The 57,671-nt window shown below is 69.6% G+C and carries 49 protein-coding genes, 3 pseudogenes and 1 CRISPR repeat array (2 of these 53 only partly in view); of the genes and pseudogenes, 21 read left to right on the forward strand and 31 right to left on the reverse strand.

Annotation, left to right across the window (positions count from 1 at the left end):
• The 5 genes from ACZ60X_RS33235 to ACZ60X_RS33255 form a co-directional block, all read right to left on the reverse strand.
• Positions 1-148, reverse strand: partial view of a hypothetical protein gene (locus ACZ60X_RS33235; RefSeq protein ID WP_469606506.1) — the 5' portion only. The gene continues 125 nt to the left of window position 1, outside the view; only the first 148 of its 273 coding nucleotides appear in the window; it begins with the start codon at positions 146-148; the stop codon falls past the left edge of the window.
• Positions 148-384, reverse strand: coding sequence for a hypothetical protein (locus ACZ60X_RS33240; RefSeq protein ID WP_469606509.1), 237 nt, complete (start codon positions 382-384; stop codon positions 148-150). Before ACZ60X_RS33240 ends, ACZ60X_RS33235 begins: the two co-directional genes overlap by 1 nt.
• 377 nt (positions 385-761) lie before the next feature.
• Positions 762-935, reverse strand: coding sequence for a hypothetical protein (locus ACZ60X_RS33245; RefSeq protein WP_469606511.1), 174 nt, complete (start codon positions 933-935; stop codon positions 762-764).
• Between the two features lie 84 nt (positions 936-1,019).
• Positions 1,020-1,781: a hypothetical protein gene (locus ACZ60X_RS33250; RefSeq protein WP_469606806.1), complete on the reverse strand. Its 762-nt coding sequence runs from the start codon at positions 1,779-1,781 to the stop codon at positions 1,020-1,022.
• A 103-nt stretch (positions 1,782-1,884) separates the two neighbouring features.
• Positions 1,885-2,049, reverse strand: coding sequence for a hypothetical protein (locus tag ACZ60X_RS33255; RefSeq protein WP_469606514.1), 165 nt, complete (start codon positions 2,047-2,049; stop codon positions 1,885-1,887).
• Between the two features lie 673 nt (positions 2,050-2,722).
• Between ACZ60X_RS33255 and ACZ60X_RS33260 the strand changes: the two are divergent.
• From ACZ60X_RS33260 to ACZ60X_RS33285, 6 genes and pseudogenes are all read left to right on the forward strand, one after another.
• Positions 2,723-2,965 (forward strand): annotated as a pseudogene (locus ACZ60X_RS33260) (NF041680 family putative transposase); the annotation flags it as partial.
• A 566-nt stretch (positions 2,966-3,531) separates the two neighbouring features.
• Positions 3,532-4,137 (forward strand): ABC transporter ATP-binding protein, encoded by a 606-nt coding sequence (locus tag ACZ60X_RS33265; protein WP_469606808.1) that lies wholly within the window; start codon positions 3,532-3,534, stop codon positions 4,135-4,137.
• The gene (locus ACZ60X_RS33270) at positions 4,134-4,976 is read left to right on the forward strand and encodes an ABC transporter permease (RefSeq protein WP_469606517.1); all 843 of its coding nucleotides are present in this window, start codon (positions 4,134-4,136) and stop codon (positions 4,974-4,976) included. Before ACZ60X_RS33265 ends, ACZ60X_RS33270 begins: the two co-directional genes overlap by 4 nt.
• A gap of 113 nt (positions 4,977-5,089) precedes the next feature.
• Complete coding sequence (locus ACZ60X_RS33275) at positions 5,090-5,998, forward strand: phytoene/squalene synthase family protein (protein ID WP_469606520.1); 909 nt, start codon at positions 5,090-5,092, stop codon at positions 5,996-5,998.
• A gap of 18 nt (positions 5,999-6,016) precedes the next feature.
• Positions 6,017-6,991: a polyprenyl synthetase family protein gene (locus ACZ60X_RS33280; protein WP_469606523.1), complete on the forward strand. Its 975-nt coding sequence runs from the start codon at positions 6,017-6,019 to the stop codon at positions 6,989-6,991.
• Between the two features lie 364 nt (positions 6,992-7,355).
• Positions 7,356-8,273 carry an IS5 family transposase gene (locus ACZ60X_RS33285; RefSeq protein WP_469606526.1) on the forward strand — a complete coding sequence of 306 codons (918 nt, stop codon included), beginning with the start codon at positions 7,356-7,358 and terminating at the stop codon, positions 8,271-8,273.
• Here the strand turns inward: ACZ60X_RS33285 and ACZ60X_RS33290 are convergent.
• Both ACZ60X_RS33290 and ACZ60X_RS33295 read right to left on the reverse strand, forming a co-directional pair.
• Positions 8,230-8,766 carry a hypothetical protein gene (locus ACZ60X_RS33290; RefSeq protein WP_469606529.1) on the reverse strand — a complete coding sequence of 179 codons (537 nt, stop codon included), beginning with the start codon at positions 8,764-8,766 and terminating at the stop codon, positions 8,230-8,232. The two genes, ACZ60X_RS33285 and ACZ60X_RS33290, sit on opposite strands and share 44 nt — an antisense overlap.
• 603 nt (positions 8,767-9,369) lie before the next feature.
• Complete coding sequence (locus ACZ60X_RS33295) at positions 9,370-10,785, reverse strand: trypsin-like serine protease (RefSeq protein WP_469606531.1); 1,416 nt, start codon at positions 10,783-10,785, stop codon at positions 9,370-9,372.
• 258 nt (positions 10,786-11,043) lie between these two features.
• Between ACZ60X_RS33295 and ACZ60X_RS33300 the strand changes: the two genes are divergently transcribed.
• Entirely contained in the window at positions 11,044-11,181 is a 138-nt protein-coding gene (locus ACZ60X_RS33300) for a hypothetical protein (RefSeq protein ID WP_469606817.1), read from the forward strand.
• A gap of 103 nt (positions 11,182-11,284) precedes the next feature.
• On the opposite strand, the pseudogene ACZ60X_RS33305 reads toward ACZ60X_RS33300, so the two are convergent.
• A pseudogene (locus tag ACZ60X_RS33305) lies at positions 11,285-11,443 on the reverse strand (IS110 family transposase); the annotation flags it as partial.
• 351 nt (positions 11,444-11,794) lie between these two features.
• Here ACZ60X_RS33305 and ACZ60X_RS33310 point away from each other — a divergent pair.
• On the forward strand, positions 11,795-12,031 hold the full coding sequence (locus tag ACZ60X_RS33310) for a hypothetical protein (RefSeq protein WP_469606533.1): 237 nt from the start codon (positions 11,795-11,797) through the stop codon (positions 12,029-12,031).
• A 2-nt stretch (positions 12,032-12,033) separates the two neighbouring features.
• Here the strand turns inward: ACZ60X_RS33310 and ACZ60X_RS33315 are convergent, their stop codons facing one another.
• Complete coding sequence (locus ACZ60X_RS33315; RefSeq protein WP_469606535.1) at positions 12,034-12,591, reverse strand: hypothetical protein; 558 nt, start codon at positions 12,589-12,591, stop codon at positions 12,034-12,036.
• A 100-nt stretch (positions 12,592-12,691) separates the two neighbouring features.
• Between ACZ60X_RS33315 and ACZ60X_RS33320 the strand changes: the two genes are divergently transcribed.
• A complete protein-coding gene (locus tag ACZ60X_RS33320) occupies positions 12,692-13,225 on the forward strand; it encodes a hypothetical protein (protein ID WP_469606537.1) in 534 nt (177 codons plus the stop codon).
• A gap of 46 nt (positions 13,226-13,271) precedes the next feature.
• Here ACZ60X_RS33320 and ACZ60X_RS33325 read toward each other — a convergent pair whose 3' ends face one another.
• The 7 genes and pseudogenes from ACZ60X_RS33325 to ACZ60X_RS33355 all read right to left on the reverse strand — a co-directional run bounded on the left by ACZ60X_RS33325 (position 13,272) and on the right by ACZ60X_RS33355 (position 17,771).
• Positions 13,272-13,580, reverse strand: coding sequence for a hypothetical protein (locus tag ACZ60X_RS33325; protein ID WP_469606540.1), 309 nt, complete (start codon positions 13,578-13,580; stop codon positions 13,272-13,274).
• Between the two features lie 205 nt (positions 13,581-13,785).
• Entirely contained in the window at positions 13,786-13,983 is a 198-nt protein-coding gene (locus tag ACZ60X_RS33330) for a hypothetical protein (RefSeq protein WP_469606544.1), read from the reverse strand.
• 103 nt (positions 13,984-14,086) lie between these two features.
• Complete coding sequence (locus tag ACZ60X_RS33335) at positions 14,087-14,800, reverse strand: hypothetical protein (RefSeq protein ID WP_469606547.1); 714 nt, start codon at positions 14,798-14,800, stop codon at positions 14,087-14,089.
• Positions 14,797-15,321, reverse strand: a complete 525-nt coding sequence (locus ACZ60X_RS33340) for an RNA polymerase sigma factor (protein WP_469606550.1) — start codon at positions 15,319-15,321, stop codon at positions 14,797-14,799. The genes ACZ60X_RS33335 and ACZ60X_RS33340 overlap by 4 nt, the downstream gene beginning before the upstream one ends.
• Before the next feature lie 574 nt (positions 15,322-15,895).
• On the reverse strand, positions 15,896-16,243 hold the full coding sequence (locus ACZ60X_RS33345; protein ID WP_469606553.1) for a hypothetical protein: 348 nt from the start codon (positions 16,241-16,243) through the stop codon (positions 15,896-15,898).
• A 612-nt stretch (positions 16,244-16,855) separates the two neighbouring features.
• Positions 16,856-16,945 (reverse strand): annotated as a pseudogene (locus tag ACZ60X_RS33350) (telomere-protecting terminal protein Tpg); the annotation flags it as partial.
• Positions 16,946-17,093: 148 nt separating this feature from the next.
• The gene (locus tag ACZ60X_RS33355) at positions 17,094-17,771 is read right to left on the reverse strand and encodes a hypothetical protein (protein WP_469606555.1); all 678 of its coding nucleotides are present in this window, start codon (positions 17,769-17,771) and stop codon (positions 17,094-17,096) included.
• A gap of 1,403 nt (positions 17,772-19,174) precedes the next feature.
• On the opposite strand from ACZ60X_RS33355, the gene ACZ60X_RS33360 reads away from it, so the two are divergent.
• Positions 19,175-24,013: a ricin-type beta-trefoil lectin domain protein gene (locus tag ACZ60X_RS33360; protein WP_469606558.1), complete on the forward strand. Its 4,839-nt coding sequence runs from the start codon at positions 19,175-19,177 to the stop codon at positions 24,011-24,013.
• 14 nt (positions 24,014-24,027) lie between these two features.
• Entirely contained in the window at positions 24,028-24,642 is a 615-nt protein-coding gene (locus tag ACZ60X_RS33365) for a hypothetical protein (protein WP_469606561.1), read from the forward strand.
• 222 nt (positions 24,643-24,864) lie between these two features.
• Here ACZ60X_RS33365 and ACZ60X_RS33370 read toward each other — a convergent pair whose 3' ends face one another.
• The 15 genes from ACZ60X_RS33370 to ACZ60X_RS33440 all read right to left on the reverse strand — a co-directional run bounded on the left by ACZ60X_RS33370 (position 24,865) and on the right by ACZ60X_RS33440 (position 47,879).
• The gene (locus ACZ60X_RS33370; RefSeq protein WP_469606564.1) at positions 24,865-25,518 is read right to left on the reverse strand and encodes a tetratricopeptide repeat protein; all 654 of its coding nucleotides are present in this window, start codon (positions 25,516-25,518) and stop codon (positions 24,865-24,867) included.
• A 241-nt stretch (positions 25,519-25,759) separates the two neighbouring features.
• Positions 25,760-26,485 carry a hypothetical protein gene (locus ACZ60X_RS33375; protein WP_469606567.1) on the reverse strand — a complete coding sequence of 242 codons (726 nt, stop codon included), beginning with the start codon at positions 26,483-26,485 and terminating at the stop codon, positions 25,760-25,762.
• Positions 26,486-26,644: 159 nt separating this feature from the next.
• Positions 26,645-28,555: direct repeats of the CRISPR family, unit length 28 nt; unit sequence GAGCTACCCCCGCGGGCGCGGGGACGAC.
• A gap of 21 nt (positions 28,556-28,576) precedes the next feature.
• Positions 28,577-28,921 carry a type I-E CRISPR-associated endoribonuclease Cas2e gene (gene cas2e, locus ACZ60X_RS33380; protein WP_469606570.1) on the reverse strand — a complete coding sequence of 115 codons (345 nt, stop codon included), beginning with the start codon at positions 28,919-28,921 and terminating at the stop codon, positions 28,577-28,579.
• Positions 28,918-29,901, reverse strand: coding sequence for a type I-E CRISPR-associated endonuclease Cas1e (gene cas1e, locus ACZ60X_RS33385; RefSeq protein WP_469606573.1), 984 nt, complete (start codon positions 29,899-29,901; stop codon positions 28,918-28,920). The genes cas2e and cas1e overlap by 4 nt, the downstream gene beginning before the upstream one ends.
• Positions 29,894-30,679, reverse strand: a complete 786-nt coding sequence (gene cas6e, locus ACZ60X_RS33390; RefSeq protein WP_469606575.1) for a type I-E CRISPR-associated protein Cas6/Cse3/CasE — start codon at positions 30,677-30,679, stop codon at positions 29,894-29,896. The genes cas1e and cas6e overlap by 8 nt, the downstream gene beginning before the upstream one ends.
• A gap of 4 nt (positions 30,680-30,683) precedes the next feature.
• Entirely contained in the window at positions 30,684-31,484 is an 801-nt protein-coding gene (gene cas5e / locus ACZ60X_RS33395) for a type I-E CRISPR-associated protein Cas5/CasD (RefSeq protein ID WP_469606578.1), read from the reverse strand.
• Complete coding sequence (cas7e, locus tag ACZ60X_RS33400; RefSeq protein ID WP_469606580.1) at positions 31,481-32,659, reverse strand: type I-E CRISPR-associated protein Cas7/Cse4/CasC; 1,179 nt, start codon at positions 32,657-32,659, stop codon at positions 31,481-31,483. Before cas7e ends, cas5e begins: the two co-directional genes overlap by 4 nt.
• A 135-nt stretch (positions 32,660-32,794) precedes the next feature.
• Entirely contained in the window at positions 32,795-33,976 is a 1,182-nt protein-coding gene (gene casB, locus ACZ60X_RS33405) for a type I-E CRISPR-associated protein Cse2/CasB (protein ID WP_469606583.1), read from the reverse strand.
• Positions 33,973-35,664, reverse strand: coding sequence for a type I-E CRISPR-associated protein Cse1/CasA (casA, locus tag ACZ60X_RS33410; protein ID WP_469606585.1), 1,692 nt, complete (start codon positions 35,662-35,664; stop codon positions 33,973-33,975). Before casA ends, casB begins: the two co-directional genes overlap by 4 nt.
• Positions 35,665-36,010: 346 nt before the next feature.
• A complete protein-coding gene (gene cas3, locus ACZ60X_RS33415) occupies positions 36,011-38,947 on the reverse strand; it encodes a CRISPR-associated helicase Cas3' (protein ID WP_469606588.1) in 2,937 nt (978 codons plus the stop codon).
• A 2,292-nt stretch (positions 38,948-41,239) separates the two neighbouring features.
• The gene (locus ACZ60X_RS33420; RefSeq protein ID WP_469606590.1) at positions 41,240-43,879 is read right to left on the reverse strand and encodes a hypothetical protein; all 2,640 of its coding nucleotides are present in this window, start codon (positions 43,877-43,879) and stop codon (positions 41,240-41,242) included.
• Positions 43,880-44,650: 771 nt separating this feature from the next.
• Positions 44,651-45,562, reverse strand: a complete 912-nt coding sequence (locus tag ACZ60X_RS33425; protein ID WP_469606593.1) for an FAD-dependent oxidoreductase — start codon at positions 45,560-45,562, stop codon at positions 44,651-44,653.
• Positions 45,559-46,140 (reverse strand): cysteine hydrolase family protein, encoded by a 582-nt coding sequence (locus ACZ60X_RS33430; RefSeq protein WP_469606596.1) that lies wholly within the window; start codon positions 46,138-46,140, stop codon positions 45,559-45,561. Before ACZ60X_RS33430 ends, ACZ60X_RS33425 begins: the two co-directional genes overlap by 4 nt.
• Positions 46,141-46,144: 4 nt before the next feature.
• Complete coding sequence (locus ACZ60X_RS33435; RefSeq protein ID WP_469606599.1) at positions 46,145-47,305, reverse strand: helix-turn-helix domain-containing protein; 1,161 nt, start codon at positions 47,303-47,305, stop codon at positions 46,145-46,147.
• Between the two features lie 226 nt (positions 47,306-47,531).
• Positions 47,532-47,879 (reverse strand): GntR family transcriptional regulator, encoded by a 348-nt coding sequence (locus ACZ60X_RS33440; protein ID WP_469606603.1) that lies wholly within the window; start codon positions 47,877-47,879, stop codon positions 47,532-47,534.
• A gap of 465 nt (positions 47,880-48,344) precedes the next feature.
• On the opposite strand from ACZ60X_RS33440, the gene ACZ60X_RS33445 reads away from it, so the two are divergent.
• The 10 genes from ACZ60X_RS33445 to ACZ60X_RS33490 all read left to right on the forward strand — a co-directional run.
• On the forward strand, positions 48,345-48,950 hold the full coding sequence (locus tag ACZ60X_RS33445; RefSeq protein WP_469606605.1) for a hypothetical protein: 606 nt from the start codon (positions 48,345-48,347) through the stop codon (positions 48,948-48,950).
• Positions 48,951-49,121: 171 nt separating this feature from the next.
• Positions 49,122-49,286, forward strand: a complete 165-nt coding sequence (locus tag ACZ60X_RS33450; RefSeq protein ID WP_469606608.1) for a hypothetical protein — start codon at positions 49,122-49,124, stop codon at positions 49,284-49,286.
• A 272-nt stretch (positions 49,287-49,558) separates the two neighbouring features.
• Positions 49,559-49,870, forward strand: a complete 312-nt coding sequence (locus ACZ60X_RS33455; protein WP_469606610.1) for a WhiB family transcriptional regulator — start codon at positions 49,559-49,561, stop codon at positions 49,868-49,870.
• A gap of 109 nt (positions 49,871-49,979) precedes the next feature.
• Positions 49,980-50,339, forward strand: a complete 360-nt coding sequence (locus ACZ60X_RS33460; protein ID WP_469606612.1) for a hypothetical protein — start codon at positions 49,980-49,982, stop codon at positions 50,337-50,339.
• Positions 50,340-50,581: 242 nt separating this feature from the next.
• On the forward strand, positions 50,582-52,303 hold the full coding sequence (locus tag ACZ60X_RS33465) for a DUF2637 domain-containing protein (RefSeq protein WP_469606614.1): 1,722 nt from the start codon (positions 50,582-50,584) through the stop codon (positions 52,301-52,303).
• A gap of 144 nt (positions 52,304-52,447) precedes the next feature.
• A complete protein-coding gene (locus tag ACZ60X_RS33470) occupies positions 52,448-52,996 on the forward strand; it encodes a hypothetical protein (protein WP_469606617.1) in 549 nt (182 codons plus the stop codon).
• On the forward strand, positions 52,993-53,196 hold the full coding sequence (locus ACZ60X_RS33475; protein ID WP_469606619.1) for a hypothetical protein: 204 nt from the start codon (positions 52,993-52,995) through the stop codon (positions 53,194-53,196). The genes ACZ60X_RS33470 and ACZ60X_RS33475 overlap by 4 nt, the downstream gene beginning before the upstream one ends.
• A gap of 123 nt (positions 53,197-53,319) precedes the next feature.
• Entirely contained in the window at positions 53,320-55,779 is a 2,460-nt protein-coding gene (locus ACZ60X_RS33480; protein WP_469606622.1) for a hypothetical protein, read from the forward strand.
• A gap of 11 nt (positions 55,780-55,790) precedes the next feature.
• The gene (locus ACZ60X_RS33485; protein WP_469606624.1) at positions 55,791-56,234 is read left to right on the forward strand and encodes a conjugal transfer protein TraB; all 444 of its coding nucleotides are present in this window, start codon (positions 55,791-55,793) and stop codon (positions 56,232-56,234) included.
• 84 nt (positions 56,235-56,318) lie between these two features.
• Positions 56,319-57,671, forward strand: partial view of a helix-turn-helix domain-containing protein gene (locus tag ACZ60X_RS33490; RefSeq protein ID WP_469606626.1) — the 5' portion only. Its footprint extends 936 nt past the window's final position; only the first 1,353 of its 2,289 coding nucleotides appear in the window; it begins with the start codon at positions 56,319-56,321; the stop codon falls past the right edge of the window.

The following is a 57,671-nucleotide window of genomic DNA, read 5'->3' on the forward strand; positions in this document are numbered from 1 at the left end:
GCTCGCCGACGTCTGGGTCGACGGAGACGACGACCAGGGCGCGGTCCAGGGCGTGGATCTCCGCCTCGCTGGTGATGTTCTCCAGCTGCTTGGCGGCGGAGTCGGAGAACGCGATCCGGGCGCGGCGCGGGCCGTGCTGCGGGGCCATCAGGCGACGGCCGGGCGCTGGGAGGCGAGGCGGGCGAGGTGGGCCTCGCGTAGCTCCTCCCACGGGGTGCACTGCTCGGGATCGGGCAGGCCGTTGGCGGCGATGTCCTCCAGAACGGCGGCGAACCGGTCGGCGTCGGCGCGGGTCTTGGCCGCGTACGCGCGGACCGCGTCGGCGGCCGCGGGCTCCAGCTGCTGCCGGGCGGTGTCGGCGGCGGGGGCCGGCTGTTCGCTCATCGAGGGCTCCGTAAGGCGCGGAACGGTCGGGTCTCACCAAGGTATCGCCGGGCGGAACGGCCAGGGACCACTCCGGCAGAATCCGGCAGCGGCTGCGGAACGTAGTCGGGCTGGGAGAGGTGTCACGCTGATCGGCGAGAGGCCCAAAATTGGGGGTCAGCCCCGTGGTTCCGGGCCGGATCGGCAGCGTGACACCCCAGCGTGACAGCTGGATCAGGGGTCCGTGACACTCCAGCGCGACAGCATGACAGTCACCCTCGGTGATCAGGGGTGCCCCGGGCCGGAGGCCGGTCAGTCCTCTTCCGGGCCATCCTGTACCAGGTCTCGGTACGCCTGGCGCATTGCGTCCAACGCGGCGTAGCGCGCCACGATCGCGTTCATCTCCAACGCGCCAGCTGCTGCGCGCTATCGGACAGTTCCTCACCGCTGTATAGGACGGTTCCGTGGGCGAAGGCCCGGAGCCTGTCCGAGAGCCCCAGCAGGGCACCGGACAGGTCCGACGTGCGCAGGTCGATCTGTTCGTACTTCAGGTGCAGGGTGTTGTCGGCCACGTTCTCAGGATGTCGTCGGTGTGCCGGGCGCGGCGGGCGATTCCCAGAACGCGTCCGGGAGCGGGTGGCCGTCCGAACTCTGCGCTATGAGCGGGCGCGGGCGAGGAACACGGCGAGGTCACCAGCGGCCTCGGGCTCAGTGGTGGCGAGCCGCGCCGCGAACGCCAGCTGGTCGATGTCGGCGCCGGGGACCAGGCGGGTGAGTTCGGCGAGCAGCGCGGCGTGCGCGAGGACCGGCGGGGGGAGAAGGCCGACGGCGGCCTCGCGGGCGGCCGGGTCGCGGTAGTGCCCGAGGTGCGCGGCGAGCGCGTGGGCGAGCCAGGCGTCGACGTCGGCCTGCACGTAGCCGCCCGCACGGCGGGTGAGTTCGTCGCGGACGGCTTCGTCCCCGTCGCGGGGCTCGGTCGGCTCCAGCGTGCCCATCTCGCGCAGCGCCTGGAGCTCATCGACGCGGGCCGCGATCCGCGCGGCCTCGCGGTGCTCGGTTTCCCGGGCGGCGGCGGCCGCGGCTTCGGCGGCGAGCTCGGCCTGGACGACGTCGTCGGCGTCCGGGTCGTACACGGTGCCAGGCGCCGCGTCGGCGAGCAGCTGCGCGATGCGCACCCACTCCGCGAGTTCCGCAGGGCCGCGGACGTCGTCCGCCAGGTCCTCATACCTGGAGTCCTGCCGTGCGTCGAACCGGGCATCCTCGAGGGCCGCTGCGAAGGCGCTGGCGTCCATCCCCTTCGCCCGGCGCCGTACGCCGCGGCGGCCGATGCGGGCGGGGTCGACCGGCTCCCGGGGCGCGGCGACGCGCGGGGCGAGCGGACGGCGCGCAGTGCGCCGGGGCGGCCAGGGCGTGGTCATCATCGGCCTCGTATCCGTGGTGCAGATTCGGAGCGGGCCGCCGACACAGCGCTGTACGACGGCCCGCGAATATGGTTTATAGCAGGCTGTTAATTCGGCCGGATCAGAACTGGAAATCTATGCACTGGACGTGTGTCAAATCCGCGCGCAGGCCATCGGCCCGGGTGCCCCATTCCGTGAAATACGACTCGGTGATGGCCTCCGCGACGATCGGATGCAGATCCTCCTCCGTCGCTCCGGCCTCCTGGAGCTCCAGGATCTGCTTCACGTAGGTGGGCGAGATCGGGGTGGTGATGGTGCGGATGCGGCCGTCGTCCGAGCTGCCCGAGCACGTGAACCCGAAGTATCGCCGTCACCCCACCATCATCCCGTCTGGACGTGGAAGCCTGTTCGCGTGCACGGGCCCTGACCTGCGGTTGCCACTCGGACTCGGTCGCCTCCACCAGAGCGGCCTGGAGCCGCTTCTGTGGCTTCTTCAGCTTCCCGGCGCGGTAGCGCTCGATCGTTCGAGTCGAGGTGCCTACACGCTCCGCCAGGCTCCGCGCTGACTCCTTCATCCGCGTGAGGAGGAATTTCACCTGTGCATTTGCGGACTTCGGCGCGGGCCGTGTGAAGACCTTCAACGACCCGGACCGCCACGGCGACGCCGTCGCACACTGGGCCCTCGCCGACTCCTGGCACCCACCCAGCCAACCCCTGTCGACCTACATGCCCGGCCGGGTCCGTTGCACCCTCCCGGGCATCGCCGCGAACCGGTTTGCCCGGCACGAGAAGAGCGCACTCTGGTTCAGCCGAAGCCGCCGTAACCAGGGCCTGACGCTGCTCTTCCACGGTCACCTCAAGCCCGTCCTCCTCCGGGACAAGGAACCCCAGTACGTGAAGTGGGAAGGCACCCTCTGGCACAGCCGACGCACCGACCACCAGATGAAGGAACAGGCCGAGAAGAGACGCCGCGCACTCGAAGGTTCATCATCGCCGCCCATACCCAACTCCGGCTCCTCCGCGCGGCCGCCGCGGACCTCCGGCATCCCTGGGAGAAGCCTGCTGAGCCCGGCCGCCCGCCTTACCCCGGCCCAGGCCGACCCGTCGGGTCCAAGAACAGATGGCCCGCCACCAGGCACGACGTCGGCAAAACCGTGAAACGGGCTGACACCTTCGGAGAGCACGTTCGGTTGAAGACTTAAAGATCAAGCTCAGGGCTGGACGTGCCGGTACGGCCCCGCGCGATGCCGGTGTGTGCCGCGTGTCTGCACTGTGCCGGACTCGGGCCGAGCCCCAAGTGGGGTTCGGCCCGTCGGAGCGGCAGATCAGCGTCCGCTGATCCAAAGTGAGGACGATCCGCTGAAGTCAGAGGCTGTTGTCATTCCGACCTTGTTGGGTGGCACGCGAACGTATGTCTCAAGTCGGAACCCGCACAGGTGATCTTCGCGTGCCGCACAGAAACAGGGCCTTGCTGGTAGCTCAGGAGTGCGAACCCGCTCCGAGCATCTGGAGGCCCTTTTGCCCTAGCCTGTCGCGTCCCTGCTGTCGGAGTCCAACTCTCATGTGCCGCTGTGCGATTGCCTCGCGCGCTGGTTCGGCAACGCAGGCGATCACTCTGGAGCCGATCGCCGTTTACACCGCGGCCTTCACTCGTGCGGGCTAATAGACGATCTTGCCCCGGTTTTGACCGTGCGTAATGCCTAGCCTTGCCGTGACGGCGAGTGGCCACCAGTGAGTGCGTGCCACCGCCTTAGAGCTCGGGGGTGCGGTGGAGGTTCGGGATGTGCGTCACGCATACGGTCGCCGTGAGGTCTTGCGGGGCCTCGACCTTGGTCTACGGCCTGGAGTGCTGGCCGGGATTGTCGGCGAGAACGGTGCGGGCAAGTCGACGCTGCTGAAGATCTTGTCCGGTGAGCTGCGCCCGCTGGGTGGCACGGTCCGTCATGAGGGCCGTTTCGGCTACTGCCCGCAGGACGTGGTGGTCAACGAGGCGCTGACCGTGCGACAGCATCTGGAGTTCTTCCGCGTCGCGCACGGGCTGTCGGATCTGCGGCACGCCGGGCAGGTGATGGAAGTGTTGCGGTTGTCGGAGTACGTCGATGAGCGTGCCGGCCTTCTCAGCGGCGGAACCCGTCAGAAGCTGAACCTGACCCTGGCGCTGATGCATGACCCACAGGTGCTGCTGCTGGACGAGCCTTACCAGGGTTTCGACTGGGAGACTTACCAGCGTTTCTGGGACTTGGCAGCCCGATTACGCGATACGGGCCGCTCAGTCCTTGTCGTCTCCCACCTGGCCTATGACGCTGAGCGCCTGGACGAGTTGTGGCGCCTTCAGGGCGGCGTGCTGCGCCCCGCTGAGGGGGCGCCGGCGTGAGGCGGCACCTGAACCTGTTCGTCACAGCAGTCCGCTTCGACCTGGTCGAACACGCCCGGAACAGGCTCGCCATGGTCCTGGTCGCCGTGTTCATCCCCTGCTGGATCAGCCTGGCGTACGCCGTCATCCCCAGCAGGCACCTGACCTTCCGCCTGCGGGCGACCGGCCAGCTCCTGGCACCGGCCGGCAACCAGATCACGCAGATCACCGGCGCCATCAACGCCGTCACCCTCATCACCGGGTTCATGATGTTCGCCGTCACGTTCAACGGCGGGCGCTTCGACCGCCGCCTGGCCTTGGCCGGTTACCCCCGCATCCATCTCGTCCTGGCCAAGACCACCTCGCTGACCCTGGCCTCCGGCGCCATCGCCGCCTATGCCACCGCGGTGATCTGCACGGCCTGGAGCCCTCGCCAGCCCCTGCTGCTCGCCGCCGCCTTGTTCTGCGGAGCGATGACCTACGGGGCGCTCGGCGTCGTCTTCGGTTCGCTGCTGCGCCGGGAGGTGGAGGGCATGTTCGCCCTGGTCATGACCAGCCTCGTCGATGTCGGCTTGCAAAGCCCCCTGGTCGGCGGCGGTGCCGGAAGCCAGGTCGTGCGGTTCCTGCCTACCTACGGCACCATGCAGGCTGCCTCAGCTGCGGGTTTCACCCGCGAGTGGCTGCCTGGTGATCTGGCCGTTCAGTTCTTGTGGTTCGCCGGCGCCGCGTTCCTGGGCCTGCTCGCCTTCCACCGCCGCACCAAGGACGCCTTGACCGCAAGACGATCCTTTTATATGCCGTGGCCGCCCAGGCACCGGCAACATGCGCGCCCGGCCCGGGCCACGTCGACGCCCCGTTGAGCAACATCCTGGCGCGACGGCTCGCAAACCCCTTACGAGAGACGGTTGCGTCCTCATCGCAGAGCGAAGCCCCGGCCCTGGAACCGAGCCGGTTGACTAGAAAGAGTTCACAGATGCTGGTAAGGCGATGGCTGGACGCGGCGGCTATCACCGATCCCGTCCTTCGGCACTGCTACACCGTGTGCTCGCGCGTGCTGGCCAATAACGACGGAGGGATCATCCGCTGGCAGATGTCGTGGCTGGCGTCGCGCGCCCTTCCCGCAGCGGCTCGGCCTCACATGTTGGCCTCAGACGCACACGCGTCTCGTGCCGACGCCTACGCGGATAGCGGCCCGGTCGAGGACCGTCAGCGCCGACTCGCCGCCTTCGCGGAGGCCACCAGTGCGGCCTTCGCCGTCGGTAGCTCGCACGACCCTGTCCTGCATGCCCTCGTGCACACCTACCAGACCTTCGGCATGCCGCTGTCACGAATTCAGGACATGTTCACCGCGATGCAGCGCGATGTCGACTTCCGTGACTTCGCCACCTTTGAGGAATTGAGCCAGTGGGCTGAGCAATTGAACACCTTTGGCTGGGCCAGCCTGTTACGGACGACGACAGCCACCGAATTGGTGGGAGTGGAGCCACTGGTACGCCAGCTCTCCGTGCTTTGCCAGGTAGCCGACGTGCTGTGTGACCTGTCAGAAGACCTTGATGACGGTCGTCTCTACCTGCCGCTGGAAGATCTCGACCGGTTTGAAGTAGCTCCTGCGGACCTCAAGGCCAAACAGTGGACACCCGCTATGTCCGACCTCATCGCGTTCGAGGCCGCGCGCGTCACTGACCGGCTGCCCGCCTTGGCCGCTGAACTGGAACACAGCCCCGTCAGCCCTTTCACCCACGCAGTGGGCGAGCATCTCCGGCTGCTCGTGGCCGCTGCGGTGGACGCAGGCCAGGACGTGCTACATCGGCCGGTCAAACCGCCTACGCGCCCCTTCCTCAACCTGTGGCGCCCCGTCATGCGCGCCGTCATCCCCTGCTGACCATCGAGAGGACTCGTCATGTCGGTAGCCGTGACCTCAGCCATGGGCAAACAGATGCCGCTCCTGGAGGCTGAGTTGCTGCGCTGGGTGGGCAGCGGCGACAGCATGCTGGAGCTGGCCTGCCTGGACGCTCTGTTCCCCCCGGGCAAGCTCCTTCGCCCCATCCTGTGTATGGAGTCGGCCAAAGCCGTCGGCGGCACCGCTGAGCAGGTGCTGGCGTTCGCTGCCGGCATCGAATGCCTGCACGTCGCGAGCCTCATCCACGACGACATCGTCGATCAGGACCCGGTACGCCGCGGGCGGGCTTCCACCGCCGAGCAGTACGGTATCGCCGAGGCTCTGGTAGCAGGCGACGGACTGTCGATGGCCGGAATCGCGGCCCTGCTCAGTGGCGGCCCCGCCGAGCGCGTACTGCACGCCGCACGCGTCACCGTCGAGGCGCTGCGCCACATGTGCCAGGGCATCATGCGCGAAACCGAGATCCGCGGCGACCTGACCTGCGGGGTACCCGCCGTCCTGAACGTCATGCAAGCCAAGACCGCCGCGCTGACCGGCGCCGCCTGCCAGGCCGGCGCCATCCTGGCCGGAGCAACCCCGGAGCAGGACCGGGCCCTACGCCAGTACGGAGAGCACCTCGGCACGGCCTTCCAGATCCGTGACGACCTGCTCCCCTACACCGCCGAGGACCAGATCACCGGCAAGACAGCCATCAGCGACGTCGCCAACCTGCAGCCCACCCTGCCCGTCCTGCTCGCCTACGAAGTGGCCGACAACGCCGACCGCGACCGCCTGACCACCGTATTCCACGGCGACACCGACCCCGTCACCGCACACCGAGACACCCTCGCCGTGCTGACACGCACCGGCGCCCTCACCAAGGCGGCCCAGATGGCATCCTCCCGCGCCGAACAAGCACACGTTGCACTCACCGGCCTCCCAGACTCCCTGCGCCTCGCCGAACTGGCCACCTCAGCAGCCAACCGTCAGCACTGAGCAGGGCCGGGGGACTGGCGCGCTGGCTGATGCTCCGTTTCCAGTCCCCGCCCCTGGTCTGCACCGGGCTTGCCGCTCAGCCCTTCAAGTACAGGAGGCCCGCGCTCTGAACACCTCCCGCATCCTCAAGCGCTCCGCTCTGGCCGTGGCCGGGGCCGCCGGTGTCCTGGCGGTGGCAGTGACTGTCATCCCTCAGGAGGAGACCCCGGCCGCTCGGAGTGTGAGAAGCTGTTGTCTTTTCGATCTTGAGAGATGCGCGTCGAACGGGAGTCCCGATCGGGTGGTCGCGGGGGGCTGGGCGCATACGAACAGGGCCTCCTGAACAGCTCGTTGGTGTCGAATCACCGAGCAGCAGGAGGCCCTGGTGCAGCAGTCTTGCGTGCCGATGGCCGGGCAGTCCAGCGCGGTCACCTGGGAGTGTGACTGCCTGGCTCACCGGTTCGGAAACGCCGCCGACAACCCGATGCGTGAGCGGCGGTATCCGACGGGGATGACGGACGCGGAGTGGGCCCGGGTCCTGCTGCTGCTGCCGGTGCCGGGCTGGATGCGCGGCCGGGTCGGCCGGCCGGAGGGGTACTGCCACCGGGCCATGCTCGATGCGATCCGGTATCTCGTGGACAACGGGATCAAGTGGCGGGCGATGCCCGCCGACTTCCCGCCGTGGGACCGCATCTACGCATTCTTCCGCCGCTGGCGCGACAACTGGCTGGTCAAGGAGTTCCACGACCGGTTGCGCGCGAGGGTCCGCGAGGAGCTGGGACGGGACGCGGAGCCGACGGCCGCAGTGATCGACTCGCAGTCCGTCAAGGCGGACGCCGTCATCGGCGCGGACAGCCGCGGCTTCGACGGCGGCAAACTGATCAACGGCCGCAAGCGGCATGTCGTGGTCGACACGCTCGGCCTGCTGCTGGGCGTGATGGTCACCGCCGCGGACACTGGCGACCGCACCGCCGCCCAGGTGCTGCTCAGGCAGGTCGCCGACGTGCACTACCGGCTGGAACTGGTCTGGGCCGACGGCGGCTACACCGGCAGCCTCGTCGCCTACTGCCTGGCCAGGCTCGCGCTGGTCCTGGCGATCGTGAAACGCAGCGACGACATGCGCGGCTTCGTGGTGCTGCCCAAGCGGTGGATCGTCGAGCGCCTCTTCGCCCACCTGATGCGAAGCCGCCGCCTGGTGCGCGACTTCGAGCGGCGCACCACCAGCGCCGAGGCGATGGTCTACTGGTCGATGATCGGGCTCATGACCCGTCGCCTGGCCCGGCCACACCCTGGGCGAGGGTGAACCGGCCCGGCTGCCGCTCGGCCAGCCAGCCCCGTGCGACCAGGCGTTTCGCCTTCGACCGCAGTGCCTCCACTCGTGCCGGCACCACGTCCATGCCGAACGCTTGGGCCATTTCCTGGCAGGTCAGCGGCCCTTGACGGAGCCGGTCCCGGTCCGCGAGCGCCCTGAGGATGCGCTGGTAGTCCACCGACAGCACCGACCCGTCAAGGCCCTCACGCCACACCGGCACCTGCGACTTCGGCTTCGCCGCAATCCGGGATCCCGGCGGCGCGTCTGTATCCCGCGGATCCTCAGCGACCTCCGTGCCAGCGGTGTTGCCGCCGTCCGGAGCCAGCACCGTGTCGACCCGCCTGCGGGCAATCGCCCACTCCTGCCATTCCTGCTCGGCCGCGGCCAGTTCGGCCTGGATGCGGTCGGCCTCTTCCCGCAGCCCGTCGACTCGACGGCGAGCGGCGAACTCGTGTTGTTCCAGCAGTCCGACGACCGACGGCATTCGTGACCTCCCGGGGAGCAACGACCCGACAGGCCACGACTCCCACGGAATCACCACTGCCATCCCCGACCAGCGGAAACACACCGATCACGCCCGAAAAGACAACAGCTTCTCAATGTCCGCAGTTGCCGACGATGTGGCTCCAGTGGGCAGGCGTCGGCTTGTTGACTGGCCACCCCGCGTACACCTTCACGCACTTTCCAGTGACCTTGTCATATACGGTGCGTGTCCCGAGCGGCCGGTGCAGGGTGGTGGACACCGGTCCCATCGCAGAGTTGGCCGCGCAGACCTTCCTCTTACTGTCGCGCGTGGTGAGTAGGGAGAGGGTGACGGTCTTGGTGGTCTCCGCAGCGGTCAGGCGGGCGTGAGTGCACCCACCAACGGCAACGTGATCGCTAAGGGTGCGCCCGCCCGAGTCCAGGACAACGGGGCCGTTCACCGGGGTAGCTCCAGCGGGAGGTGTCGGTGTACCCGCTTTGGTTGCCTGCCCGCACCCGCCCAGAAGCAGGCCTGCGACCAGGACACAGGATGCGGATCGAAGGCGCGATGTATGCCTCATACTCTTTTGATGCGGCCCGACGGCGATGGGTTCCAACATGGCGCCTACTTGGAGGGGTTGAGATTCAAATTGAGGGCGTTCAGGATGTCAGGGGCTTCGCTCCAATAGATGTAGGAGAACGCGTGCGGGTTCTCGGCCGTCGTCCCGGATCCTGCTGAGATCATGCCGCGGGCCTGTACGCTGGAGCCGTTGTCGGCATAGACCATTCCGCCGCTATCCCCCTCGGCGTTTGCCCAGTCACTGGTTGGTAGACGGGTGCCTTCAACACCGCGGGAAGTGTGTTGGTTGCCGTCGGAGGATTCTATGGTCCAGGTGACATCCTGGTGCGTCACCTCGATGCCGCACACGGTGCCGTAGCCCATGAAGAACGACGCGATGCCGTCCTCGCATACGTAGTCGCCGTTGTACGAGTAGGCGGCGCTGCTGATGGGCTTCCACGTCGTACTGTCGCTGACGTCCGCATTGTTGGAGCTACCTACCAGCTCTTCGGCGTCGTAGTAGTAGGAGAAGAGCGGGTCGACGCTGCCGACGTACTTGTCTTCCCCGGTATCCGAGGCGGTGTAGAACGTCCCGGTCGCGGGTGCCGGGGGGTTGTGTGTATAGATCTTGTCGCCCGGGCGGTAGCAGTGGGTGGCCGTCAGCAGAGCTTGCTTGCCGTCGCTCTTGCGGACAGTAGGCAAACCGGCCGTACAACGATAGAGGTAGTTGGGGCCATCGACGTGGTCCGGGCCCACAAGGCTGTCTCCACCGATGTAGGGGGCGCTGTCGCTCCACTTGCTGTCCCGCCAGGCTGTCGGTTTGACCGCCGCTGTTTTGACGAACCGGATCTTGAGGGGGCCCTGCTGGTCGCCAAGGGACACGTTGGGGGCCACGGCTGCCTGGTTCGTATCTGGGGTTCCGACCTCTAGACCACTGCCGTCCGGTTCGACAGCGACGTAGCTGATCGTGTACGACAGTGTCTTCTTCTGCTGTTGTGCATAGAGTGTGCTGCGTGCCGCGTGGAGTTGAGCGAGGGTATAGCGGGCCTTGCGTATGTCGATGAGGTCCGTGCGTATGTGAGGATCGCGCTTCTTGGCAGCACGGATGAGGCCGGCTGCCCGTGCCTGGTCAGTCACGTAGAGGTGGACGTCGCCTGCTGGGGCATCGATTCTCAGACCCGAATAGACGTCCTGGTAGCCCTGTTTACCTGCCGTGTCCAGCGCGGCAGCAATCCGGCGCAGCGGATCAAGCAGCCTCCTCTGCTGCGCGGGTGGAAGCTGCGCCACCTGAGCGTCGGTCAGCTTGACGGACGGGTGCGCACCGGCGTGCGGCATCGTCGTAGGGCCAGCAGGTGCCCCGAAGGCCGCCGCGGCGGTGAAGGTTAGGGATGCAGCAGCTGCGGTGACGACAGCCGCTCTAGTGATGGAAAGCAAGGCCCCCCTTTTTTGGTCTGATCGAGTACGAGGGATGAACGTGCGCATGAGCCCTCATGCCCTGATGCATATTCGGGGGGCGACCTCCCCGATCGCCCCTCCGGGGCGCACCCGAACCTTTGGGATGGTGGAGATCCCTGTCCGGAAGCGCATCAGCGATCGTATGCGGATGGTTCCTCAGTTGCGCAAAAATATTCCTGAGGCGACAGTCGACTCGGCTGAATATGTAGTATTCGGTGGCCTGTTTGCGTCGTAATCCAGACCTAAGACCCCACGCCGCGGGAACTGCTGTGTGCGATGCAGCAGATGCGAGACGACCTGCGAGCGGACCTTACGGCGTTCGCCGACCGGCTCGCCGAGATGGTCACCAAGGATGCGTACGCCGCCGACCGTCGTGCGGACGAGACGGGAGTCCACCGAGTCGTGGGCGGACCTGCTGCGTGACTGCCGCCGCCACGGCATGCGCGACCCGGGGCTGGTGATCGGCGACGGCGCGATGGGCCTGTGGAAGGCGTCGCCGAAGATGCAAGGTAAGTCTGCCCAACCACACCACCGGCAGGGCAGGCGGCTCGTCGTTGAAGACTCGGCGTGAAAGAAGGCGTTCGCCTCGCTCGTCGACCACCACGCAGTGGTGGTGTTCCTTGCCGATGTCCACTCCGGCCCAGATCTGGGGCACGGTCACCTCCGCCAGCTCGTCGTCACACATCGATCCCGCAGACGACCTCGCCGACGTTGTCCTACACAGCGATCGAGTCGCGTATCCCAATTAGCGGTCGAGTCGTCGCGGGGCTCCAGGCGGCCAAGTTCTTTGAGCCATCCAACGGCGACAAGCTCACAGCCATACCCGGAACCCCTGGGCCCGCCGATCTTACGAAGGACCAGCTCAGACCCATGCTTGGAAGGTAGGACAAGCTCAGCACGCATCCCTGACAGGCGCCGTTCGGAAGGGCCCCGGATCCTCGTGAGGGAGGCCGCCGATGACCTGTCGAAATGTGCATGTTTTAACCGTTCTGGGAGGGCGGTCGCCTCGCACCAGGCCGGGAAGCTGGGTGCGGCCGTGCTGTACGTCACGCGCGAGCCGGAGCTGACGGACTTCTACGCCGGGCTCGGCTTCGCCCTCTCCCCCGACGGCATCGGCATCCCCACCCCGACCGGGCTCATCTGCCACGGCCCGATCACGGGCCTTCGCTTCTCGGTGAAGTCGCTGCGTACCGGCGTCCGGATGGAGTCCATGCCTACCCCCTACGGGCGGCAGCTGGTTATCTGTGGCGTTCTGCCTGTTCCCGCGCGCTGACCTCAGCAGCGGGTGACCGTGAAGCCCGCGTCGTTGACGGCGGCCGTCCACACGCCGCGGTCGAACCACTTGGTGATGTCCGGCTGCATGTCGGTGATGGTGCGCATCCGGGCTTCCCAGTCGTGCCCGACAGGGCCGCGGTCGCCGCATCCGGTGCAGCCGTCCTCGCCGTGGATGTGGCCAGCCCTCCACGCGTTGACGGCGACGTTGATAATGACCGCGTACAGGTCGCCGCCGGTCTGGGCCAGGGCGTCCGGGACGTCGGCGAGGACCAGGGCGAGTTCGGGGTTGCCGACCGGCGGCATCGGGGCCCGGCCCACCCCCTTGTCTCTGCTGCTCCTTTCGTAGGAGGAGAGACTCTGCGCGAGGCGGCCAGCAGTGGCCCTGGCGTCGAAGTACCGCCAGGCGGAGCGCACCTGGATCCCAAGCCGCTCCGCCACCGTGCTCATGTTCTTCTCGATGGTGTCCTCAACGGTCGACGGCGCGAGCGTCACTCCCCGATGAGCCAGCTCCGCGAGCGTCTGGGCAACGGCTTCCTTGAATGCCTTCGTGTTCCGCACCAGCGAATCGTAGGCCCGCTGAAGCGGGCCCTGGGCGGCTTTCACCTGCTTCGATCGGCTCACCGGCCCCAGGAGCCGGCCGTTGGGGAAGGATGGAGGCGTGGCTTACGGAGGGGGCGTTGTGCGGCTGACGATCGACACCGAGACGGACACCTATGAGGAGGCGATTGCCGCTGTCCAGGCTGCCTACGGCCTGCGTCCTGTGACTCCAGCCGACTGGCCGGAGGCTCCGGCCGGGGAGCCCCGGCCCGATCCGCAGGACCTGAGCTGTGACGACCTCGGTGGCGGCTGGAGCGACCAGCTGCTCTTCCGGATGATCGCTTCGCTGATGCCCGGGGCCCGGGGAGTTCTGCGCCGGATCACCGACGTAGGCGGGACCGCCTCGTACGACGACGTCCAGCGCTACTTCGCCGACCATCCCACGGCCCCGATCCCGCCATCACGGATCGGCGGGACACTGACCAGTGTGAAGGCGGTGCAGCGCCGAGTCGGCCCGGACAGCGCGGGTCCCCTGCTCCAACGGGACGAACGAGCACGGCGCTACCGCATCGACGGCACACTCGTGGCCGGGCTCACCAGAGCCTTCGCCATGGCCGATTCCCGCCCCGACCTGCTGCGTGGAGAACCGGCCTGACCGGCCACCTGATCGGGGGACCCGGCCAGCAGGTCCGCTCTGCTGCTCAGTCGGCACGGGCGATCGCATCGAGCCGCCTGTCCAGGCGTGCCAGGTCGGGATGGTCGAGGAGCTCCTTGAGGACGCACTGCCGCATCTCGTGGATGTAGGCGTCGGTCAGCTCTTGGGGCGTCACTGCGAGCCCCTGCGCCACTCGGGCTGTGGTCGCCTCGGACAGGCCGTCGGACAGGGCGACGGCCGCCAGGATCAGGATCGATTTGTGGGTGTCCGGGGCGTCGATGTCGTAGCCGGCCAGGCGGCAGTGGTGTAGCAGCCAGCTGGCGAACCGACTCCTGCGCAGTTCGTCACGGGACATGGCGGTCTCCCTGGTTGAGCCAGCCCGGCCGCGCGATTCGGGCCGGGGAAGTATCGGTCGGCATAGGGGCAGCGCCCCGTCTCTGGGGGCATGCCGGTCATAGGTAGGGCCCCGGGCGAGGCGGTTCGCGAGCGCCTCGTCACACTGATCGGCGACGAGTCGTACGAAAGTTCCGACACGTGGCGACGCGAGAGGGGGCGGCGTCCTACGGGTGCTGCTCCAGCCACCAGAAGGCGAGACCAGCGAGGCCAGTTCCGATGCCGTAGCACAGGCCGCGCAGCAGATGGGTGGCGGCGGTGTGACGACGCCGGCGGATCCACGTCAAGGCCCGTGCCACGGTGCCTTGACGCGGGTCCAGGCTGGGCATGGTGGTCGTGGCGGGGGCCGGGGGCTTACTCTGCATGTGGAAAAGCTCCTTCCGGGGGCTTTGCAGGAGAGCCCGTTGGACGGTCGGTGGCCTAGGAACCTGTGACCTTCCGGTGGGCTCTTCTCGTGTCCGGGCGGTGTCAGTGCTGGTTGCCGCAGTTCTGCAGCCGGTCGGCGAGTTCGCGCTCGGGCAGCACCAGGACGTCGTCGGGCTCGTGGGCGGCGAGCCGTTCGACTTCCTCGGTCAGACGGGGCACCGGTGTGGCGGTGCAGTGGCGACGGACGTATCCGGCGAACTGCTCGACGACGTTGAGGAATTCATCGTCGGGGCCGTCGATGTCCTGCTGGAGCTCCTTGCGCCACTGGCGTGCTTCCTTCACCTCTCCCTGCTCCAGGTGATGCAGGTACAGGCAGTAGGTGGCGGCCCGGTGCCCGGCGCCGGCAGCCAGCTGCCACCAGAAGCAGGCGCTTTCGGGATGTCCGGCCAGGTAGAGCATGCAGGCGAAGACCTGGGCGCCGTCGACGTCCAGGTCCGCCACCGAGACCTCCTTCAGATCGACCGTTTCCTCCTCGCCGATCTCTTCGGCCAGGCGCTGGACATGACCGGCGGCCTGGGGCTGGTTGAGCACCCAGCGGGCGACCACGCACAGCTGGTGCCCCGCACGGGGTCCGGGCGGCACATCGCCGTCGGCCGGGGCGCTGCGGCGGGCGCGCTGGCGGGGAGCGGGCCAGGCGGAGGCCGTGTAGCCGGCCTCGCGGGCGAGCCGGTGCAGGCCGGCGCTGACGTCGAAGGAGCGCCGCTCCTCGTGCAACGCCTTCCCAGCCGCCTTGAGACGTTCTTCCACGCTGCTCACGCGAGATCCCCTTCCTTCTTCAGGTACGACGAGACGGCCCGCTGCAGGCGGTCCTTGCCCTTGCGGCCGTGGTAGTCGACCGTGCTGGGAGTCACACCCATGTACCAGCTGATCTTCTTCGTGTCGTACGACAGGACGTGCCGGAGCACGATGACGTCGAACTGGCGCGGCGGCAGGCTGGACATCGCCTTGAACAGGCCGATGTCGCTGTGCAGGAGGGACAGCTTCTTGCGGAAGTTCTCCAGCGTCTGCGATATGACGACCCGGCGCAGGATCGTCCAGGCCTGCTGCTGGAGGTTGCTTTCCCCCAGCAGGGCGTTCCAGTGGTTCAGGATCTCCAGGAAGGCGCGGTGGACGGCCTCTTCCGCGGAGTCGTTGGTGCCGAGGTAGAACAGGGCGTACTCGTGGAACGGCTCCTGGGTGGCCACGTAAAGGGCCTCGAACTCCAGGGGCAGCGGGAGTACCGCGTCGGCGTCGGCGACGGGGCCGCCGCTGTCCTCCGCGCGTACGTCTTCGGTCATGAGTCCTCTTCGTTGAGGGCTGGGTCGGAGAGCGGGCTCAACACGGTTGATCCCGTTCGCTGGTGAGGACTACTCAAGCGGCCGAAGGGGCCGAACACGCATGCTCCAGGCATCGAAAATCACTCAGCGAACACCGCCAAACGCGTTAAGTGATCTCAGTGATGGGTCTCATGCGCCATGAACTGCCCTTTTGTGCCGCACCCCCAGGGGCGCACGCCCGGCGTAGTGCGCCCTCTTGTGGCGCACCTCACTGCCCACTGTTGGCAGGTTCACGCCTTTGGGCACCACGAACGGGTGACATCCACTCGAAATACCCACCAGGCGGAACGTTTTCTCGCTTCGCCGATGAGCTACCGGCACGTCAACAACGGTCGAAACATGGCACCTTGCACCGAACGTGACGGAAATGAACCGCACGAGGCGCCTGGGTGGCCCGCACGACCCCCTGCAAACACACGAGCGAGCCCCGACCGCACCGGTCCGGGTGTGACTGAGCGCCGTGGTTGGCGGGTTTCGCCAACCACGGCGCTCAGCTACTCCTTATGACGGCATCGCCGCGAGGCTCTGCGTGTCGTCAGGCGACGTCGCGGCACAGGGCGAACGCCTGGATATATCCGCCGCTGGTGTGTGACTTGGCTACCCAGGCGTTCGGCCTGCTCTCGGACGGTGCGTTGACGTCCACAGAGTCGTATGGCGTCCCGCCGTTGCTGTACACCGGAGTGATCGCGTAGCCGCCGGTCACCAGGTTGGTGCCGTCCGGGCACTGGGCGTACGAGACGTCGCCGCCCTTGCGCACGTAGTCGCCGACGGCGCGGGTGGGCGCCGAACTGCTGTCACACAGGGCATAGGCACTGATCCGGCCGACGTGCGGTTTGGCCGCCCACGCGCCGGGGTGGCTCACCGAAGGGGCATTGACCTCCACGGTGTCGGAGTACGCACCCCCATACGTGTATGCGGGCGCAGCGGAGTAGCCGCCGCCGACCAGCTGTGTGCCTTCTGGGCACTGCGCCCAGGACACTCCATCCGGCCCTACCTCGGGCCCGCTGACCGCCCGCACTGTACTGTCCGCCGCAGCCGCCGGCACAGCCATAGCCGGCAGTCCCACCACCGCGATGCCTGCCGCCGCGGCCACACAACCGATCCACCGGCGGATCCCCGGACTCGTGAAACTCATCAGTTCCCGTCCCCTTCATCAGCTGCTGGTCCTCTGAACAGCGCCCTTCCAGGAGGAGCGCCAGGGGAACACTGCGTGCCGAGCCACGACGGGAAACAACAATCGAAGATCATCCATGCGTAGGAATGAACGCCTCCGGATACGCACCCATGAGCTGGACGCTTCTGCTACTTCGCGAACCTCAGAACATTCCTCAGAAGAGACTCCTAGATACCGATTCCCCTGAAAACGCCGCAGGTGGGAAGCCTCGCCGCTACCCTGCCCGCCAACCCCAGCGCTCAGAGCCGCCAAGCAAGGCGCTAACTCGCCAGGCCAAGCGCTCAGTCTCACCGGGCTCGTGGGCTGTTCGGGGCGCGGCTGCTACAGGTCGAACTCGAGGTGCTCGATATCCGTGAAGCGGACCTCCTCCAGCTGTCCGGCACGGCGGCCGTTGTCCTGGAAGTACAGCTGGTCACGAAGTGTCCGAGCCACGCGTGTGGGGAGTGACCGAGGCCGGCGCCAGCGACCAGCAGCTGCCAGAGATCGCAACCGAAGGGCTCAAGGAGGTCCCCCGGGCGACGGGGCTCCTGCCTCCCGGCTCGGGCCGGGATCTGCCAGGTCAGCTGATGCCGAGCCGGTTCAGTGCGGTCGTCCAGTCGGAGGCGAGCGCTTCCTGTGCCGCCTTGAGGGTGACCTTCCCCGAGCAGACCGCAGTGTGCAGCTTCGACTCCACCGGGTCCTTGAGGTTGTTCACCCCGGATCCCGGCTTGTGGGCCGGGTCCGGCGGCTCCACCCACAGATTCCGGGCGTCGTTCGGGTCGCCGCCGACCTCGAGGCTGAGGAGGTGGTCGTACTCCGCGTCCTTGAGGCTGCCCTTGTAGCCGTAGGAGGCGGCGTTCAGCCGCTTCTCCTTCCCGGTGACCGCCTCCGGCGGCCGGATGCCCTTGGTGTAGCCGCCCTTGCGGCAGATCGTCGACGCCAGATTCGCCTGCGTCACCGCCGGCGAGACGGCACCCGGCGTGCACCTCGCATCCGGCAGCGGCTCCCCCTTCTCGTACCGGTACGTGCACCTGCCCGCGGGAGGCTGCTGCTGCACCGTGTACATCTTCTGCGGGCCCGCCCCCACCGCGATCCCCGGCGCCGGCCCTCCCGCCGGGACCGCGCTGCCCGACGGCCCGGCCGCCGCTGCCGCGTCCTTGCCGGACGTGACCGAGCCGGAATGTGAACCCGAGGAACAGCCTGCCAGCACAAGGCAGGCGAGCAGCGCCACTGGTACGGCGCGGTACATGGAACGCATTGACGGCCCCTCACGAACGAGCGATAGCTGGCCACATGCTCCCCAGCCGCGAAGGCCTTCTACCGCCCGGCCCCCAGCGCACGGGTGTACGCCCGGACACCCGCCCCGACCGGCCGGCCGTCGTCCGGCACGATCTCGCTCTCCCGCAGGCCGGAGGGCGCCATGGGACGTCGGCGTAAGCGGCCAGCCCGGCGGCGGGCTACAGACGGTTCTCCATCCAGTAGCTGAGCAGGCTGGCGGCGGCCAGTCCGGCGCCGTAGGCGAGACCGCGGACGAAGTGCCCGGCGGCCAACGGCGCTGCCTGCGAGTCCACAGGCAGCGCCGGGAACGGGATGGCCGGCCGACAGGCGGTGTAGGGGTGGTCACGAGCGGGCCCCTTTCTGCGGGCACAGCGAGGGGAGCCTTCCCGGGCAAGGACGGTGCCCTGGGCGGGCTCCCTTCTGCGGCTGCTTTGCGGTCAGTGGCTGGTGAGCTCACGCAGCCGGTCGGCCAGACGGCGGTCGGGCGGCGGTCGGGCCGGCACAGCAGGCCGTCGTCGTGCAGGTCGTCGGCCAGGCGGTCGACTTCTTCCTTCAGCCCGCCGATGGGTACAGCCCGGTGGGCACCGAGGCGGGCGCTGTAGCCGGCGAAGTTCCCCAGCACCTCGATCAGCTTCGCCCTGTCACTGGCGCTCAGGTCCCTGCCGTCCCGGTCGGCCAGGATGCTTCCGACCTGATCCCGCCAGTACACCGCTTCCCGCAGCTCCCCGCTGATCAGGTGCTGAAGGCGCAGGCAGTAGGCCGCTACGCCCTGGCCGGCGCCCGCAGCGAATCCCCACCCCGTGGGCGTGTTACGCGATTTTGTTTGCGGGGTTGTGCTCGGACGCGGCAGGCGACCGGTTCGTCGGTGAGTAGGGCGCGTGTATGCACTGTGGAGTGAGATCAGGCCATCTCTTGCGCCATTGATGACCCCGTTCTCCCCCTCATGCACACAAGATCCACACCAGGAGATCACGGAACCTCCTTGTGGAGTCGGGTTCTTCCTGCCCTCTTCGGGGAGTGGCTCGTGCGGCGGCTTCAGGCCGGCATCCTCGTACGCCCGGAAGTGAACGTCTGTACGAGCCTGCCGGTGTATGGGTAAGGTAAAGCCGCGCATGACCGGATCATGACCAATCCGCGTCCGAGCGCGCATCATTCAGCGACCGGGGGAACACCGTCGCTCACGGGGAGAGGCTGCTTCACCATGCCGTCGTACCGGCCGTCCGTACGCGCCGACCAGTAAGAGCGCTCTTCTCTCCCGGATCGTCGGCTCCGCCCCGGCGCGCCCCCTTTGAGGAAGAAAGGGACGCTCTTTTGCGCTCCAAGCCTTGGTTCCGCCTGCGCGGATCACGAAGACCAGGGAAGTTCAGCTCCGCCGTAACGTCGGTGGCCGCGCTGGCCGTTGTGGCGGGTGTCGCGGTTCAGCCGGGTGCGTCCCGGCTGCACGCGGAACCGGCGGACGATTCCTACCCCTGGTACCAGGACACCTCCGCCGAGCAGTTGCGGCAGGACCAGTGCCTGATGGCCGACGTACTGCGGCTCGGCGGGGCGTCGATGGCCGCGACCGCGCAGGACGGGCTCAACCAGCCCGCCGACAAGCTGCATGCCCTGGCCGACCGGGACCACTGGGAGAAGACGCCGCTGGCCGTGGCGTACCAGAAGGACCGGGACGCGGCGAGCAAGCAGATGGACGATCTCGCGGCCCAGCGGGAGGGCTGGAAGAAGCCTCTCGACGGCCTGGTGACCCCTGGCGGTTTCACGGACGCGGCGTTCCACTGGCCGCCCGGCACCAGTGGCGATGGGCAGAAGTCGTTCGACGAACAGACGGGTCTGGGCAAGTGGGTCGCCGACCGGTTCTGGGCGAACGACGACGACTTCTACCAGGACGACACCCCGAAGGCCGACGAGGCGGCCCTCAAGGCCGTCGACGCCGTGGGCAACCCGCTCTACGGCAAGGACCCCGACCCGGCCGGGACGACGCAGCAGGAGTGGAACCGGGCGCTGGCCGAGCACAACGCCTTCCAGTGGATGCACGGCGGCCCGGCCACGAACGCGGGCGCCGACGACGCTCGCATCTTCCTGTCCTCCGGCGGTTTCCCGCGCACCGCTCCGCAGCCGGGAACACCGGAGTACCGCATCGCGGTGGAGGACGTGAAGTCCCGGTTCGCCGCCTGCGGTTGGCGTGACCCGCTGGACCCGGACAACGTGCTGGGCGACATCACGTCCACCGCGGCCGGCGAGTGGCAGCAGGAGGTCTCCTCCCAGGCCACGCAGCGCAACCAGATCCTGGACGCGAACAAGACCACCGTCGACGCCCTGGCCAAGGGTGCGAAGGCGCTCAGCGACATGCTCGGGCACTCCTGGGTCGCCGACCACCTCACGCGCTGGCAGGACTACTGGTCCCCCGGCGGCATCGGCTGGATCGGTGACTCCTCGATGGTGATGCGGGTGGAGGCGGCCAAGGGCAAGTGCCTGGACGTCCAGGACAGCGGGACGGCCAACGGAACCCCGGTGCAGATCTACACCTGCAACAACAGCGCCGCCCAGGAGTGGAAGCTCGGGGGCCTGTACGACGGCGGCTACGCCCTGTACAACACCAACGCGCGCAAGTGCCTGGACGTGAAGAGCGGCGACAACGCCAACGGCACGAAGATCCAGCTCTGGACGTGCAACGGCAGCTCCGCGCAGCAGTGGCGGTTCGACCTCCGCGCCGCCGGCGAGCTGCACAACGCCGCCACGGACAAGTGCCTGGACCTGCACACGTTCACCAACGGCAACGACGCCCAGCTGTACACGTGCAACGGCACCGACGCGCAGAGGATCCGCATCGTCCCCCAGGGACATGACGGCACGGACAAACTCGGCTACCCGGACAAGGCCCAGTTCACCAAGGCCACCGCCGGCGTCTCGGCCGCCCAGGCGGGCGCGAAGAAGCAACTGACCGTCTTGCAGACGCAGTTGACGGCCGCGCAGAAGGCCGCAACCGGCTCCGACACCGCCCTCCAGAGCGCCTACGGCATCGCGGACGCGGGCGGCGCCCCGCGCGGGCGTGGTCTGCTGGTGGGGCAACAGAAGGCACAGGTGACCCGGGGTGCGGTGGCCGCGCTCCAGGCGATGGAGAAGGCCGGTGAGACCGCCGAGGCCGCCACCCGTGCCTCCGCCGGCGACAGCGCGACCATCGCGCAGCGGGCCCTCGCCCAGGCCGCACAGGTCAAGGCGGAGTTCCGCAAGGCGGCCGCGAAGGCAGCCGAGGAGCAGGCCAAGGCAGCCGCGGATGCGGCGAAGATCCATCGTGACAACGCCAAGGCGGACAAGGAGACCGCGGAGGCCAAGCTCGCGGTTGCGGTGAAGGCGGAGGGTGATGCGAAGGCGGCCGCCGCCGACGCCCACGCCAAGCGGCTCGACGCCGAGGCCCAGGAGAAGACCGCCAAAGCGGAGAAGGAGACGGCGGCCGCGAAGCAGGCCGAGGCCGCCAACGACAGGAAGAGCGCCGAAGCCGAGGCGGGCAAGGCCAAGGACGCCAAGGACAAGGCCGACGCCGCCGAGAAGACCGCCGCGGACAAGCGGGACGCGGCCGTCACAGCGCGCGACCACGCCAAGGCCATGCGAGACGACGCCTGGGACGCCGAGCAGAAGGCGGACGCCGCCCGCGCCAAGGCCGACGCCAAGGACGCCTACGCCGACAAGGTCGCCTCCACAGACGCGGCCGGTGCCGCCCGCGCCGCGGCGGACGCGGCGGACAAGGCCGCCGACGACGCCGGGACCGCCGCGGGCAAGGCCCGCGCGGACGCGGACGCCGCCACCCAGGCGGCCGCCGACGCCGACGCGGCCGCCACACGCGCCGAGGCCGCCGCCAAGCGCGCCCGCTCCGACGCCGACGCCGCCCAGGCCGACAAGCTGAAGGCGAACTCGGCCGTCAAGACCGCCACCAGCGCCGCCGCCGACGCCATCAAGGCCTCCCAGGACGCCGCGAGCGAGGCCCGGGCCGCGGTCAAGCTGGCCGACGAGGCCGAAGGCCACGCCAAGGACGCCAAGTCCCAGGCGGACGCCGCGAACACCGAGGCCGGCAAGGCACTGGCGGCGTCGGCGAAAGCCGCCGGCTACGCGCATGTCACCGCCCAGGCCGCCGTGGACGCCGGCAAGGCCGCCGCACAGGTCGCCAGCCCCGCCAACGACGCCGTCCAGCTCGGCTCCCCCTATGTCGACACCGACTCCGCCGCCGGCCTGGTCGTCCTGACCGGGCAGGCCTCCAAGTCCATCGCGGACCAGCAGCAGGCCGTCGCCGACGCCCACGCCAAGAACGCCCAGGCCCAGGCGGATGCCGCCAAGAACATCGCCGACCAGGCCAAGGGCGACGCCAAAGAGGCCTACCAGCACGCGGCCAACGCCGCCCAGTACGCCGCCGACGCCCGCACCTACTCCAAGGACGCCCTCGGCTACGCGGCCGACGCCGCCAAAGCCGCCGCCGCAGCCCAGGAATCCCTCGCCCGCACCATCGACTACGACAAACAGGCCACCGCCGACGCCGCGGCAGCCGACACGGCGGCCGGCAACGCCGAAGGCTACGCCAAGGACGCCCGCGCCTCGGCCGACACCGCCGAACTCGACGCCGACGCCGCCCGCTCCGCAGCCGCCCAGGCCGAACAGGACGCCAAGGACGCCCGCGCGGCGGCCGACCGCGCCGACACCGCGGCAACCGAGGCCGAACAGGCCGCCAGGGACGCCGACAAGTACGCCAAGGACGCCCAGGACGCCGCCGACAAGGCCGAACGCCAGAAGGCCAACCAGCAGGTGCAGACGGGCGCCGGGACCGGGGTCGGCGGGGTGTTCTCCGTCATCGACGACATCAAGCAGGACGGCGATCCGGAACAACTGCCCAACGAATGCCACGGCATCGACTGCAACACCCTGGTGTACCTGGCGCACTTCGACGCCGTCGTCAGCTACTACCTGTGCCTCAACCCGGACGTGCCCGCAACCCAGACCGGGTGCCCACCAGAAGACACCGTCTTCCTGAAGACGGTGACGGTCAAGGGCCTGAGCAAGAAGGTCAAGATGTCCGCGTGGGACGTGACCGTCGAACTCTGGACGGGCATCGCCAAGTCGATCGTGGGCGACTTCACCGGCTGCTACCACAAGCTCAGCGGTGACGGCGACGGCAGCCTCGGCGACTGCGCCTGGGCCGCCACCTGGCTCCCGCTCGGCGGCCCGCTCGGGAAGATCGCCGAGGCGATCCGAGGCGTCGACGCCGCCCTGCGCTCCGGGGAAGGGATCGCCGACGCACTGAAAGCCCTGAAAACCCTCGACGTCGACGCCGGAACGCTGGCGGACATCGAGCATTCGGTCGACGTGTACGAGGAAGCGCGAACGGCCTGCACGATCAACAGCTTCCCCGGCACCACCCAGGTGCTCCTCACCGACGGCAGCCGCAAGGCGCTGCGCGACGTGCACACCGGTGACCTGCTGCTGGCCACCGACCCCGCGACAGGACACGCCCAGGGAGAACCGGTCACCCGGACGTTCCACCACACCACCGCCGACCTGGTCGATGTCACCCTCACCGACGGCGGACACCTCACCAGCACACCCGGACACCGCTTCTACGCCACCGGCCGCGGCTGGACCCTCGCCTCCGAGCTGCGGCGCGGAGACACCCTGCGCGCTCCCGACGGAGCCGTCCGCACCGTGACCACCCTGCACGACCGGCACGAAGCGGCACCCCGGACGGTGTACGACCTGACCGTCTCCGGCCTGCACACCTTCTACGCAGTCGCCGGCAACAGCCCGGTCCTCGTCCACAACTGTGACAACCTGGCATTGGACGAAAGCCAGTTCCCCGACGCACACACCCTCGCCGAGCACGTGCGGCCGGACGAGAAGGGCGCCAAGGACCTGTCTGAGTACAAAACGCGGAAGTACGGCAAGCCCACGGCGAACAGCGTGTGGGTGGATGAAGCAACGGCACAGAAGGTCCTCGACTACGCTTTGGACCAGAACGCCAGCAGGATCACCAAGTGGATGCGGACGCAGGGCGGCTCGAGCGAGCTGACATTGAGAGGGGCCTTCGGAACCGGGGGATCTTCCCTGGGCAAGGTCTACTGGGCGGACCGGCCCACTGAGGACGCCGGCAACAGGTTTTTCCTCAAGCTGGTGAAGGCGCCCAGGGGCCGGGGAATCCCCAAGCACCCCCGGGGCTACTACGTGCAGACGTTCTATCCGATGTGAGGGAGGTGCAAACAGTGCAGCGGTTCACAGAGTTCGACTTCGGCGTCTCGTGGGTGATGGGCTTCTTCCATCAGGACTGGTGCTATGACGGGCCCACGGCCGCCGACGTCGTTGCCAAGAACCTCGCCGACGTGGATGACGAGTATGTCCTGGCCGTCCGACGCGATGCCCAGACGCTCCTGGACGGGCTTGCCTCCAAGACACTGGAGGTGTTGTGGGACGCCGGTGCAGACTACATGCCCGCCTTCGAGCGGGTTGGGGGAGGAGCGGAGTGGACGCGGACGGTCGTCGGCCTGTGTGATGCCCGCCTGTCAGTGAAGGCGGACGTACCTCCTCTGGTCGGAGCGGACACGGAAGACGGTGCGACCCAGTTGGATGCGGTCCTCGCCGAGATACACGAAACACGGTTCCTGGAGGCCGACGTGCGGGCGGCGCTCATCGACTGCGCCCGCCGCTGCACTCCGGAGCTGGCCTTTCGGCTGTTGCTGCGGGCCATGACGGTCGCCCGTGGCGGGACGCTGATTCCGGAGCAGTACGCGCGGCTCGAGACCATCGGGTCGGCCCTCCACTACGGCGAGTTCGTGGTGGACTCAGTCCAGTTTCTAGTCGAAGCCGAGAGTCGGCCCTAACAGAGCCCAGGCCCGTTACAGGACCGCTGCACCACAGGTGCAGCGGTCCTTCCGCGTTGGCCGATCAGAGACACACGTACGCGGTCTGCCATGCGAGGCGATCTGATCGTCCAGCCGCATGACGCAACTTCCGGAGCACCTGCCTCGTCCGGAAACTGCCGACCCCCGGTTCCCAGCTACCGGCTGCCAATGACGCTGGCGGCACTGACCGAGGCCGCACCGTCAGATAAGGCCGCAAGCCTGGCAGACGAGGGCGTCGTGCAGGTCGAGGCGTCGTTCCCAGCGGACGGCCAGGCGCTTGAAGTGGTGCATGAGCGAGAAGGTCTGCACGTTGCGGTCACTGGCGCTATACCGGTAGGCCCGGGCCAGGGCGAGCCGACGTGTCTCGTAGCTCTGCGCCTTGTCGTACTCGCCGGTGAGGAGGTAGACCTCGGCGATGTTCCCGAGCAGCAGAGAGATTCCGAAGCTGTCAGCTCCTGGGGCGTCGAGGATCTCCAGGGCGCGGAGATAGCCGGCGAGGGCCAGGTCGTAGTGCTTCCTTCGGAAGTGGTGGGTGCCGATGTTGCAGTGCATGGTGCCGATGCGTTTGCGGTCTCCTTCCTCCTGGGAGATCGTCAATGCCTCCTCGTAGCAGTCGAGCGCCTCAGCGTTTCTGCTCTGGTAGCTGAGGACCATCCCCAGATCGCTCAGCGCGTAGGCCTTGCTGTGGTCGTCACCCATTCGACCGAATAGCTCCACTGCCTGGCGTAGGCACGATTCCGCCTCGCTCAGGTCGGCGTCGGGCCGGCGGCGCTCCAGTTCGGCGCAGGCCCATCCCACGTCGCACAGCGCCAGCCCCTCGGCGGCGCGGTTGCCCGCCTTCCGGGCCGACTCCACGGCCGCCCGACTGATTCGGGCGCTGTCGGCGATTCTGCCGCTCTCGCCGTAGATGCGTCTGAGAAGCGGCCTGTCTGCCAGGCTGCGTCGTGAAGGCCGGAGTCGGCGGCGGCGTGGACGATGTGCTCCAGTTTGGTCTCCTCAGCCGCCAGCCATGCCAAGGCAGCGTCGTGGGAGTCGAACAGTGCCGGATCACTACGGCACTGCACCGTGGGTGGATCCACCACCTTCTGAAGCGCAGTCATCGCGTTGTAGACACTGCGCGCGTACCAGGATGTGATCCGGGCAAGCGCCGACTCCGCACCGCCTCGCCAGCCAGTCCCACAAGGTCGAGGGCGTAGGCGCGGAGCAGGTCGTGCAACTCGAAGCGCTCGCTGCGACGTTGCTGCAACAGGTGCTCGTCCAGGAGCAGTTCCAGTGTCTCGGTGGCCTCGCCGATGGTGGTGCCCGACAGTGCGGCGGCAGCCGGCGCGCTGAAGTCCGGGCCCGGGAGAAGTCCGAGCAACCGGAACAGCTGCCGTGGCCCGTCCAGGAGCGTTTGGTGGGAGACGTCGAACACAGGGCGGATCGCGCGTCCGCCAGCGCGAATTGCCTCCAAGCGACCGGCTTCAAGGTGGTCGGCTAATTCGGCGAGGCTCCAAGCCGGACGAGAACGGAGCCGGGCCCCGGCGAGGCCGAGAGCGAGCGGGAGGCGATCGCAGGATCGGACGATCCGCTCGGCCGCCTCGGGCTCTGCGGTCACGCGTTCGCGACCTGCGATGCGGACGAGCAAGTCGAGTGATTCGGCTTCGGAGAACGTATCGAGCGGGTGCGAGGAAGCGCCGTCGAGGCCGGCCAGGCTGCGGCGGCTGGTGATCAGCACCAGGCAGCTGGGACCGGCCGGAATCAGATCGCGGACCTGGTCCTCGTTGGCGGCATTGTCGAGCAGAACCAGCGCGCTGCGGTCTCGGAGCCGGTCTCGGTACATCGCTGCGCGCTCGTCCCTATCCGCGGGGATCTGTTGTGCGGGCACGCCGAGCTGTCGCAGGAATGCCTCCAGGATCGCGGAGGGGTCTGCGGGCGGCAGGTCGGGGTCGAAGCCCCGCAGATCGACTCGAAGTACCAGTTGCTGGCGGCCCAGAAGGGGGAGCTAACCCCGCGGGCGCGGGGACGACCGGGTCGAGGGGGACGTAGGCGTCCATGGCGTCGAGCTACCCCCGCGGGCGCGGGGACGACCGCACGTTGTGCACGGCGGGCCCGAGCGGGTTCGAGCTACCCCCGCGGGCGCGGGGACGACGGCGCGGGCGAACCGCGCGGCCACGGCCTGCGCGAGCTACCCCCGCGGGCGCGGGGACGACTGTACGGGGCGGGCACGGTGCTCCTGACGACCGGAGCTACCCCCGCGGGCGCGGGGACGACGGAAGGCGCCGAGCCCGGCCGCCCCCAGGGCGGTGAGCTACCCCCGCGGGCGCGGGGACGACTGAGTGTCTAGGGTGATCGTAGTGAAGAGCTGGGAGCTACCCCCGCGGGCGCCGGGACGACGCTCTGGCTCCATGGCTCCCCATCATGCACTACGAGCTACCCCCGCGGGCGCGGGGACGACCGGCAGCCCGCCACGATCAACAAGATCGACGTGGAGCTACCCCCGCGGGCGCGGGGACGACGCCCCGACGAAGGCCGCGAAAAGCTCCTCGGCCGAGCTACCCCCGCGGGCGCGGGGACGACGGCATGCCGGGGCTGTAGGAGACGGTGGTGGGGGAGCTACCCCCGCGGGCGCGGGGACGACTCGTTGGCGATGAGGTAGAGGGAGTCAATGCGGGAGCTACCCCCGCGGGCGCGGGGACGACGCGGTCACGGTCCCGGCCAACGCGGCGACCCGGGAGCTACCCCCGCGGGCGCGGGGACGACATGCCTCCCCACCCGCAACCCCACTGTGACACGGAGCTACCCCCGCGGGCGCGGGGACGACCGCGGCATGGCCGCCTCCGTCGCCGGGGTCTCGGAGCTACCCCCGCGGGCGCGGGGACGACCACCTGCGTTCACCCGCGGAGATGCGTCAGCTCGAGCTACCCCCGCGGGCGCGGGGACGACGTATCACCGGCCCCGCGTTCGTCCTGCGCCGCGGAGCTACCCCCGCGGGCGCGGGGACGACCGACCCGGGACCGGCCACGCCGCCGTACTGGACGAGCTACCCCCGCGGGCGCGGGGACGACTCCTGGTACACCTTCACCGTGAGCGTGCCCGGGGAGCTACCCCCGCGGGCGCGGGGACGACGGGGGCTAGGGCCGTAGCGCAGCGAAGGCCCGAGAGCTACCCCCGCGGGCGCGGGGACGACATCCAGTGGGACTGGGACAACCAGGGCGAGGCGGAGCTACCCCCGCGGGCGCGGGGACGACCCCCCCGGAGGCATCACGGGAGAGGAGCTACCCCCGCGGGCGCGGGGACGACGAGGTGGGCGCGCTCGCGGTAGACGTTGCGGACGAGCTACCCCCGCGGGCGCGGGGACGACTCCTGGCTCGTGCGGGGCAGCGTGATGCCCACCGAGCTACCCCCGCGGGCGCGGGGACGACGGTCTGCATCAGCTGACCCATGGCGGAGAAGGCGAGCTACCCCCGCGGGCGCGGGGACGACTCGCTGCCACCGTGCACCACGCCGGGGGATCCGGAGCTACCCCCGCGGGCGCGGGGACGACACGGACACCATCCAGGACGAAGCCACCGGCTACGAGCTACCCCCGCGGGCGCGGGGACGACCACGTCGGTGGGCATGGAGGTTGCGGAGGGGCGGAGCTACCCCCGCGGGCGCGGGGACGACCAGACACCACCGCTGGCAAAGGGCTTAGCGATCGAGCTACCCCCGCGGGCGCGGGGACGACACACAACGACCGTGGCACAGGCGCTGACGGACGGAGCTACCCCCGCGGGCGCGGGGACGACGAGGGACAAGAGGTGGTGTGCCCGGAGGCCCTGGAGCTACCCCCGCGGGCGCGGGGACGACGAGAACAGGCCGCCGATGTCGCCCAGGGCCTGGGAGCTACCCCCGCGGGCGCGGGGACGACACTTCATGACCTGCAGTGTTGTCAGCCGGTCAGGTCATTTTGCTTTGCCTCGTTCGTCGGCCGCCATGGTTGTCCGCTCTGGCGTGGACGGGCTATTAGGGTCAGGCCGTCGAAGTCGACGGGTGTCCAGCGGTTGCGGCCGGCGGTGCGGACGGACCAGCCCTGTTCTGTGGCCGCCGGTTCAATCATGACGGCTTGGCCATCCTGGATGCGTTCGGCGAGGACACTCCCCAGGCGGTCGCGGATGCGGGGGTTGGGGTTTCCGACGTAGACGCCTGCGGCCACTTCGACGAACCATCGGGTGAGGTGTCCCCGGAGCCCGGGTGGGGCCGCGATGAGGACGATCACGGTCGTCCTGTCGCTCACGGGGCACCTCCCTCGGGGGTGGTGTCGGTGGGTTCCGGGATGACGTCGAGGTGGTGGACAGAGCCCCAGTTACGGCCGCTGCTGACGACGGTGTTGCCGTTACTCCAGAGGGCGCCAAGGTCCTCGTCGGGCAGTTCGACTCCGTCGGGGACGAGGAGTTGCTTAATATCGGCGACGATGTGGGGCAGGAGTTTGCCTCGCACGGCTACGTCCCGAAGGGCTGTACGCGCGTCACGCTCGGAGGTCAGGCCCTGCGCGCAGAGGTCGAAGGCGAGGGGGATGGTGAACTCGGCCTTGTAGAGGTCGGCGATGTCCAGGACGAAGGAGAGGGCGTTGCCAGTGTGGACGAAGCCGAGGGCGGGGCTGGCGCCCAGCCCGGTGATCGCCGCGTGGCAGATGCCGTAGAGGGCCGAGTTGGCGGCGGACAGGAGCCGGTTGACGTCGTCGCCGGCGGCGAAGGCGTCACCTGGCTTGTACTCGCGCTTGGTCCAGGGCACTCCGGTCCGCTCTGCGTGCTGGGCATAAAGCTTGCGGATGCGGGTCCCTTCGCGTCCGCGGAGCTGCTGGAGGGTCAAGCCGGTGGTGTCTTCGCCGGGGAAGCGCATGTCGTACATGCGGCGGGCGACGGCGACTCGTTCCTTGGGACGGGTGACCAGCCAGGCCTGGCGAAGCTGGAGCTGGGAGCCGCGCGCGGTGCTGGTGCCGGTGGCGTAGAGGCGCACGCCCTGTTCGCCGACCCAGCACACGGCGGTGCCGGAGTCGGCGAGCAGGGTAACGGCGGGGTGGGTGATCCGGCTTCCGGGGCCGATGAGGAGGACGGCGAGCCAGGCGGCCGGGACGTGGACGGTGCGCGTCTTGTTGACCAGGACGATGGCGTTGTCGTCCCGGTCGATGTGGCAGCGTTCGGCATAGAGGCTGGAGATGCGGTCCTCGAGCCTGTGCACGTCCTGTGATCCGGTCCGCCACCAGGGGTCAGCCATGCTCGTCCTCGCTGGTGCGGAGTGGGGCGAGGGTGAGCAGGCCCTGTCCGTAGCCCTTGGCGGGGCCGATCCCGCCGAGGAGGCTGGCGCGCAGCGTGTCGGGGTCGGTGACGCGCAGGCGTCCTTCGTACGTGACGGTGGACAGGGTGACGCGTGGGCCGTCGGGGCTTTTGTGGAAGCGGAGGATGTCGCGGCTGACGATGGTCACCGCGGGTCCGGCGGACAGGTTTTGCCCTTCGGTCTGCAGGCTGGGGGCGGGAGGTGTGGTGGTGGCGTCGGGGATGCTGAAGCCGTGGCGTTCGCACCGTTTGAGGAGCCATTGGAGTTGCTGGGCTGCGGTGCGGTGGGCGACGCGGAAGCCTCGGTGCCGGCTGCCGTTGTCGGCTCCTTCCTTCAGGCGGGTGGCCTGTTGCTCGCTCGGCCGGGTGGGGCGGGGGACGCTGTGGACGGGGTTGGCGGTGATGCGGAAGGCGAACTCGCGGCCGCGGGTGATGCGCTCGAGGAGGGGCGTGTAGTCGGCGATGAGCGGGGTGCCTCCGTCGGCTCGGGGCCAGCCAGCGTCGTCGACGAGGTGTGCCCAGGAGGGGCGGCTGTTGGTGAGGACGAGGATGTCGGCCCGGTGGGGGGTGGTGCTGTCCAGGCGCCACAGGACGCGTTCGGTGACGGGCTGTACGGCCAGTCCGGCCAGGATGGCGGCGTGCAGGCGGTGTGGGCTGGAAAGCAGGGCCGTGGCGGCACGGCGGCGGGGGTTGAGGGCGATTTTTGACAAGTAGGGCATCTGCTCACCAGCCCAGGAGGGCGAACGGGTCGTGGTCGGAGGGGCCGTCGGTGCCGGTGTTCCCGTCGGGGCGGTCCGGCTGGGTGCGGCCGGTGGGGACGGTGACCCAGAGGTGACGGACAGCGCGCCGGGCGAACCGGGTGCCGGTCTTGAGGTCGTAGGTGTCGGGGACGTCGACGGCGAGCTGGTCACCGGTGGGGTCCTCGACGGTTGCTTCCAGGGACACGGTGGGGCCTTTGGCCTGTCGGCGGCGGTGGTTGCCGGCCTGCCAGGGCACTTCCTTCAGGACTTCTTCCAGCCGGGTGTCGTCCCGCAGTCCGAGGCTGACGGGTCCGGTGGGCGGGCAGGAGCGGCGGCCGAGACTGAGCGGGAAAACGGGGTTGCGGACAGCCTTTTCCAGGCCCTCCATCAAGGCGTGCGGACCGCGGAGGGCTGCGACGAAGACGGCGTCTTGGAGGTAGAAGCGCTGGGTGACGCCGGTGTACTTGGGCGGGGCGGTCCTGGTCTGCTGTCCCTTGGCGTTGGCCTTGGCGGACAGCAGCGGCAGCCCGCGGTAGTCGCTGTAGGTGTGGTAGTCGCGCAGCAGGGTGCCGGGCTGGTCCACCCGGACGCCGAGTTGCAGTCCGACCAGGTCGGTGAGAGATGCCTCTCGGTCGCGGCCTTCGGCGGCGGACAGGAGACCGAGGATGCCGGACTTGGTGGGCTGGGGACGCGTTTCGCGCCGGTTGTAGCGGGACGGGCCGCCCCAGGACTGCAGGGGGGCGGCCAGCCGCAGCACGAGGACGGAGTGGTCGGTGCCGGTCACCGGTTGCCGGCCTGCGTGGTCTCGGCGGGGGCGAGCCGGCCGTCGGCGAGCCACTGTCCCACCAGGGCGCCGACGGTGTCGAGCAGGGCGGGGAAGGGCCGGGAGGGACCGAAGACCTCGGTGATTTTGTCGCCTTCGGCGGTGTAGGTGGCAACCGTGCGCAGTGGTTTGTCGCCCCAGGTCTCGCCTACCGCCTTGAGCTCGTCGGCGAGCCGTACAACGGATTCCGAGGCCAGGCCGGTGACGCCGGTAACGGGCTCTTCGTAGGCGGAGACCAGGTTCACGGGCTGGTCGGCGCGGACCGTCACCAGCACCAGGTGGGGCAGGGTGCGGTGGGCGAAGGAGTTCTGGTGCCCGGTCGGCATGGACCGGGCGAACGCGTCGACGAACCGGACCGCCGCCTGGCGGGTCTCCTCGGTGTCGGTGAGGTTGTCGCGGAGCTGGTGCACGCCCAGGACGGCGTAGCGGTACAGGGTGGAGGAGTTGAATTCGACGGTGCCGATCATGCCGGCGCCGTGGTCGTCGGTGTTCTCGTCGTCGACGGCGGTGTAGTAGTCGAACTCGGTGCGCACGGCGTGGGTGGACAGGGCGTGGGCGACCTGGACGGAGGCGTCGACGTTCAGGGCGGGAAGATCGGCGACCATGCGGCCGAACAGGGCGACCTCGGCGGGGTGGCCGGTGGACAGCGTCTGGACGACGGGAAGCTTCTTCACCTCGTTTTTGAGGTCGTCGTCAGGCAGAGCGGCGAGTTCGGCGGCTTTGCCGTCGAGCAGTCGGACGAGGGCGTCGAGTTGCTTCTTGCCGAAGAACAGCAGGTAGGCGGACTGGTCTTCCTTCTTGCTGGACTTGGTGATGCCGAGCGGCTCCAGCAGGGCGCCGGCCAGGCGGTCGGCTTGCTTGCCGGTGAGTCCGGCGCCGCCCTCGGCGGCGGGGCGGGCCAGACGTGTGGCGAGCAGGGTGGCGATTCGCTTGGTGCGGGTGGCCCGGTCGGCCTCCGGTACGTGCTTGGCGTATTCGGTGCGGGTGGCCCGTTTCCAGGCTTGGGAGGAGACGCGGGCGCGGCGGGCGCCGCCGTAGACGGCCTGTTTCGGGGTGCCGGAGTCGTCCCGGTTGACGTTGGACGGCGGCAGGCTCTGCAGGATGTGGATCTCGACGAAGAGGGCGGGCTGGCTCATGGCATGACTCCTTGAAGGCACGGGGCGCTGTCGTGCGGGCGCCGAAAAGGAAGACGGGCAAAGCTCGGTTCGACGTGTGCGGGTGCGCCGGGCCGAAAGCCCGGTGCCGTGGCGGCCGGTGGGGCCCGGGCGGCGTCAGGAGGAAGCAGCGAGGTGGAAGTCGCGGTCCCATCGCTGCCGGAAATCGGTCGCGGCGTCCGGGTGGCGGGGGTCGTCCCAGGTCCGCAGAGCGGTGCGCAGCAGGTCGTAGTCGAGTCCGATGCGGGCCTGGTTCAGCAGCGGGATGAGGGAGCGCAGGTGCATGGCGAGTTCGTCGGCGTCGGCGGAGGTGAGCAGAACGCCGAAGCGCCGCTCGAGCGCCGCGGTGGCGGCTTTTCCTTCGCTGTCCGCGGCAGCCTTCCTCAGGAGCAGACCGGCGGCGGTGCCCGGGCTGGTCCCGGCGACGTGCATCGGCCGGTTGTGGGTTTGCTGGTGGCGGGCGAAGAGGGTGAGCGCGGTGTGCTCGGCCGCCAGGTCCCGGGTGAGGGAGCCCTTGTTCCGCCACTCGGATGCCATGTGGGTGCGGTGGAACGGCCACATCGCGGCGATGGTGCCCGGCTCACGGCCGGTGCCTGAGCGCAGCGCGGCCAGTTCCGCTCCGGCCTGCGGGCTCCCGGGGACGAACGTCACCCAGTACGGCACCCGCTCCTGGCCGGCGCCCTCTTTGCCTTCAGTGCCCGGCGCGCATGGATCGGTGTACTGCAGTCCCCAGGATCGCAGCACCCGGTTGCGGCCCGGGCCCTCCCACGCGGTCAGCTCGCGCAGCAGGCGGGTGTAGTCCAAGCCGATGCCCGCGTGCCGCAGGAGCGGCACGAGCCGCTGAAGGTGCTGCACCAGTTCGTTCAGGTCCTGGGCGGTGGCGGCCGCGATCAGCCGGCGCTCCACGGCGGCCTGCGTCAGCGCCTCGCTCCGGCGCAGCAGCAGGCAGGCGGTACCCAGACCGACATCCGGCTGGTGGACGGGTTCGGACGCAGCGTGCTGGTGCAGCCCGAAGAGGGTCAGCGTGTGATGCTCTGCAATGTACCGGTTCGGAAGGAGGTCCAAGCCGTCGTCCTGAAGGGGGACACGGTGCAGGGAGCGCAAGGCCAGGTTGGTACCCGCCTCCTGATTGACGCCCTCGCGCAGGGCGCGCAGGTTGCGTGTGACGTACTCGGAAAAGCGCGGGCGCTGCCCTTCCTTGCGCGCCGACTGCCAGTCCTGGACGGTCTCCTCCCAGAAGAACGGCCGGGCCGGGCCCGTCGGCGGGCGGGTGCGGGGGGTGCTGCCGTTGATCGTCATGCGGCGGCCTCCTCTTCGCGCTTGGCACTGCGTTCCTCGGCGGCCCGCGTCAGGATGCCGGCGAGCCTGGTCCGAAAGACGCCGATGGCCTTGCCGCTGCGGTACACGAACTCCTTGTCGCCGCTCTTCACCGTGCGGCCCACCACGGCCCGCGGCGGGGCCGCCGCGAGCAGGAGGCCTGCCTCCCGCTCGGCGGCGATCTGCACGGACTGCTCCCACGCAAGCTGGGCGCGCTCCAGGAGCTCCTCGTCGTCCTCCTCGACGGTTCGCAGCCCGGCCAGCAGGCGGCGCATGGTTGCATCAAGGCGGTGCAGGAACTGCGCGGACGGCCGGCTGCCCTTGTCCCGGGGCAGCGGATCACCGCCGGCGGCGATCCGCAGATCGTTGTTGAGGCCGTCCAGGGCACGGGCGACCTGGTCCGCTTGTGCCACGCACTCCAGCAGCGCTTCACGCAGCCAGTCGTCCTGAGCGAGCAGGGCCTTCACCGGCAGAGGCAGGTCGTCGCCGATAGCGTTCTCCACCACGGCGGACTGCGTGCCGTACTCCAGACCCGACGTCTCCACACCCAGCGGATACCGCGCAGACAGCACGTGGCCGCCCTGCAGGTCACCGACCTGCCGCAGCAGCAGCGAGGTGTAGGGGCCGTCACCCTGCACAGGCAGGCTCATCGCCAGGAGCGTTCCCAGCCCCTGCCACGCGGCACGGCCCGACGTGTGGCGACGGGGCCGCCGCTGGGGCTGGCCCTTCTTCGGCTTGGCCGTGTGCTGCCACGCCGTGTGCGGCTCGAACTCGGGCGTCTGCGCCAGCCGGTCTCCGGCCGACACGATCGCCCGGTGCACCCGCCTGCCCTGCTCCGTCTCGCAGGCGATCAGCCGGATGCGGCGGGCCTGGAAGGTCAGCAGGTCCAGCAGACCGGTCGCCGATCGCTCGGACCATGCAGGCTGGGACGGCGACATGCAGCCCAGGCCAGCCGGACGCTCGCTCCACGCCCACTGCGGCCGGTCTCCCGGCTCCAGCCCGTCGGGCAGGATCGGCGTGTTCAGCAACAGCGTGTCGTACAGCGTCTCCCCCGTGGGTACAACAATTCCGAGCTGACCGAGCGGCCCGGTCGGGTTGCCGGTCGTCTTCCCGTTCTTCGCCTGCGGGTCCCCCACCGCGCCAGTTTTGATCGACGCCGTGTCCCAGCAGTGCACGTGCAGCAGCCACAGCGCCGCATCCCCCGGCGCCAGCAGCAGCTCGTCGGCCTCGCTGAGCGCGCTGAACAGGGGCACGTTGTTACCGGACGCCACGGACGGCACCAGCTGAGCGGCCGTCTTCGTCTCCCCGTTCAGCGCCTCAAGCCCGGCAACCTGAGCGAACGGGCGTTCCGGGTCGAACAGGCGGAACCGGTCCCCGTAGCGGGGGCCCAGATACTGCGCCAGACGGTCTTGTTCATCCTTCGAGAAGTGACCGCGATGGAACCGCTCACTCCACTCCTGCCGGGTGCGCGGCACACCAATCGCGTCGATCATCACCGGCAGCAGCAACTGCCGCAGCACCACCGGCAGCATCGTGTGCACCGGCAGCTCCAGACGCCGAATCGTGTGCGCCTCGGACAACACGCCCCACACACCGACGGACTGCTGAACCCCATCACGATCGACGACGCGGAGCCATCTGTCGTGAACGAGGTCTCCCACGCTGCTCATGGCGGTCCCCCCTCCATGTACTGAACCTTCCCGCATCCCCCCGGACGCGCCGATCGAACCGAGCAAGCCCCCTACCGCTAGCGGCAGTTGGCGCTCACCCGATCGTTGAGAGCGTGTCAGGCAACGTTTGGTACTTCAAGCGGATCGAGGAAAGTCAGCTGCAAGACAGCCGGCTCACGGCGATTTCACCGGTGAGCGGGTACTCTGCGCACGGCTCGTGGAGCCGGAGCCTCCCCGAAACGGTTGTGATCGGCACGGGGGTGTTCCCGCTTGGTACTTCAACAGGCACGAGAAGCTGTCCCCGCAGCGCGGGGTGAAGCGGCCCCGGCCCGGCTCCACAGCCCCTTCACCGCCCTCCTCGCTCGATGACCAGGCCCAGCACGTCGTCGTACGACACCCGGTCCGCGCCCAGCTGCCGTGTGCCGTCGTCCTCCAGCACGAGCGCAAGGCGGTATCGAAGCCACGGCCGACCCGCCCACCCCGCGAGCGGGCTCAGCTCCGCCCGCCCGGCGTCCGTCAGACGTGGGGGAAGGCGGACAGTGCCGCCGATCAAGCGGTCGGTCACCTCGTCATCGTCCACCTCACCATGCACCCCAAGCCAAGTCCCGTCGACAGCCCGGTAACCACCACCAGACCCCCGCACGATGATCACTTCGACGGACGGATCCCCATCCCGCACGACGGCATCGAGCTGATCTTCGGAGGCGGCCAGGCTGCCTGCGTAATGCAGCCCCTCCAAGGTCGGAAAGGCCCACTCCCGCCGCCGGCACAGCAGGAACTCCTCGGCCGTCTTCTCCCGCTCCCGTTCCCCCGCCTGCCACCGCTCCCACGCGGCGCCCTCCTTCCAGTGCGCCGGGCAGGTCTCGCTGTCTCCGTAGGCCCGCGCGACCAGAGTCGGCACATCGGCGGGAATGCTCCACGGCGAGGGCGCCGCCTCCCCCGCATCCGCGGCCGCAAGAGGGCCCGCGGCCTCCGACACCAGAGCCGCCGACCGCAGCAACGACCACTCGCCATAGATCCCCTCCGAAGCGCGCAGGAACCGCGGTCTGCCGTCGTTTCCGGGCGCCACGCCGGTGACCAGCACGCGGGGCACTCGGTGTGCGGCCGGACGATACGTACCGCTGTGGCGGTGCAGCCGGCCAATGCGCTGCAGGAGAAGGTCTGCGGGCGCCAAGTCTGTGATCAGCACGTCGGCGTCCACGTCGAAGGACTGCTCGGCCAGCTGGGTGGCGACCACAACCATGCGCGGCGGCCGGTCCCCGCCGACCTGCGGCCCCATCAGACGCAGGCACTGCGCCGTGCGATCCGCACGGTGGGCGGCGCACAACCGCGCGTGCAGCAGGTGCAGGACGCCGTCGAAGCCTCCCTCCTGCAGGTCGCGGTAGATCCCCTGAGCCCGGTCGACCTGGTTGACCACCACCAGGGCGATACCTCCGTCGGCGACAGCCTCACGTACGGCCGCGGCGACCCGCGCGCCGGCGGGGTCCGTGTCGGGCAGCCAGGACAGCCGCACAGGCACCGACTCCCGCCAGGACGGCACCGCCTTCCGGGACGTCTCGGCAACCGCCCGGCCGCCAACGCCGTAAGCAACCGTCACACACGGGTAACCGGCCGGCTCCGGCACGCTCTGATGCACGTCAGCCGTGCCCAGCACACCGGACAGGTAGGCGTCGACGAACAGCTGCCGCTGAGCGGGCGGCAGCGTCGCGGACAACAGCACCACAGGGGTGCCCGCCTGGCCCAGCCAGCGCAGCGCCTCAACGAGGAACTGCCGCATGTAGACGTCGGCCGCATGCACCTCGTCCACGACGACGACCTTCCCGGCCAACCCGGCGAAACGGAGCATGACGTGCCGGGTACGGGTCGCCGCATGCAACAGGTGATCGACCGTGCCCACCGCAAACGCGGTCAGCAGGCCGCGCTTGTCACCCAGAAACCAGTACGCCGGACCGTCCGCCCCGGGGCCGGTGACCCGCTCCGCCCAAGGCGGAGCGGACATCATGCCGAAATCAGAGTCCTCATCGATTGCGCCGAAGTCGTCATCGACCATGCCGGGAACACCGAGGCGCTCCTCGTCCCCGCATCCGCAGCCGTCGCTGTCCGGACGCGGCTTACCCTGCCAAATCGCCCGCCACCAGGCGTTGAACCGCCGCCGACCATGCAGCAACGCGACCTGCGACTCCAGCTCGGCATCGAAGGTGCGCACCCACTGCAGCACCTGCTCGTACATCGGGTCGCTCGTCGCCTGCGTCGGCATCGCCACAAACACCCCGTCAAGGCCGAACCTCGCCGCTAAAACCTCCGCGGCCGCGAGCGCCGCCTTCGTCTTCCCCTCCCCCATCGGAGCCTCGGCCACCAAAAGCCCCGGCGCCGGCATCGACCACGCCCGCTCCACCAGCTCCCGCTGCGACGCCCGCGGCTCAACGCCCAACCGGTCAGCCAGCGGCACCAGCGGATCCTTGGGCAGAGGCAACTCCCGCCACCCGCCACGCAGCCTCAGCCGCTCCCAGGCCGCCTGCGCACGACGTCGCGCCCCGGCGAAAGAAATCAAATTGGCGTCCGCCAGCCCGGGGAACTGACTGTGATCGCTGGCGATCCAGTCCGCCATCACGATCAGACCCGACAGCGCCAGCTGCTCGGCCTTACGCAGCGAGCCCACCGGCCGCACGTCCGCCAGATCCTGAAAACCGACCGCACGCGTGAAGACATCCACGACCGCCCGCTGGGCCTCCTCCCAAGCGGCGCCCCGCCCCTGGGCCCCTCGCGGCGGCCTGAGCGCAGCCGCCGACGGGAACGTGCCGTGGTGCCCGGCGACCAGCGGCCACACCCACCCAGCGGCCTCCTGGCCACCCCACTCCGCGACCAGCCGCGGCAACAGCAGCACGGCGCCGGCCACATCATGACGCCACCGCTTGTCCCGGCCCGTCGGTAACCGCCCCCACGTCAGCCCCGCCGCCAGAACCGGCGCCGCCTCGACAGCATCCACGGCCTGGAACGCCGGACAAGCCTTCCCGCAGTCGTGGATGCCGCACACCCACATGAACCACAGCCGCCCCCGGCCACCGCTGATTTCGTCCAGCCGCCGCCGGAACCCCGCCGCCACATACCGATCCCACATCACCCCCGCCACAGCAGCCGTGTCCAGCAGATGCCCCAGCAGCAGATGGGTCTGTCCACCGTTGCGCGCCGCCGACTTGCCCCACAGCCGCGAGACCCGCTCGACGGCATCCGGCGACAGCCCCATCGCCTTCATCAGCTCAACGACCGAAGTCTCACGGTCCACGAAACCCCCAATCCCCGCACACTGCCGGCACCATAGACCCCGCCACTGACAACGGCACCGCCATGCAGGATCCGGTCGGACGCGACTCCGCCACCTGCCCGGTCCCCTTCGCCCCGACCGGGTCACACAACATGTGGCAGGAACACCAAGCACTTGGAGGAAGCTGAACCAGGTGAATCAAAAGCACGGTTCTTGGTAGCGTCACCGCAGCTCAACAAGTGTCGTCCCCGCGCCCGCGGGGGTTGCTCCGCCCGTCAGGACTACCTCACCGACCCGATCACGTCGTCCCCGCGCCCGCGGGGGTTGCTCGCGCTCACTACCCCCTGCTGCAACGTCGGGGTCGTCGTCCCCGCGCCCGCGGGGGTTGCTCCTCGACTGGCTCAGCGAGCACCGCGGCGCCACCGTCGTCCCCGCGCCCGCGGGGGTTGCTCCCGCCGCGGCGACGCGATCGGCCTCCTCAATGTGTCGTCCCCGCGCCCGCAGGGGTTGCTCCTTCGCCGAGCCGGGCGAAATCTGGTGCGACCCGTCGTCCCCGCGCCCGCGGGGTTGCTCGGACGGCCAGCAGATGCGCAGCATGGGGCTACCGTCGTCCCCGCGCCCGCGGGGGTTGCTCCGCCTCCGTACGCGCCATCGGCCGCACCGTCCGGTCGACCCCGCGCCCGCGGGGGCTGCTCCTGCCAGTCCACGGACGCCAGGTGTTCCTCCAGGTCGTCCCCGCGCTCGCGGGGATGTCCCTCCGAGGAGTTCCAGCACCTTGAGGTCACTTCTCGAAATACGGTCGGCGGCGCTGCGGCCCGGCCTGCTGTGGGTATGACCAGCGGCAACTCCGGTGACGTGGAAGGAGAATCCGTGGCAGAGAGGGAAACGGCGATTCGTGCTGTGACGCACCTTGCTGACTACGTTCATTGGGTCCGGGAGTGGCCTGACAAGCCAACCTGGCGGGACCGGCTCCGCAGATGGGTGTTCCCCGAGTCCTACGCATACGACCTGGACGCCGCACCGCCGAGGCCCTGGGTCGACCGGCCCGCCGGGTACTACGAGCGGACAGGCTGGCGCATTCGCGCGGCCTACTTCAGATCGGATCTGGCTTTCGAGGTGGAGTACGTCGTCTGTGATGTGTGCAAGATCGGCTGGGTAGAGGCGCCCACGTCCTACGAGGGCTACAAGCGCTGTGGCCTCGCCTCGGCCGCCCTGCGATCATTACGCCGCGCCTATCCCGGACTCCAGTGGCACACGGCAGGCGGGCACTTCCGGGAGTCTGAGCCCTTCTGGGGTTCCGTCAGCGTGGACGTTCCTGGAGGCTATACAAGGCGGGAAAGGTGTCATCACCTGGAACCACGGCGAGCACGGTGACCTCTCCCCGCCCGCGACACCAGCGAGCGCAGCGTCTCTGCTTGCGTGTGCGGAATGACCTCCGCAGAACGACGGCTGGGAAGTGTCGGTGCTGGCGTTCACCCTGCTGGCGTGTTGGCGATCGTCAAAGCCGCCTCGAGCTGGCATCGCAGCCGAAATAACCGACGAGCACCATGAGCCGGTCGCTGGCGCAGAGGCCGTGGGCTACACCTCAGCAAGACGGAAGGGTGCTTTGTCCGTGATGCCGAATTCGGTGAAAGTAATGAGAAGCGAGCTGACGGCGCGGTATGGATGCAGGTCAGCAAGTGTGCTCCCCGCGCCCGCGGGGATGGTCCCCCGCTGCTGGTCGGCCCCGGTTACGAGATGCTCTGCTCCCCGCACCCGCGGGGATGGTCCCCCGACGGGTCTCGTGATCATCGTCATCGGGGTCTGCTCCCCGCACCCGCGGGGATGGTCCCACGACGAGAAGGCAGGGCTGGAAGTCGGCGGACTGCTCCCCGCGCCTGCGGGGGTTGCTCCGCAGCAGCAGACCGCCGATACCGGCTCACCGGGTCGTCCCCGCGCCTGCGGGGGTTGCTCCTTGAACGCGGCCCGGCCGGTCTCCACCAGGGCGTCGTCCCCGCACCCGCGGGGGTTGCTCGGTCCGATGGCCCGCCCCCTCGACTTACTCAAGCTCGTCCCCGCGCCCGCAGGGGTTGCTCCCTCACGGAGAGCAGATGGGCTCAGTCCTGGTGTCGTCCCCGCGCCCGCGGGGGTTGCCCCTGGACGCTGCCGGCGCCGTCCTCGTGGAGCTTGTCGTCCCCGCGCCCGCGGGGGTCGCTCATTGATGGGCCGGGCGCCGACGTTGTTCGTCGCGACGTCTCTGCACCCGCGGGCTGCTGCTTCCCAGGCCACGACCAGGGCCTGGGAACGCCAGGTCGATCCCGCTCAGCTCGGTGCTCACGCGATCACGACCTCGGCCGCCTCGCCGTTCAGCGGGCGCGCGGCGAGCTTGGACAGCCGGTCCATCCACGGCGCGGCCGCAACCTGCTCGGTGCGCGCCGCCAGTTGCTGGCGCAGCTGCTCCAGCCGCGCCGCGAGCAGGTAGCCGGCCGTGCGCTCCCGGGCCGCGTCGGCGGCCTTCATCGCCGCGCTGACGGCGTCCGCACCGTTGGGGTTGTGCTGGTACCAGCGGCGATTCTGCTCGGTTTTGTACGCCCGCCGAGCCTCGGCTTCGGCCTCCTCGGTCCGGCCCAGTATCGCCAGCGCGTTGCGCCGGTACTCCGGGAGAGCCTCCTGGACGGTGTGGAGGGCGCCGTACGCGAGCACGGACGCGGTGCCTACCGGGTCGGCCTCCTGGTCGGCCGGGTCCATGGCGCGCAGGTAGTCGGCGCGGACGGCCGCGATGTCGCGGTCAAGCGTCGCTCGTACCTGGGCGGTGACGGCGGCGACGTCGCCTGGGTCGGTCAGGTCGGCCGACCAGGTGGCCGCGACCAGCCCGGCCTCTACGATCAGGGCCTCGGTCCGGCGCCGGTAGCCGCACGCCTCGCACAGCCCGGCCGACCGCTGTTGCCCGCAGTCCTCGCACGGCAGGGCCTGGCGGACCGCTTCGGCGGCTGCGGCTGCCTGACGCTCGCGCTCAGCCAGCTCCCCGGCGGCTGCGCGGGCGGCCTCGCGGCGGGCCTGCTCGGCGGTGGCCTGCTCGCGCCTCCGTACGAGGTCCTCCGCCTCGATGGCGGCCTGCTCCCGCAGCCGCTCCTCGAGGAGGCGCCGACGCTCGCGGTCACGCAGGCCGGGCAGCTCCCGGTCGATGTCCGCCGCGATCCTCGCGCGCTGGGCGCGGCGGATGTGGATCACGTTGCCGCAGTTCTCGCACTCGCCGCCGGTGTCCAGCCGGATGCCGTCGTCGCAGCGCCGGTCCGTGCATGCCTGACGCTGCACCAGGCCCCGCCGGATCAGCCACCCGTACGGCGTGGTGACCAGGGCTTCGCCGCCGGTCTCCGCCAGGCGATCGGTGAGCCGGTCGGCCAGCAGCTGCGGCGCGGCCTCCGGATGCTCCAGCAGGCCCGCCAGGCGCTTCAGCTCCGCCTTCGCTGCCGCCTCGACCTGGTGCTGCTGCCAGCCGGACAGCCGCGCCCACAGCCCGGAGGTCGGTCCCAGGGCCACCCGCAGACCAAGGTCCGCCGGGAGGTCCGCCCTTCGCTGCTGCTGAGCTTTGTCCCGGCCCAGGGCCTTCGCCCGGCTGCCGGCCTTAGCCCTGGCAGCGTGCTGCCCCTCACGCTCATCGACCGGGGACTCTTGCAGCTTTTCCCCGCGAAGCGGGCCGTCGTCCGCCACCGGAGTCCGGCTCGCAGCAGCGGCGGCCTCGCCTTCGGCGGCCTGGTCCTCGCGCACGCACGCGCGCTCCGGCCGACGGCCTTCAGCCCCACGGCCTTCGCCGGAAAAACCACAAGAGAGCTGCGGAGGAACTACGGGAGTAACCACAGAAGCGTGGTCTGCGTGGAGCTCTGCACCATCGGGACGCTCCTGATCCCCAGCCTCCCCGGCCTGCTCAGCACCGTCGATCCCAGAGGTACCAAGGGCACCAGCAGCACCGGCAAGACCATGGTCTCCGACTGCACCAACAGGACGCTGCGAAAACACCGTCCCGAAGCCCGAAACGGCCTCCGCAGAGGCCAGCGTGCGGCCGTACGCGCGGGCCACCGGCAGCAGCATGACCCGGCCACGACCGCGCATCCGGGTCGCCGTCGCCTTGTGCTCACGGGCGACCACCCCGGCCTCCGTCAACCGGGCCAGCACCTTCCGCGCCCCGGCCGGCGAGCAGCCCAGCAGCCGGGCCAGCGTCGCCGCGCCGCGCCCCTCCCGCGCCTTCACCGAGCCGCCGCACAGCTGCAGCCAGCCCGACGCCCGGGTGTTCAGCACCATCAGCAGCAGCCCGAGGCGGTCGGTCGCAGCCCCCTTGCCTGTACGGCTGGCCAGCAGCCCGGCCGGGATCGACTCCTTGCCCTTCGGTGTCCAGCCCGGCCCGAACAGGGCCTCGATCAGACGCAGCAGCGTCGCCAGCTCCGCCTTCGACAACGCCATCGGATGTCCAGCCCCAGCGCGCTTGTGGGCCCTCCACAGCGGCACGACCAGGCAGTCCAGCCCGGTCGGGTGCCCCTTCGCGTCCGTCACCACCCTCGTACGCAGCGCGCCCGAGCCGCGCAGCGCCGGCAGCACCTTGTGGTGAACGGTCGACTCCTTCACGCCCATCCACCGACCGAGCTCCGAGCCCCAGATGGAGGTCTGGAGGTCGTTCTTCTCGCCCTGCGGCGCCCGCGACTTCGCGTACAGCACCACCGCCGCCAGCTTCGGCGCATCTTTCAGCCCGGCGATTGACGGGTCCGACAGCAGCGCCTGGACCGCAGCGCGCAGCCGCAGCCGCATCGCGCGACCGAGGCGCAGCGGGTCGTCCAGGCCGCCGTCACCCGGCTGCCCGAAGGCCGGCACTGACCGCAGGGGACCCCGCTGCCTGAGAGGCATGTCGACCGCGCCCGCGTCGTCGAGCAACGGACGCGGACCGGGCACCATCACGACGGTCGGCGCCGCCACGGCGCTCACGCGGGCACCCCGACAACACGCGCATGCGGCGCCTCGGAACGCCGCTCGCATGGCGAAATGGCTGGTTGAACGGGGAACTGTGACCGGATAGACGCCGCAAAATACGCCAATCGGGCATTGATGGGCTGACAAAGGGCAGCACGATGCTGCAATATGGTCTTGCCTTCCTCAGTGGGCGAGAGAGGGCATGACGAAGGGCCTTCTGGCGCTTCGTTGGTTCGCCGAGAACCGAGCTCGAACTGCGCGGTCGGCCGCTAACCGACTGGGCAGATCCTTCGGGTGGGCCTGCTAAGCCCTCCCGGTGGCAGATGGGACGCCATCAGCCGAGGTGACCGCTAATCACCTGGGTGGCCGGGCGTCCCTGGGGCGGCTGGAAGCCTTGCGCTGCAAGCGCCGCCCTCTGATGACCTACGTCATAACTGCCCCCTCGTCCACAGAGGGGTGGGCAGTCGCATACAGCACGAACACCCCGCCGAAGGGCCAGCCTGCGATCACGCGCTGCTGGCACCACGGCGGGGTGCTGTGTGTCAGGGGCAGGGCACGGGTACTCTGTGTCATGTCGATCACCTTGGACTCGCTGAAAAGGAAAGGGTGGTCGGCAGGCTGCGGACCCCCACTACAAGGTCCGTCGCCCGCCCCCTCGACTTGCTGAAGGTCGTGGGGGCCATTTTTCTATTGATCAAACTCGGTGACACGATACTCCCCCACCTGTCCGATACGTGCCCCAGGGGCCTCACGTGTCGCCGCTGCTGCCATCATGCTGACTCTTCGTCAGGCCTGCTGGAGTGCGCTGGCGTAGTAGCAGGAGAGGACGGCTTCAGCGCCGGAGCCCTGGGCAGTCGCAATGCGTTGGTACCGTGCTGACCGCAGGTCTCCTGCCACGCGGATTCGCGGGTCCTGCAACTGGGTGGGGCAGTAGCCGTCCTCGCCGGTAGCGAGCCCCGTCAAGGCAGCCGGTTTATTGCCGAGGTTGCTCAACACCGTCGGGGTTTCGTAGGACTTGAGCTCTCCGTGTCGGTTCAGGACCTTCACCATCCAACCTTCGCCGTGCGTTCGCTGAGTCAGGGAGACATGGGAGACGGGCACCAGCCGGACGCGGTCGTCTCCCGCGACTTCGGCGACCTTGTAGTCGTCCTCGGGCGGGTAGAGGACGTGCAGCGTCGCCGAGGCGGTGGGGTGGGCGCGCAGCCAAGTTCCCAGTGGTCGGTCACCACCGATCACGTATGACTGGTCGTCGAGGGCTTCTGGGGTAGCGCGCCATAGCGGCGGTGCTGAGGCCTGGACAGGCGCCCTTACCCAGTCGACGTCGGATGCTGTCAGCGCGGCCACGCCCGTGGCGACCACGATTGCCCGTGCCGTGAGTACTTGCCCATCGTCAAGGGCAAGTACGGCTTGGTCATCGTTGCTGCGTACCGCTACGGCGCGGCCCTGCATCACGGTGCACCGGCCCGCCTTCTGGAGACGTTCCAGGTCCAGATTCAAAGCATGTGCCAATTGCGGGCCAGTCGACCAGTTCCCTGCCACGTTTCCCAGCGCGCCGATGGTGTGCAGCTTGCCGCCGACCCGGCCTGCCTCCACTACCACGGTCTGTAGGTGGAGACTGGCCGCCATCACGGCGGCCGCCACTCCAGCCGGCCCGGCACCGACCACCAGCAGGTCTGCTTCGTAGGTCGGTGATCTCATGCTTGCACCTCCTGGGTCCCGCTGATCCTGCTCAGCACGGTGTCGCTGGTGACGAGCTGGCTGGCGCCGATGTTCCGGGCAGCGAGCAGCAGCGCTGCCTCGTGGTACCGGGCTCCGCCTGTCGAGGCGCACGCGTCAGTGACGATCCAGGGGCGGTAACCACCCTGGTACGCGGCCATAGCGGAGTCGTAGACGCAGGCATCTGTGTCGATCCCGCACAGCACCAGGTCGTTCCAGCCCGCTTCACGGATGATCCGTGCGCCTTCCGGCGTGAAGACGGAGGCCTGAGCCTTGTCGATGACCGCGGCTGCCTCGTCCGCGTACCGAGCCAGTTCGGCAACGAGAGTTTGCTCCTCAGCCGTGCGGAGCTTCGTCCAGCCGGTGATCGCCTCGTACGGCGAGCCAGGCTCGTTGTGGAATCGGGTCAGCACTACGGGAGCGCCAGCGGCACGCCAGCCCTCAACGAGGCGCACGATCGTGGGGAGCACGCCGCGGCTGTGCTGGTTGACGAAACCCTGCTGCACGTCGATGACAAGCAGAGCTGTCGATCGGGGATCCACCCAGTCCGCCTTCCACATGCCGTCACGGATTGCTGTCTCGAAGGGCATCCTGGGCGGCGCGCAGCCGATCAGGAAGCTCGCTGGTCGCGAGAATGGCTTCGCGCATCACTCGATGTTGCGCGGTCTCGGTTGGGCGTGCGGTGGTGAGGCGGACGTACGCACTGCGCAGGAAGCGCCAGCCATAATCGGCTGGCATCACCGGATCTTGCCCGTCCTCGATCATGTGCAAGATATGCGACGACACTGCCCACAGCGCCTGTGCGTCCAACTCCAGGGCGATGATCTGGCTCATAGTCAGGGCACGCTCGTCCGGCTGGGGGTGATAAGCCACCCCCGACCAGCCAGCGACGCCCCGCGAGACACCGCCGCCGAACGCCAGCGTTTCGGGATGCGCCCAGCCGTCGCGGAACTTGGCCTCCTCCACCCCGGATCCGAGTGGTACCACGTTCTCCGGGTCCTGTCGGTTGACGAGCACCGAGGGAGTGGTCAACAGCTGCAGCGCCGTCTCGAGGCCGCTTCCCGTCCAGGAGTGGTCACGCAACTCGTACGCGGACAGCACGTACTGCGGAGCGGGCGCTGGCTCGGCACCATCGGCTGAATGCTGCCTCAAGAGGTGGGTCATGTACTGCCCCGCCCACGCCGGGTCCTTCAGGTAAGTCCGGTAGCGCCACACCGCGAGCTCGGTCAGTGAGGCCACCTGCCGATGCTCTTCCAGGTGGACCACCGCGACGCCGCACGCATACACGTGAACGGTCGATGCCTGTGCTGTGCGGTGTCCGCCAGGAAGAGAGCGCTTCTCCAAGCGGCCAGGTCCTAGCGGCCGGGCGGTGCCAGCCGAGTACAACGGGCCGATTCGGTCCCCCAGGTACACCGGCAGAAACTTGTGCGAGATCACCAGGCACGGTCCCGGGCGTGCGGCTGCATCGACGGTAGGAACTGGTTCCCCACGAATCGCTGCCAGCCGCACCCGGAAGGCCTCTTGCTCCTCCGGAGTGCAACGGCTGAGCGCCGTGTCCAGAATCTGCGCCATCCCGGGACGGCACACCCTTACTGGGTTCTCTCGCCACTGCGAGACCGTCCGCGGGCTGATGCCGAGGCGATCGGCGAACTCGCGTACCGATGCACGCATCACCGAACGCAACAGCAGCGCTTCCTCACCTGTCCACTGCTCCACGGCGATCACTACACACCCCCTCAGTGGTCATGTGCCAGGCACGAAGAGCCGTACTGCCACGCTGATTCCACACCACTGCTACGCCGGGACATCTCGCTTAACGTGCCTGGCCGGGAAGCTGTTTGACGTTGGGCTAACCCCGCGAACTCTGCCGGAGAAGACGATGGTGAACGCTGCACGATTGCACGGCCGAACGGCGCCGTGTGGCGTGGCTTGGAAGCGACGGACCGGTTCATCAACGCCCCGAATCGGCAGTGTGCTCACCGCGCTCGAGCCGTTCCAGGCGCTCCGTCAGGTCAAGTACCTGCTGCTCCAGCCGCTTCACAGCCTTGGCCATCGGGTCGGCGACGGCATCGGTAGCCGACTCGCGGATGAAACTCCCGCGGCCCTGATGGGAGTAGACGATGCCGTCCGCCCTGAGTTCCGTGATAGCCCGCTGCACCGTGCCGGCTGCAACCCCGTACTGATCAGCCAGTTCGCGGGTGCTAGGCAGCTTGTCATTGGCTTTCAGGCGGCCGAGCCGGATCTGGTCGCGCACGTCCTGAACGATGCGCTGGTACGGCTGAACTGCCTCGTTGCTCATGAGCGACATCGTAGGGCGACCCTCTCGACATAGCTAGCTTTCATAGCTTCACCAATGAACCGCTTGACACTCCCCGTACTGTATCAGCTAAGTTATGTATGCCAATGAGGTTGGCTGGCCGGCAAAGCCCCCACCTACCACTGGTCGGGATCACGCCGAGACCAACACCCCGCCGGGTCTTCGGACCCGGTTCCCCCACCCGGAACTGCCCCAGCGGGCGGCGCCGGATGAGGGAGCCGGAACGTCGGTCCCCTACCAGCACCACCGCAGGAAGTCGTCCGCCCTTCGGGGTGGCCGGGGTCGAGAGCTCCATCAAACTCCCCCGGGCCTGACCGCACGACGACTGTGTGCACGTCGCAGCGCTGTGCGCTGTCTGTCCTGCGGGACGCCCGGCTTGCCGTGCGGCCCGGAGGGCGGAGAGAGCATCGCGACGCGCCCCCGCCACCCCGTTCGTGAGGAGTCCAGATGTCTGCTTCGACCCTTGAGCACACCGCCCGCTCCCGCAGGAGCCGGACCCGTTCCCGGAACATCAACGGCCGCCCGCCGCTCGTCGTCTCCACACTCAAGCCCCACCAGTACGACCTGCGCCCGGCCTGCGCCTCGCTGATCTGCCCCGACTGCAAGACGTGGGTGCCGATCACCGGCATCCAGGCCAAGAAGCACAAGCTGGTCCCACACGACACCGGACGTGCGGGGAAGGACGCGGCCGTCCGCTGCCAGGGAAGCAACCGCCTGGTCACCGTCGACGTCGCGTTCGAAAAGTGGCAGGAGCGCCTGGAGCACGGCGTTGCGGAGACCATCGGCCGCCGCCGGACCACCGTGCGGCGCAAGCCGAAGGTGCAGCCCGCCCCGGCCGTCAGCCAGATCGCCGCGCAGAAGCAGATGCCGACGGATGACGAGCCCGGCGATGGCCGCCCCCTGTGGCTGCTGCGCGAGATGCAGTGGGCGTCGACCGAGTCGGCGGTCCGCGACGCCGACACCCGCCGCGCGCAGCTGCCCGCCGGTGACGCGCCGCTGGGGGCGCCGCCGGTGCCGCTCAAGACGCTGCACCCCGAGCGCCGCGCGAGCTGACCCGCTCGGACGAACGACCACGGTCCCGGCCACCCCGCAGAGGGGGGCCGGGGCCGTGGCTGCTCGTACAAGCAGTCAGCTCCCCAAGTGGGGAGTGATCGCGACAGCCCTTGGGATTGCGGCCCGACGGGCTGTCCAGGACCTGACTCGGAGGACCTGATGCAGCACAGCATGACACGCACCGCGGCGCAGCCGCAGGCCGGGATCATCGACGAGATCGAGCGCGAAGACGACGCCAAGGGCTACGAGCCCGAGGACGCCGCCCGCGTCGACGTCGCCCTGGTACTCGTTCTCAACACCGCGCCGGCGGCGACCGTCTGGGAGGTGGCGGCGTGATCACCAGCCTCACCGACGCCGAACGCGAGGAACTGTCGCGGAAGAACGCGGAGCAGAACCGCCGGTCGGAGAACAACCGCCGCTGACCGCCCGCACGCCCAAGCAGCGCCGCCCCTGGCCCTGCCCGTCGTCCCCGTGCCTTCCCGGCCGGGGCCGGTGGAGAGCGTCGGGATGGCACCCCGCTCCGGCCGCACCGCTAACACGCCAACAGCCCCAGGGCTCTCGCACCTCTGGGGCTGTCTCGTACGCAACGGACCTTCTGGGAGGCCCTTATGAATCCCTCTTCCATCGTACGCGCCGCCTACGCCCCCTCCGCTGACCTGCCGGTCAACACCAACTGGCGTGAGGACGGCGCCTGCACGCGGGAGGACCCCGAGCTGTTCTTCCCCATCGGCAACACCGGTCCGGCGCTCTTGCAGATCGAGGAGGCCAAGTCGGTGTGCCGCACCTGTCTGGTGCTGGAGCGCTGTGCCTCCTGGGCGCTGGGGATGGGCGAGGCCCACGGCGTCTGGGGCGGGATGAGCGAGGACGACCGGCGCCGCATCAAGCGCCGCGCCGCCCGCAACCGCACCAAGGCTGCCTGATCCGTTCTGGCGGCTGCCTGATCCGCTCGCACCGACCGCTGCACCACGGCGGCCGGGACGGGCGGTGAAGGGGAGCTGGACAGCCCGGACCACAGTCGAGGGAGGCCACATGGCCACGACGATGACTCCGCTCCAGCCCGGCACGGAAGCCGCCGCCCAGGCCGCCGCTTTCGCGATCTTCGGCAGCGGCATCTCGCCGATCGGGCCGGAGGATTACAGCGGCAGCTGGCGCACCGCCCTCCACGTCATTGCGGAGGAGTGGGTGGGCGAGGGCCGCTTCGAGCAGCACGCCGCCCGCACCGCGACCGTGCTCAACGAGCTGCTCGCCACGCAGGAGCGGTACGGCGTCGGCTCGCCTGAGGCGCTCGCCGGCGGCAGCGCGCTCCAGCCGCTGATCGACCGGTGCCGCCACTTCGGCATCACCATCGCCGACCTCCGCCGGCACGGCGCGCGGTTCCCCGAGAGCTGATTTCGTTCCCGGCTGGCGGGAGCGGCAGGCAGTTTCGGGCCCGCCCGGCAGCGGTCCCCCCGCACCGGCTGCCCGCCCCTCGGGAGGCCTGCCTTTCCATGTGCCCGGAGCGGGTAGTGCCGGTGCCAGTTTCGTGATCAACCGTCCGCACCGGCCGCCGTTTCGGGAACGCACCCCTCGCGTTTCGGGAGCACCGGGCGCCGTTTCGACCCCGCCCTGAACGACCCCTTCCGGAGGCCCCCATGACGATCACCGACATGCCGCAGAGCGCGGCTCCCGACACCCCCGCTTCGCACCCGCCGGGCCACGCTTCGGGCGCACCCGAGAAGGTTTCGGGTACGCCCCGGGGCGTTTCGAGTCCGGACAAGCGGATGACGATCAAGCCCACCCACGACCGGCTGATGACCGCCCTGTCCCTCGTCGCCGGATTCGGCGGCACGCTGGTCGGTGTCATCGGCTTCGCGATGTCCTACAGCACCCTGGCCAAGGTCGCCCTGAACTGGGGGTTCAGTAAGGAACTGGCCCCCTGGTTCCCGGTCGGCGTCGACGCCAGCATCATCGCGTTCCTCGCCCTGGACCTGTACCTGATCCGCAAGGGCACCCCGTGGCCGCTCCTGCGGATGGCCGCGCACGCCATGACGGGCGCGACGATCTGGTTCAACGCCAGCTCACAGGGCCACATCGGCACCGACCCGGTGCAGGCCGCCAGCCACGGCGTCATGCCGATCCTGTTCGTGATCGGCGTCGAGGCCGCCCGCCGTCTGATCATCCAAAAGGCCAGGCTGGAGGAGGGAACGGTCACCGACCGGATCCCGCTGCACCGCTGGATCCTCTCCCCCATCGCAACCCCGCGGTTCTACCGCCGGATGCGGCTGCACAACGTCACCTCGTACCCGGAGATGATCCGGCGCCAGCAGGAGCTCATCGGCTACGAGCAGTGGCTCAAGCGTAAGTACGACGGCGACCTCGGTAAGGCCACCGAGGACGAACTGCTGCCGATGAAGATGGCCGCTCACGGCTACACCGTCGCGCAGGCCCTCGCGATGCCTGAGCAGCAGGAACGTGCTGCTGAGGCCCGAGCGGAGGAGGCGGAGCGCCGGCGCCTGGACGCGGAGACGCGCCGGGAACTCGCGCGCAAGAAGGCGGAAGCCGCCCGGCTGGAGGCGGAGGGTCAGCTCGAGGCCGTCCGCGCCCGGGTGGAGGGCGAGACCGGCCAGGCCCGCGCACACGCCCGAGCCCAGGTCAGCGCCGCTGAACGGGCCGCTGAGCTGGAGGAGGCCGCGCTGGAGACGGCCGTCATCGCCGAAGCCCGTGCCCGCGAGGCGGAGGCGGAGCGCAAAGAGGCCCAGGAGCGCGAGGCCAAGGCCGCCGCGGACGTCCGCGCGGCGGAGCTGGAGCGTCAGGCCGCGGAGAAGCGGAGGCTCGCGGCGGAGGCTGACCGGGTCGCCGCGGCGGAGGCTCAGGCCATCGAGACGGCCGAGATCGCGGAGGCCCGGCAGCGCGCTGCCGAAGCCGATCGGGTCGCCGCCGAAGCGGAGCGGGCCGCTGCCGAAACCCGCCGCCGCGCCGCCGAAGCCGACCGGCTCACGGCGGAGGAGAACGAGCGTAAGGCGACCGCCGACGCGAACACGCAGGCGGCTCGCAAGCGTGAGGCCGAAACCGAGTACGCCGCTGCCGAAAGGCGGCTCGCCGCTGCCGAAGTCGAGCGGCGCGCGGTCGAAATCGAGGACGCCGCGAAGCTGACGCCGCGCGAGCGGGCGGTCCGCAAGGTCGCGCGCATGGCGTTCGCGGCCGGCGCGGTGTTCGTCGGCCTGGACGCCGACGGGATCCACCGCGAGCTGTGCCGGGTCGTCACGATCGCCGATGTGCAGCGCGAGTTCGAGGTGTCGTCCACCGACACCGCCTCCAAGTACCGCCAGGAGGCTGTCGCGCTCATTGCCGACGGCTACCGACCCCAGCAGTGAACTGCACAAACGAGCCTTTCGACGGTTCCACCGGCCCCCTAGACGAAGTCAGCGCCTCGGGAGCGCGGTGAAGGCGCCGAAACGCCACGACAAAGCCTCCCAGATCACCCCCGCCCCCGCCCGGAGATGGAGAAACCGCAGCTCATGGATATCAACGCCCTGTTCACGGATGAGGGCCTGCGGGCCTTCACTGCCACCGTCCGCGACCAGCATGTTCGTGACGCCCAGCAGTACGGGCAGATCGCGGACATCGTGCGTCGGCGTCTGGAGCAGACGCCGATCGAGGGCGACCGCTGGATGTCCAAGAAGTTCCGCGCCTGGAAGGTGTCGCGGCAGCTCAAGGCCATGCAGAAGGCGTCCGGCGAGGCCGCGAGCAAGGCGGAGGCCCTGTACGCGACCTACAAGAGCGAGGTCCTGGAGCTCCCCCAGCGCAGGGCCGTGGCGGAGGCCCGGAAGCTGGAGCGCAAGCAGGGCAGGCAGGCCGCCCTGGGCGCCGCCGTCGCCAAGTCCCTGGACAAGACGGTGACCGCGCTCAACACCCCCACCGAGCAGGCCCCGGGCGTGGTTCCGCAGGCGAGGCCGGCGGAGTTCGTGACCCCGGACAACCCCTGGAACCAGTGGCCGATGGCGGCCGGCGGTGAGCGGCCGACCAGCACGATCAACGACTACTTCGCGAAGGGAGAAGGGAAGTGACGACGCCTCGGCAGGTGCAAAACCGCTCGAGGTTCTGGAACGCGCGGGTCGCGGAGGCTCAGAGCGACCAGGAGCGGGCCGGGGTCTGGTACGACGCGTGCCGGACCCTGGCCCGCCAGGCCGAACGCGACGGCAAGCCGAGTCTGTGGCCCGCGCTCACCAAGGCGCTGCACGACTTCTACAAGCACCACGGAGGGTGACGAAGTTCTTCTTCATCACCGCCTTCTCCTCGCCGTCCGGAGCGCCCCAAGGCGCGCGCGTGTCGTGCGCGCGCGAGAGTGCCCCAGGCGGTGACCGTCTGTCAACTCCGATAGGGAGACGTCATGGCCGACGACGACGGCCCGAACAACTTGATCCACTTCCCCCGCGTGGGTTACACCGCCCCGACCGACCCCCCTGCGGAACCCCCTCCTTCGGCCCCCGTGGATGTGCCGTTCGCCGCCCCCGCAGACGCCTCCCCGGCCACGCCCGAAGCGTTTGCACCCGCGACGCGAACCGACCCGATGGGTGTCATCGCGGCCCTGCCCGAGCCCGGTCTCGGGGCCCCGTTCGCCGCCGACTCGGAGCCCGCCGCAGCCCGCGCCGCGGCGCCCGCGACGGCGGGCACGATGGTCCCGGCGACCTTCCGTTCGGAGGCTGCGCAGCCCGCCGCGCCGCGCTTGGGATCGCTGTCCCTGGCGGCGATCCTCGCGGTGTCCCTGGCGGCCCTGCGTGGCATCCACTCCGCCGTCGCGGGGGGCCGGGCGAACCGGGAGCAGCGCGAAGCGGTCGCGAAGACCGCGAGCACGGCCAAGGACGGCGCCTTGGGGGGCGGTTCGAAGAAGCAGGTGCAGCCCAGCCACGAGTGGGGCCGCAAGATGCTCCAGCGCGGTCCTGGCGGTCTGGGAGGTCGCTCTGGCGGCTGGGGGCCGGGCAGGTCCGGGCGGGGCGGCAGCGGGCCGTACAGCGGTTCGGGAGGCCGGGGGCGCGGCGGGTCGACGACCAGGTCGTCCAGCGGTTCCGGCGGCGGCGGGCGCGGACGCGGCCCGGGCTCCGGCTCGGGCGGTGGCGGCCGCACCACCTCGCCGAACAAGAACAGCTCCGGGGTCACCCCGCTCAGGCGTACCTCGCAGGGCGGCGGCGTGAACCTCAAGAAGAACCGCGGCCCCGGATCGTCCGGCGGCTCGGGAGGCTCGGGAGGCTCCGGGGGTGGCAAGGGCCCGAACAACAGCGGCGGCGGCAGGAAGAATCGTGGCCCCGGCAGCGGAGGGTCCGGCTCTTCCGGCGGCGGTTCCACCACGAACCGCAGGCGCGGGCCCGGCAGTACCGGGTCCGGGGCTGGCGGTCCGGGCAAGAAGCGCGGACCGGGCTCCGGGACGGGGACCGGCAAGGGCACGGGGACCGGCCCCAAGAGCGGCACGAAGAAGTCGCCACGCGGCACAACCGGTCCGTCCGGGATCCTGAGCAAGAAGCCCGGCAGCACCACCTCCGGCACCGGCCCGAAGACGAAGTCGAAGGGCCCGGGCAAGACCGGCCCCGGTTCCTCCGGCCCGGCGCCGACCGGTAAAGGCGGCACGAAGAGCAAGGCGAAGTCCGGCAAGCGCGGCGGCACGGGCCCGGTCGGGACGCTGCCCAAGGCGCCGGGCGGCAAGTCCCGCAAGGGCAAGAAGATCAAGCTCACGCCGGGCATCGCGCACGGCACGTTCGCGGCGATGGACAAGTACGGCTGCCGCTGCGGCAAGTGCCGTCGCTTCAAGCGCGAGTACAACCGGAAGGTCATCGGCGCCATGAAGTCGGCGGCCCGCGGCCGTACGACGCTGGGCGAGGCGATCCACGAGACGGCGGAGAAGCGCCTCAAGCGCCGCCGCAAGCGGATCTCCCCGGTGATGACGAAGGTCAAGGTCAAGAAGCCGAAGAAGAAGACAGGCCCGAAGACCAAGCCCACCAAGCCCGCCGGTCCGGCCGCGAAGGCGCCGGCCCGCCGCACGCCCTGGTCCACGGCCAAGGCGCGGGCCCGCAAGCGCGCCCGGATGCGCACCACCACCGTCCCGGTTCCCGGGCCCCGCCCGGCACCGACGACCGGCACGACCACACCAGCCCCGCCATCGGGCCCTCCCGGCCCTCCGGCAGCTGCACCGGCACCGGCCGCTGCAGCCGCCGGACCCGCCACCGCCCCGGCCCCGCCGGGCGGCGGCACGGTGCCCGGCCCCGGCACCGGCACGCCGCGCCTGTCGCCGTTCGAGGCGATGGGCATGGCAACGGCGGTGTCCGCTCCGGCTGGTCCCATCACGGTCGAGCGGGCCGACTCCCCCGGGTCCGGCGGGGGTCTGCCCGCCGGCACCCCGAGCACGAAGGAGAACAGCGTGAGTGACGCCTGGCTGACGAAGTGGGGCAGCGGCAGCGTCGCGGACATGGATGCCCAGCACCAGACCGAGGTCACCCTCGACGACACGCTCGACGTCCTGGAGGAACTCACCGAGCAGTCGTTCAAGGCGCACGAGACCTGCCGCAAGCTCTCCGCGAAGGCGCGGCAGATCCGGCACCAGCTGGACGACCTCGCCGCCGACCTGCGCTCCACGCACAACGTCATCGGCCGCAAGACCGGCACCGCGATGGCCAAGCTCGCGGAGTCCATGGAGCTGCTGGCCCGCAAGGCCGACGAGATGTCCACCAAGTCCCTGGTGGCGGCAGAGCTCTCCGAGACGACGGAGAACGCGATGTTCGACGCCTACCGGCCCCTGCAGCAGGCCACCGAGGACGCGGGCCTGGTCGTGCCCGCCGCCCGCATCCACAACGAGAACTGAGAGGAGATCACGTGAGCGACAACCTCCCCGCCATCCCGGGCATGAACAACGGCGTCGCCAGCACCGGCGGCGCCAGCAGCGGCAACGGCTTCCTCGCCCTGGCCGGCCGGACCGCCCAGCTCGCAGCCGCCGCCCTCTTCCTCAAGGAGGGCATGCACCTGCTCCGCTCCCACATGCAGGCCAACGCCAACGCGGCCATGCGCCTGTCGGAGATGTGCGGCCAGGCCGAAGTCGAGCCCCAGTTCACCTCGATGATCGAGGACACCTCCGCCGCCCTCACCGCGGTCGCGGAGGCGTCCGGCGAGATGGTGAACGCCGCCGACGCCGTCGACACCGACGCCCGCGGCTTCAACCAGGCGCACGAGAGGGAGTACCGCCCCGGCTACGAAGCCTCCAACGGCTCCGGCGTGCGGCAGGCCAAGCCCGGCTTCTACCGGCGCACCGGCCGCCGCTGACCCACCCACCCCCGCAGCAGCAGGGGCCGGGCCCGCACACCGGGCCCGGCCCCTGCTGCCCTGTGCCCCTGAACGGAGGCTGTGTTGAGCACCATCGACCAGGCGGCGCCGGCCGCCGACACCACCAAGAGCGTCCCGGGCCACGTCATCTACCGGCGCGTCCTGGCCGAACGCACCTCCTACGCCCTCGCGGCGGCCGGGATGGCAATCGGCCCGCAGCTGGACGACAGCGTCTGGTCCTACCTCGCCGCCGGCGGGGTCGGCCTGGGCAGCCTCGCCTGGCTGTACGCGAAGACCAAGGACCCCGACCACGGCCTGGACCTGCTGACGCGGGCGCAGCGGGCGATCCCGTTCCTCACGGCCGCCGGCACCTATGCGGCGAACCTGATCACTCCCGGCTTCAACTGGTGGGAGGTCGTCGCCCCGGCCGCGTGGGCGTCCCTGATGGGCTGGATGGCGCCGCTCACCCGCAGCGCCGGTCTGGTCCTGGAGCTCACCGAGCACCAGGCGCAGCACGGTGCCGGTCCCGGTGAGCCGCTGACCTACACCGAGTTCCTCGCCGCGAAGTGGCAGCAGGCCACCGGCGACGGCACCCGGCTGGTGTCCATCCAGTCCTACCGCGCCGACCGGCCCGACTTCGAGGCCGTCGTCGTCGCCCAGGCCGGGAAGGCGGTGCCCACCTTCACCGAGGTGCAGCTGGCCGCCGCGTTCGACTTCCCGGTCGGCACGGTGAAGATCCGCCCGATCCAGGGCTCCGGGCCCGGCCGGATGCGGCTGGTCGCCCGCCCCACCACCGAGGACACCGAGGCCACCGCCGAAGGGCTGCGCGGCCTGTGGGAGACCGCGGTCGCCGCCCCAGGCAAGGCCGCCCCCGGCGTCGACCTGATCGACTGGCGGTCCGAACCGCACCGCATCGTGCTGCTGGTCGCCTCCCCGCCGGGCAAGGAGATCCACCTGCCGCACACGGCGATCTGCTCCGCCTTCGGCATCGACGACCCCTCCCGCCTCGTCATTGAAACGGATGGAATTCGTATGGGCGTCATCTCCGTCTACAAGACGAACCCGCTGATGAAGGTCCGCAAGGCCACCGTCGACGACCTGACGATGGACGAAAAGGGCCGCATCACCATCGGCGTCTGCCACGACGGCAAGCCCGCCCGGATGCGGCTGTGGGACCCCGGGCAGGGCGCGCTCCGCGGCATCACCGCCGGTGTCACCGGCGCGGGCAAGAGTGTGCTGCAGAACCTGATCCTCGCCGCGGAGAAGCGCTCCGGCGTCGTCTCCTGGGTCGGCGACGTCCAGGGCGGCATGAGCCTTCCTGAGGCGGAAGGCCACGTCGACTGGTTCGCCAAGGGCCCGGTGGAGACGCTCCTGATGCTCACGGCCGCGCACGCAGTCATGAAGTACCGCGAGCGGCTCTCCAACGAGATGGGCCGC

The organism is Streptomyces sp. NPDC104106 (assembly GCF_055584345.1).

Bases quoted from the DNA above. Each gene is read 5' to 3' on its own strand.
- ACZ60X_RS33300 (WP_469606817.1), top strand. From the start codon at position 11,044: ATGCGAGACGACCTGCGAGCGGACCTTACGGCGTTCGCCGACCGGCTC.
- cas1e (WP_469606573.1), bottom strand. From the start codon at position 29,901: ATGGCTGACCCCTGGTGGCGGACCGGATCACAGGACGTGCACAGGCTC.
- ACZ60X_RS33480 (WP_469606622.1), top strand. From the start codon at position 53,320: ATGGCCGACGACGACGGCCCGAACAACTTGATCCACTTCCCCCGCGTG.
- ACZ60X_RS33455 (WP_469606610.1), top strand. From the start codon at position 49,559: ATGAATCCCTCTTCCATCGTACGCGCCGCCTACGCCCCCTCCGCTGAC.
- ACZ60X_RS33240 (WP_469606509.1), bottom strand. From the start codon at position 384: ATGAGCGAACAGCCGGCCCCCGCCGCCGACACCGCCCGGCAGCAGCTG.
- ACZ60X_RS33290 (WP_469606529.1), bottom strand. From the start codon at position 8,766: ATGCCGTCGGTCGTCGGACTGCTGGAACAACACGAGTTCGCCGCTCGC.
- casB (WP_469606583.1), bottom strand. From the start codon at position 33,976: ATGACGATCAACGGCAGCACCCCCCGCACCCGCCCGCCGACGGGCCCG.
- ACZ60X_RS33275 (WP_469606520.1), top strand. From the start codon at position 5,090: ATGCTGGTAAGGCGATGGCTGGACGCGGCGGCTATCACCGATCCCGTC.
- ACZ60X_RS33425 (WP_469606593.1), bottom strand. From the start codon at position 45,562: ATGAGATCACCGACCTACGAAGCAGACCTGCTGGTGGTCGGTGCCGGG.
- ACZ60X_RS33430 (WP_469606596.1), bottom strand. From the start codon at position 46,140: ATGTGGAAGGCGGACTGGGTGGATCCCCGATCGACAGCTCTGCTTGTC.
- ACZ60X_RS33325 (WP_469606540.1), bottom strand. From the start codon at position 13,580: ATGTCCCGTGACGAACTGCGCAGGAGTCGGTTCGCCAGCTGGCTGCTA.
- ACZ60X_RS33460 (WP_469606612.1), top strand. From the start codon at position 49,980: ATGGCCACGACGATGACTCCGCTCCAGCCCGGCACGGAAGCCGCCGCC.
- ACZ60X_RS33340 (WP_469606550.1), bottom strand. From the start codon at position 15,321: ATGACCGAAGACGTACGCGCGGAGGACAGCGGCGGCCCCGTCGCCGAC.
- cas6e (WP_469606575.1), bottom strand. From the start codon at position 30,679: ATGCCCTACTTGTCAAAAATCGCCCTCAACCCCCGCCGCCGTGCCGCC.
- ACZ60X_RS33470 (WP_469606617.1), top strand. From the start codon at position 52,448: ATGGATATCAACGCCCTGTTCACGGATGAGGGCCTGCGGGCCTTCACT.
- ACZ60X_RS33280 (WP_469606523.1), top strand. From the start codon at position 6,017: ATGTCGGTAGCCGTGACCTCAGCCATGGGCAAACAGATGCCGCTCCTG.
- ACZ60X_RS33465 (WP_469606614.1), top strand. From the start codon at position 50,582: ATGACGATCACCGACATGCCGCAGAGCGCGGCTCCCGACACCCCCGCT.
- casA (WP_469606585.1), bottom strand. From the start codon at position 35,664: ATGAGCAGCGTGGGAGACCTCGTTCACGACAGATGGCTCCGCGTCGTC.
- ACZ60X_RS33355 (WP_469606555.1), bottom strand. From the start codon at position 17,771: ATGCGTTCCATGTACCGCGCCGTACCAGTGGCGCTGCTCGCCTGCCTT.
- ACZ60X_RS33450 (WP_469606608.1), top strand. From the start codon at position 49,122: ATGACACGCACCGCGGCGCAGCCGCAGGCCGGGATCATCGACGAGATC.
- ACZ60X_RS33375 (WP_469606567.1), bottom strand. From the start codon at position 26,485: ATGTACCGAGACCGGCTCCGAGACCGCAGCGCGCTGGTTCTGCTCGAC.
- ACZ60X_RS33440 (WP_469606603.1), bottom strand. From the start codon at position 47,879: ATGAGCAACGAGGCAGTTCAGCCGTACCAGCGCATCGTTCAGGACGTG.
- ACZ60X_RS33250 (WP_469606806.1), bottom strand. From the start codon at position 1,781: ATGACCACGCCCTGGCCGCCCCGGCGCACTGCGCGCCGTCCGCTCGCC.
- cas7e (WP_469606580.1), bottom strand. From the start codon at position 32,659: ATGAGCCAGCCCGCCCTCTTCGTCGAGATCCACATCCTGCAGAGCCTG.
- ACZ60X_RS33330 (WP_469606544.1), bottom strand. From the start codon at position 13,983: ATGCAGAGTAAGCCCCCGGCCCCCGCCACGACCACCATGCCCAGCCTG.
- ACZ60X_RS33295 (WP_469606531.1), bottom strand. From the start codon at position 10,785: ATGCGCACGTTCATCCCTCGTACTCGATCAGACCAAAAAAGGGGGGCC.
- ACZ60X_RS33445 (WP_469606605.1), top strand. From the start codon at position 48,345: ATGTCTGCTTCGACCCTTGAGCACACCGCCCGCTCCCGCAGGAGCCGG.